53 protein-coding genes and 6 pseudogenes (1 of these 59 cut by a window edge) are annotated in these 56328 nt (G+C 59.1%); 27 read left to right on the forward strand and 32 right to left on the reverse strand.

Features of this window, described 5'->3' with window-relative positions:
- The 3 genes from FHX06_RS27760 to FHX06_RS27770 all read left to right on the forward strand — a co-directional run.
- Window positions 1-951, forward strand: partial view of a hypothetical protein gene (locus tag FHX06_RS27760; RefSeq protein ID WP_183881562.1) — the 3' end only. 2079 nt of this gene lie to the left of the window's left edge; the window shows 951 of its 3030 coding nt (coding positions 2080-3030); the start codon falls outside the window, past its left edge; it ends in the stop codon at window positions 949-951.
- Between the two features lie 17 nt (window positions 952-968).
- Window positions 969-2042 (forward strand): hypothetical protein, encoded by a 1074-nt coding sequence (locus FHX06_RS27765; protein ID WP_183881564.1) that lies wholly within the window; start codon window positions 969-971, stop codon window positions 2040-2042.
- Window positions 2043-2214: 172 nt separating this feature from the next.
- Window positions 2215-3252 carry an IS110 family transposase gene (locus tag FHX06_RS27770; RefSeq protein ID WP_183881566.1) on the forward strand — a complete coding sequence of 346 codons (1038 nt, stop codon included), beginning with the start codon at window positions 2215-2217 and terminating at the stop codon, window positions 3250-3252.
- A gap of 600 nt (window positions 3253-3852) precedes the next feature.
- Here the strand turns inward: FHX06_RS27770 and FHX06_RS27780 are convergent.
- Window positions 3853-4131, reverse strand: a pseudogene (locus FHX06_RS27780) (transposase domain-containing protein); the annotation flags it as partial.
- Window positions 4132-4268: 137 nt separating this feature from the next.
- Here FHX06_RS27780 and FHX06_RS27785 point away from each other — a divergent pair.
- Window positions 4269-4493 (forward strand): hypothetical protein, encoded by a 225-nt coding sequence (locus FHX06_RS27785; RefSeq protein ID WP_183881568.1) that lies wholly within the window; start codon window positions 4269-4271, stop codon window positions 4491-4493.
- A gap of 212 nt (window positions 4494-4705) precedes the next feature.
- On the opposite strand, the gene FHX06_RS27790 is transcribed toward FHX06_RS27785, so the two are convergent.
- The 6 genes from FHX06_RS27790 to FHX06_RS36210 all read right to left on the reverse strand — a co-directional run bounded on the left by FHX06_RS27790 (window position 4706) and on the right by FHX06_RS36210 (window position 8967).
- The gene (locus FHX06_RS27790; RefSeq protein WP_183881570.1) at window positions 4706-5251 is read right to left on the reverse strand and encodes a hypothetical protein; all 546 of its coding nucleotides are present in this window, start codon (window positions 5249-5251) and stop codon (window positions 4706-4708) included.
- A 135-nt stretch (window positions 5252-5386) separates the two neighbouring features.
- Window positions 5387-6922, reverse strand: a complete 1536-nt coding sequence (tnpC, locus tag FHX06_RS27795) for an IS66 family transposase (protein ID WP_183881572.1) — start codon at window positions 6920-6922, stop codon at window positions 5387-5389.
- A 68-nt stretch (window positions 6923-6990) separates the two neighbouring features.
- Window positions 6991-7344, reverse strand: coding sequence for an IS66 family insertion sequence element accessory protein TnpB (gene tnpB, locus FHX06_RS27800; RefSeq protein WP_183881574.1), 354 nt, complete (start codon window positions 7342-7344; stop codon window positions 6991-6993).
- Window positions 7341-7727 (reverse strand): transposase, encoded by a 387-nt coding sequence (locus FHX06_RS27805; protein ID WP_183881576.1) that lies wholly within the window; start codon window positions 7725-7727, stop codon window positions 7341-7343. Before FHX06_RS27805 ends, tnpB begins: the two co-directional genes overlap by 4 nt.
- A gap of 446 nt (window positions 7728-8173) precedes the next feature.
- The gene (locus FHX06_RS35700) at window positions 8174-8647 is read right to left on the reverse strand and encodes a transposase (RefSeq protein ID WP_312866599.1); all 474 of its coding nucleotides are present in this window, start codon (window positions 8645-8647) and stop codon (window positions 8174-8176) included.
- Window positions 8536-8967: a transposase gene (locus FHX06_RS36210; RefSeq protein WP_312866597.1), complete on the reverse strand. Its 432-nt coding sequence runs from the start codon at window positions 8965-8967 to the stop codon at window positions 8536-8538. The genes FHX06_RS35700 and FHX06_RS36210 overlap by 112 nt, the downstream gene beginning before the upstream one ends.
- An 82-nt stretch (window positions 8968-9049) precedes the next feature.
- On the opposite strand from FHX06_RS36210, the pseudogene FHX06_RS35710 reads away from it, so the two are divergent.
- Window positions 9050-9302 (forward strand): annotated as a pseudogene (locus FHX06_RS35710) (IS110 family transposase); the annotation flags it as partial.
- Between the two features lie 152 nt (window positions 9303-9454).
- Here the strand turns inward: FHX06_RS35710 and FHX06_RS27815 are convergent.
- The 8 genes and pseudogenes from FHX06_RS27815 to FHX06_RS27845 form a co-directional block, all read right to left on the reverse strand.
- A pseudogene (locus FHX06_RS27815) lies at window positions 9455-10218 on the reverse strand (DUF4239 domain-containing protein).
- Window positions 10219-10256: 38 nt separating this feature from the next.
- The gene (locus FHX06_RS27820) at window positions 10257-10595 is read right to left on the reverse strand and encodes a DUF2147 domain-containing protein (RefSeq protein WP_183881578.1); all 339 of its coding nucleotides are present in this window, start codon (window positions 10593-10595) and stop codon (window positions 10257-10259) included.
- A 36-nt stretch (window positions 10596-10631) separates the two neighbouring features.
- On the reverse strand, window positions 10632-10982 hold the full coding sequence (locus FHX06_RS27825) for a hypothetical protein (protein ID WP_183881580.1): 351 nt from the start codon (window positions 10980-10982) through the stop codon (window positions 10632-10634).
- Between the two features lie 163 nt (window positions 10983-11145).
- Window positions 11146-11544, reverse strand: coding sequence for a hypothetical protein (locus FHX06_RS35715; RefSeq protein WP_246715655.1), 399 nt, complete (start codon window positions 11542-11544; stop codon window positions 11146-11148).
- A 53-nt stretch (window positions 11545-11597) separates the two neighbouring features.
- Window positions 11598-12395: a transporter gene (locus tag FHX06_RS27830; RefSeq protein WP_183881582.1), complete on the reverse strand. Its 798-nt coding sequence runs from the start codon at window positions 12393-12395 to the stop codon at window positions 11598-11600.
- Window positions 12396-12438: 43 nt separating this feature from the next.
- Window positions 12439-13227 carry a hypothetical protein gene (locus FHX06_RS27835; RefSeq protein WP_183881583.1) on the reverse strand — a complete coding sequence of 263 codons (789 nt, stop codon included), beginning with the start codon at window positions 13225-13227 and terminating at the stop codon, window positions 12439-12441.
- Window positions 13228-13314: 87 nt separating this feature from the next.
- A complete protein-coding gene (locus FHX06_RS27840; protein ID WP_183881585.1) occupies window positions 13315-14598 on the reverse strand; it encodes an alpha/beta hydrolase in 1284 nt (427 codons plus the stop codon).
- Between the two features lie 162 nt (window positions 14599-14760).
- Window positions 14761-16572, reverse strand: coding sequence for an adenylate cyclase (locus FHX06_RS27845; RefSeq protein ID WP_183881762.1), 1812 nt, complete (start codon window positions 16570-16572; stop codon window positions 14761-14763).
- A 285-nt stretch (window positions 16573-16857) separates the two neighbouring features.
- Between FHX06_RS27845 and FHX06_RS27850 the strand changes: the two genes are divergently transcribed.
- The 12 genes from FHX06_RS27850 (at window position 16858) to FHX06_RS27905 (ending at window position 28224) form a co-directional block, all read left to right on the forward strand.
- The gene (locus FHX06_RS27850) at window positions 16858-19101 is read left to right on the forward strand and encodes a DUF3604 domain-containing protein (RefSeq protein WP_409564438.1); all 2244 of its coding nucleotides are present in this window, start codon (window positions 16858-16860) and stop codon (window positions 19099-19101) included.
- A gap of 74 nt (window positions 19102-19175) precedes the next feature.
- Window positions 19176-20357 carry a hypothetical protein gene (locus tag FHX06_RS27855; RefSeq protein ID WP_246715656.1) on the forward strand — a complete coding sequence of 394 codons (1182 nt, stop codon included), beginning with the start codon at window positions 19176-19178 and terminating at the stop codon, window positions 20355-20357.
- 8 nt (window positions 20358-20365) lie between these two features.
- Entirely contained in the window at window positions 20366-21310 is a 945-nt protein-coding gene (locus FHX06_RS27860; RefSeq protein ID WP_183881589.1) for a peptidyl-prolyl cis-trans isomerase, read from the forward strand.
- Complete coding sequence (locus tag FHX06_RS27865) at window positions 21307-22341, forward strand: HupE/UreJ family protein (protein WP_183881591.1); 1035 nt, start codon at window positions 21307-21309, stop codon at window positions 22339-22341. Before FHX06_RS27860 ends, FHX06_RS27865 begins: the two co-directional genes overlap by 4 nt.
- The gene (locus FHX06_RS27870; protein ID WP_183881593.1) at window positions 22338-22937 is read left to right on the forward strand and encodes a HupE/UreJ family protein; all 600 of its coding nucleotides are present in this window, start codon (window positions 22338-22340) and stop codon (window positions 22935-22937) included. Before FHX06_RS27865 ends, FHX06_RS27870 begins: the two co-directional genes overlap by 4 nt.
- On the forward strand, window positions 22934-23548 hold the full coding sequence (locus tag FHX06_RS27875) for a HupE/UreJ family protein (RefSeq protein WP_183881594.1): 615 nt from the start codon (window positions 22934-22936) through the stop codon (window positions 23546-23548). Before FHX06_RS27870 ends, FHX06_RS27875 begins: the two co-directional genes overlap by 4 nt.
- 119 nt (window positions 23549-23667) lie before the next feature.
- Complete coding sequence (locus tag FHX06_RS27880; RefSeq protein ID WP_183881596.1) at window positions 23668-23937, forward strand: hypothetical protein; 270 nt, start codon at window positions 23668-23670, stop codon at window positions 23935-23937.
- 58 nt (window positions 23938-23995) lie between these two features.
- Window positions 23996-24424 (forward strand): cysteine rich repeat-containing protein, encoded by a 429-nt coding sequence (locus tag FHX06_RS27885; protein WP_183881598.1) that lies wholly within the window; start codon window positions 23996-23998, stop codon window positions 24422-24424.
- 3 nt (window positions 24425-24427) lie between these two features.
- A complete protein-coding gene (locus FHX06_RS27890) occupies window positions 24428-25015 on the forward strand; it encodes an OmpA family protein (protein ID WP_183881600.1) in 588 nt (195 codons plus the stop codon).
- A gap of 31 nt (window positions 25016-25046) precedes the next feature.
- A complete protein-coding gene (locus FHX06_RS27895) occupies window positions 25047-25730 on the forward strand; it encodes a hypothetical protein (RefSeq protein ID WP_183881602.1) in 684 nt (227 codons plus the stop codon).
- Between the two features lie 96 nt (window positions 25731-25826).
- A complete protein-coding gene (locus tag FHX06_RS27900) occupies window positions 25827-26315 on the forward strand; it encodes an ion channel (protein WP_183881604.1) in 489 nt (162 codons plus the stop codon).
- A 277-nt stretch (window positions 26316-26592) separates the two neighbouring features.
- Window positions 26593-28224, forward strand: a complete 1632-nt coding sequence (locus FHX06_RS27905; protein WP_183881606.1) for a DUF1254 domain-containing protein — start codon at window positions 26593-26595, stop codon at window positions 28222-28224.
- 805 nt (window positions 28225-29029) lie between these two features.
- Here the strand turns inward: FHX06_RS27905 and FHX06_RS27910 are convergent.
- Window positions 29030-29416: a hypothetical protein gene (locus tag FHX06_RS27910; RefSeq protein ID WP_183881608.1), complete on the reverse strand. Its 387-nt coding sequence runs from the start codon at window positions 29414-29416 to the stop codon at window positions 29030-29032.
- Between the two features lie 172 nt (window positions 29417-29588).
- Between FHX06_RS27910 and FHX06_RS27915 the strand changes: the two are divergent.
- Window positions 29589-30617: pseudogene (locus FHX06_RS27915) on the forward strand (IS110 family transposase).
- A 269-nt stretch (window positions 30618-30886) separates the two neighbouring features.
- Window positions 30887-31042, forward strand: a pseudogene (locus tag FHX06_RS27920) (SDR family oxidoreductase); the annotation flags it as partial.
- 216 nt (window positions 31043-31258) lie between these two features.
- Here FHX06_RS27920 and FHX06_RS27930 read toward each other — a convergent pair.
- The 3 genes from FHX06_RS27930 to FHX06_RS27940 form a co-directional block, all read right to left on the reverse strand.
- Window positions 31259-33445, reverse strand: a complete 2187-nt coding sequence (locus FHX06_RS27930) for an ATP-binding protein (protein WP_183881611.1) — start codon at window positions 33443-33445, stop codon at window positions 31259-31261.
- A 217-nt stretch (window positions 33446-33662) separates the two neighbouring features.
- Entirely contained in the window at window positions 33663-35348 is a 1686-nt protein-coding gene (locus tag FHX06_RS27935) for an ATP-binding protein (RefSeq protein ID WP_246715670.1), read from the reverse strand.
- Entirely contained in the window at window positions 35332-36852 is a 1521-nt protein-coding gene (locus tag FHX06_RS27940) for an ATPase domain-containing protein (protein ID WP_183881612.1), read from the reverse strand. Before FHX06_RS27940 ends, FHX06_RS27935 begins: the two co-directional genes overlap by 17 nt.
- A 497-nt stretch (window positions 36853-37349) precedes the next feature.
- Here FHX06_RS27940 and FHX06_RS27945 point away from each other — a divergent pair, with 497 nt between their 5' ends.
- Complete coding sequence (locus FHX06_RS27945) at window positions 37350-37916, forward strand: TetR/AcrR family transcriptional regulator (protein WP_183881614.1); 567 nt, start codon at window positions 37350-37352, stop codon at window positions 37914-37916.
- 51 nt (window positions 37917-37967) lie between these two features.
- Window positions 37968-38909 (forward strand): SDR family NAD(P)-dependent oxidoreductase, encoded by a 942-nt coding sequence (locus FHX06_RS27950; RefSeq protein ID WP_246715658.1) that lies wholly within the window; start codon window positions 37968-37970, stop codon window positions 38907-38909.
- Between the two features lie 114 nt (window positions 38910-39023).
- On the opposite strand, the gene FHX06_RS27955 is transcribed toward FHX06_RS27950, so the two are convergent.
- Window positions 39024-39698 (reverse strand): TetR/AcrR family transcriptional regulator, encoded by a 675-nt coding sequence (locus tag FHX06_RS27955; RefSeq protein WP_183881616.1) that lies wholly within the window; start codon window positions 39696-39698, stop codon window positions 39024-39026.
- 96 nt (window positions 39699-39794) lie between these two features.
- On the opposite strand from FHX06_RS27955, the gene FHX06_RS27960 reads away from it, so the two are divergent.
- Entirely contained in the window at window positions 39795-41162 is a 1368-nt protein-coding gene (locus FHX06_RS27960; RefSeq protein ID WP_183881618.1) for a cytochrome P450, read from the forward strand.
- A gap of 49 nt (window positions 41163-41211) precedes the next feature.
- Window positions 41212-41508, forward strand: a complete 297-nt coding sequence (locus FHX06_RS27965) for an I78 family peptidase inhibitor (RefSeq protein ID WP_183881620.1) — start codon at window positions 41212-41214, stop codon at window positions 41506-41508.
- A gap of 213 nt (window positions 41509-41721) precedes the next feature.
- On the opposite strand, the gene FHX06_RS27970 is transcribed toward FHX06_RS27965, so the two are convergent.
- The 3 genes from FHX06_RS27970 to FHX06_RS27980 are packed head-to-tail and all read right to left on the reverse strand — an operon-like array spanning window position 41722 to window position 43523.
- Window positions 41722-42111 (reverse strand): limonene-1,2-epoxide hydrolase family protein, encoded by a 390-nt coding sequence (locus FHX06_RS27970; protein ID WP_183881622.1) that lies wholly within the window; start codon window positions 42109-42111, stop codon window positions 41722-41724.
- 22 nt (window positions 42112-42133) lie between these two features.
- Window positions 42134-42736, reverse strand: a complete 603-nt coding sequence (locus FHX06_RS27975) for an NADPH-dependent F420 reductase (protein ID WP_183881624.1) — start codon at window positions 42734-42736, stop codon at window positions 42134-42136.
- A 28-nt stretch (window positions 42737-42764) separates the two neighbouring features.
- Window positions 42765-43523, reverse strand: a complete 759-nt coding sequence (locus tag FHX06_RS27980) for an SDR family oxidoreductase (protein ID WP_183881626.1) — start codon at window positions 43521-43523, stop codon at window positions 42765-42767.
- A 109-nt stretch (window positions 43524-43632) separates the two neighbouring features.
- On the opposite strand from FHX06_RS27980, the gene FHX06_RS27985 reads away from it, so the two are divergent.
- Window positions 43633-44562 carry a LysR family transcriptional regulator gene (locus FHX06_RS27985; RefSeq protein ID WP_183881628.1) on the forward strand — a complete coding sequence of 310 codons (930 nt, stop codon included), beginning with the start codon at window positions 43633-43635 and terminating at the stop codon, window positions 44560-44562.
- 269 nt (window positions 44563-44831) lie between these two features.
- Here the strand turns inward: FHX06_RS27985 and FHX06_RS27990 are convergent, their stop codons facing one another.
- The 4 genes from FHX06_RS27990 to FHX06_RS28005 form a co-directional block, all read right to left on the reverse strand.
- Window positions 44832-46340 (reverse strand): GMC family oxidoreductase, encoded by a 1509-nt coding sequence (locus tag FHX06_RS27990; protein ID WP_183881630.1) that lies wholly within the window; start codon window positions 46338-46340, stop codon window positions 44832-44834.
- A 37-nt stretch (window positions 46341-46377) separates the two neighbouring features.
- Complete coding sequence (locus FHX06_RS27995) at window positions 46378-47325, reverse strand: alpha/beta hydrolase (RefSeq protein ID WP_183881632.1); 948 nt, start codon at window positions 47323-47325, stop codon at window positions 46378-46380.
- Window positions 47326-47456: 131 nt separating this feature from the next.
- The gene (locus tag FHX06_RS28000; protein WP_183881634.1) at window positions 47457-48233 is read right to left on the reverse strand and encodes a pirin family protein; all 777 of its coding nucleotides are present in this window, start codon (window positions 48231-48233) and stop codon (window positions 47457-47459) included.
- A gap of 104 nt (window positions 48234-48337) precedes the next feature.
- Window positions 48338-49357, reverse strand: a complete 1020-nt coding sequence (locus FHX06_RS28005; RefSeq protein WP_246715659.1) for a LysR substrate-binding domain-containing protein — start codon at window positions 49355-49357, stop codon at window positions 48338-48340.
- 33 nt (window positions 49358-49390) lie between these two features.
- On the opposite strand from FHX06_RS28005, the gene FHX06_RS28010 reads away from it, so the two are divergent.
- Window positions 49391-50008: an isochorismatase family protein gene (locus FHX06_RS28010; protein ID WP_183881636.1), complete on the forward strand. Its 618-nt coding sequence runs from the start codon at window positions 49391-49393 to the stop codon at window positions 50006-50008.
- A 486-nt stretch (window positions 50009-50494) separates the two neighbouring features.
- Here the strand turns inward: FHX06_RS28010 and FHX06_RS35720 are convergent, their stop codons facing one another.
- The 3 genes from FHX06_RS35720 to FHX06_RS28025 all read right to left on the reverse strand — a co-directional run bounded on the left by FHX06_RS35720 (window position 50495) and on the right by FHX06_RS28025 (window position 52010).
- Window positions 50495-50692 carry a GNAT family N-acetyltransferase gene (locus tag FHX06_RS35720; RefSeq protein WP_246715660.1) on the reverse strand — a complete coding sequence of 66 codons (198 nt, stop codon included), beginning with the start codon at window positions 50690-50692 and terminating at the stop codon, window positions 50495-50497.
- Between the two features lie 180 nt (window positions 50693-50872).
- Window positions 50873-51274, reverse strand: coding sequence for a nuclear transport factor 2 family protein (locus FHX06_RS28020; protein ID WP_183881638.1), 402 nt, complete (start codon window positions 51272-51274; stop codon window positions 50873-50875).
- A gap of 19 nt (window positions 51275-51293) precedes the next feature.
- On the reverse strand, window positions 51294-52010 hold the full coding sequence (locus FHX06_RS28025; RefSeq protein WP_246715680.1) for an alpha/beta fold hydrolase: 717 nt from the start codon (window positions 52008-52010) through the stop codon (window positions 51294-51296).
- Here FHX06_RS28025 and FHX06_RS28030 point away from each other — a divergent pair.
- Window positions 51952-52881, forward strand: a pseudogene (locus FHX06_RS28030) (chromate transporter); the annotation flags it as partial. The gene FHX06_RS28025 and the pseudogene FHX06_RS28030 overlap by 59 nt on opposite strands.
- Complete coding sequence (locus FHX06_RS28035) at window positions 52878-53927, forward strand: Cj0069 family protein (protein WP_183881642.1); 1050 nt, start codon at window positions 52878-52880, stop codon at window positions 53925-53927. The pseudogene FHX06_RS28030 and the gene FHX06_RS28035, both read left to right, overlap by 4 nt.
- A gap of 126 nt (window positions 53928-54053) precedes the next feature.
- Here the strand turns inward: FHX06_RS28035 and FHX06_RS28040 are convergent, their stop codons facing one another.
- Entirely contained in the window at window positions 54054-54965 is a 912-nt protein-coding gene (locus FHX06_RS28040) for a GSU2403 family nucleotidyltransferase fold protein (protein ID WP_183881644.1), read from the reverse strand.
- Window positions 54962-56044 carry a type IV toxin-antitoxin system AbiEi family antitoxin gene (locus tag FHX06_RS28045; protein ID WP_183881646.1) on the reverse strand — a complete coding sequence of 361 codons (1083 nt, stop codon included), beginning with the start codon at window positions 56042-56044 and terminating at the stop codon, window positions 54962-54964. The genes FHX06_RS28040 and FHX06_RS28045 overlap by 4 nt, the downstream gene beginning before the upstream one ends.
- Window positions 56045-56328 lie beyond the last annotated feature (284 nt).

Consider the following 56328-nt stretch of genomic DNA (forward strand, 5'->3'; position numbering starts at 1 on the left):
ATCATCAGGCTCGATGCTGCAGATATTGCGAAGAATACTATTGCAATCCCGGACGAGGATCCGCCCCTACTCACGGAGCGTCCAGTAACGGGCTTCCCTCCTGTGTTGTCTGACATACCGAAAACCGATCAAATGTACGGTTTTCTAGGTGAGTCCAAGATCGCATCGTTTACGGCGGGATTACCAATCGAGCCTGATGCGGTGCTTAGCTTTGCGGGCCGTGGGCGAGCGCAAAGGGACGAAGGAGGGCTCTCACAGTTGGATCTTGTGATCGGCGATGTGGCAAGCAAGCTCGGCCGAAATGAGGTCCGCGAGCGCCGCATACCCGTAGCTATTGTACATTCCGAACCTGGCTTGCCCGACAGGAGGCGATCAACGTTCGCATTCGCAGCAAACCAAGGGGCCGGGATATTTAAGTTCGATGGGCCTTCGTTCTATATCTTCGATCTAGCAAAGATATGGAGCAATCCCAATGACCTACGGGTGCAACGATACAATGTCCGTCAGGTGGATTCGAATTTGCAGGTTCTGCCTGCGAGCCTCGGCATGTTACCGCCCCTGCTTGCTGCTGCTGAGACCAAAAGTGCGTGGCGTGCCGCTTGGCTTGCTTCAAACGGTGTGTGGGTGGTTGAGACTAGGGATGGAACCAACGACGCTTATCCAATTGTCGGTGGGCCATTGCTGAGCGGTGGCGGTGGCACCAAGCTCCAATTTACTTCGGACGGTGAATTTTTGATTTTGCAGCAGCAACGCCAATTCACTGGTCCGGTGCAGGTGCGCATTTGGGATTTGCGGCAATCCTGGCGAGATTGGATCTTGAATTCGGACGTTGAAACATTGCGAGCGGAGGCATGCCGGGTAGTCAAATCGGATGAGAGCGGCGGTAAATTCACTGAAGCGGAAGCACAACTTTTCGAGATCGCCGATGATCGGCGGCAACCGTGCGCCTGAACTTGGAGGGCTAGGTAATGAGGAACGCTTTCGGTCCAGTTATAGATTTTTGGGATGTTATTAGATCCGGTGCGATGCAGCTCCCTTCCGTGGAAAAAATTTCGCAAGACCGGTGTGAACCTCGAGATGAAACTGGCTATCCGATCCGCCGTGACCAAGAGTATTTCACAATTCGCGTTAGCGAAATGCATCTTGCTGAGAACCGCCAGTGGTGGACCGTCTATGACCCGCTGGTCGTGATTGTTACTGAATTCAATCATGGATCGGAGAGGGTCGTAATCCCATCGGTGATCGGCCCTAACCTAATTAAAAAACAGGAGGCATCCGATCAGCCGAAGCATGGAGTTGTGCTTCTCGACACGCGCGTCGTCGGTCCTCATCCCTATAAAGGGGGAGACGTCGACATCTCTGTCGGCTTCTATCGAGTTCAACGCGCAAACTATGTCAAGACGCTTCTCAAAGTGGTTGATAGTCTCGCCAACGCCCTAGGATCTCCCGGGGAAATGCAGATGATCGCAAAAACGGGAGGCGCGATTCTGGAGGGGCTTGAAGGGCTTCTGAGCCTAAGTGAAACCACCTATTTGGCGGGGCATCGGCTTTCTTTGGCGGTTTCGCCGATAGAAGGCTTCCGCGCAGGGTATTCGGCATTAATTACTCCGCCCAGACCCGAGAACCCTGCATTGTTAAAAGTAAAAAATCGACGCCTTTTTATGGAGCATAACTCGGAAGATTTGCCGTATCGAGAGTCTGATTTCGTCTTGCTGAGTGTCACAGGCTCAGACGCACGTGGTGATGAGAGCCTACTCCCGTTCTACTCTCTAAAGGTGGACGCGATGAATGCACTTTCCGACGGGGAAGATGGCCTGAAGCGGGCAAAGGCAAATCTTGTTGCCGCGTACCAGCAAATGAGAAAGTCCCCTGATATCACTCAGCAGGAAGCTGGAGACCTTTTTGAGGCTTGGCTGGCTGAGTTTGAAGTTGAAAAGAAACGGGCGGAAAGGCTCGGATCAATGCCAATTGGCGATAAAGAAACGATAGTTTCCTCTGACACCGCTGCTCTCAATAATGCCGTTGAGAGATTAGCGCTTTGAGTCGGACCTCGCGTTTGACTTGGAGACTGTCTAAAGGACGAGTTCGTCGTGGAGGGGAACTTTTCGCCGCGCTCGGTCGCTTCTTGGCTCTTGATGTTGGAGTGGACGGCCCCTGAACGGCATCGAAATGTGCCAGAATGAGCTGTTGAGATCTCAATCGAAGGGGCCGCCCATGGACAAGATTATTCGTATTGGCATGGATACGTCAAAGCATGTCTTCCAGTTGCATGGCGTGAATGCCGGAGAAGAGCCAGTCTTGCGGAAGAAAATGCGACGGAAGGAGATGATCGACTTCTTTACGACTTGCCCGCCTACTTCGGTCGCGATCGAGGCCTGCGGTGGTTCCCATCATTGGGCGCGGTTACTCGCCTCATTTGGACATGAGGTGAAGATGATCGCACCACAACTCGCCAAGCCTTACGTTAAGCGGAACAAGAATGACGCTGCCCACGCCGAAGGGCTGTGCGAGGCGATGGCCCGCCCAACGATGCGGTTTGTTCCGGTCAAGACAGTTGATGAGCAAGCAGCACTCATGCTGATCAGCGTCCGTACCCGTCTGATAGCCAACCGGACCCAACTCGCCAACGCTATACGGGGTTACGCCAATGAATTCGGCATTTCCGCAGCTAAGGGGCTAGCACATATTCCGATGCTGCTCGAAAGGATAAAAGTTGAGAAAACTGTGCCAGAGCTCGCGCAGGAATTGTTCATGAGCCAGGCCGAGGAATATGCTGAACTGGAGAAGAAGATTGCGGATGTGGAGGCCAAGGTAAAGGCATGGCAGCGCAACGACGAACGCAGCATACGCCTCAACACCATTCCCGGTATTGGCCCAATTGGTTCGGCTCTCTTGATCATGAAGACACCCGCTCCGGAGCTCTTTCAATCTGGCCGCCAGTTCGCAGCCTGGATAGGGTTGACGCCAAAAGATCACTCGACCGGCGGAAAGCTGCGTCTCGGTGGTATCACGCGAGCCGGCGATGAAGCTCTGCGGGCTATCCTGGTGAATGGAGCAACCGCTGTCATTCATCACGCGCGGCGATCTGGCAAGGCCTCTCGATGGTTGGCGGAACTGCTCAGGCGCAAGCCGCCTAAACTGGCAGCTGTCGCACTCGCCAACAAAATGGCGCGCATAGCTTGGAAACTCATGGTCTCCGGAGAAACGTACAGCGCACAATCGGTACCGGCTTTGAACGGGTGCGCCACATGAAGACTGGGAAGCAAGAACCAACTGTATCCTGATCTTCATCACGTGTAGACAATACTACAACTTGCAAGATAATAGCAGATGGTGTGATCGATCGATCCGGGACACTGGACACCCCGGTGATCCCTTCGGCCCGTCAAGGCCGCCTTGATGTTTGGGACCTGTGTTGCGGAAACCATCTTGGCCAGCGTTCATGCGCGAACGCAACAACAGGCCGGACATATGGACGCAAGCGATCAGATCAAATTATCTCGAAATATCTTGCGGGTCGGGGGCCGTCCACATAAGGGATGCGAACCTTCGGTCCGGTGTTTCAAACACCCCAAAAGTCAGCTAAGCCTCTGAGAATAGCGTGTTCGAGCACTATGGCTTGGCCGAAGTGGTCGACGAGGTGATCCCCTACGGAAGCATCATGGCCGGCGACTGGCAGAAGAATGCGCCCTGGCGGAAGAAGCGGCAGTAAACACTCCGGAAAGGCGGCGGCGGTTCGCCTTCCGTTACATCTGAAGAGCGTGGCGGGTAGAACGTAAGCGCGGTTTTCGACGCGCATTGACGGCAGTTGACGGATACTCGCGCTTAGCTGGGTAGCGATAGCCAGCTTTATCAGGCCGCAGTTGTCTTGGAGTAATTGAACGGCAGCAGGTCGCGAATGTCGGCGGCTTCTTGGCGCTGAGGCAACTCAGTGAGGAGGTGGCGCAGCCAGGATAGCGGGTCGACGCCACAGGCGCGGCAAGTCAGCATCAGACTGTAAATCACAGCGCTGGCCTTTGCGCCGTCGGCGGTATCGCTGAACAGCCACGATTTTCTTCCGGTCGCAAAAACTCTGATCTCGCGTTCCAGGATGTTGTTATCGATCGGCATCCTGCCTTCGGTGTAAGCGGTGTTTAGCTTGCACGTTGACCTCGGAGGCCGCTCCGAAAGCTACCGTTGCAACATTAGGGACAACAACGAGCCAATTGCGGTCATCTGCGGAATAGCTAAGGTTCGTGGCTGTGAGGCAAGCGCACGAGGTCACGTCGATGTCTAAGGTATTTGAGGTCCTAAAGCGCTTAGATGAAGCGAAAGTGCACTATTTCATCGGCAGGTATCGCTCTGATACGATTGACATTACGGCCACCGTTGTGGGCGAGCGTGTTGAGATTACCGTCTTCGAGGATGACCACGTCGAGGTGTCTCGCTTTGTCGGTAACGAGGAGGTGCTAAACGAAAGCGTTCTTGACGAGATTTTGCGAAGGGACGCTTGACCGCTTCGGCCGACTGCAGATTTTAGCCGCCTGTCCACCGCGAATAATTCCAAGGCATCAGCACATCGATCCGGCTCTGCTTGTCATTTGCGATGGAGGCGAGTGTGGCGGTCAGGTCGGCCATGCAACGAAAGCGACGTGCCGCTCGCACCTTGACTAAAATCCTATGATTGCATCCATGATGGGATGCGGCAACTATGCTCCACAACCGATCAAAAAATACCTCGCCGCAAATCAAAGCTGATGCCTCCGGTGGCTTCCCCAAAGCAGTTCACTAAAACGACATCGTGTTTCGTGAACGTGTGATCATCGCTCTGCCATTCCTTGAAGGCCATTTTCACCGCGTATAGTTTCGGAGGAGCCAAATGCGGCGCTCCCAACCTCTGCGTTTCTAGAGAATAGTCGCCAGGAATTCGCGCTAGTACGCTGCAACAATCCGGATTGATGTTCATGAAATTGGCGATGGACGTATACCGCCATGGATTGTTTTCCGCCCGCTGATTGCCGCTTTCGTGAGCTATGCCCGCTTCAACGTAGCGCCCTATCGCCCCTGCGATGATGGCTTGCGACGTTATGCTTCCGCAGTGGACTTTCTGTTCGGCAGAGAGGGCCTGATAAGGTGATCCGCGTGCATTATTGTCGGACAGCGTTGCGAGCCATTCGTACCCGAGATGCATAATGATCCCGCTCGACCAGAAGAGACCGGCGAGAAACGCGATCGAAAGCACAAACCTTGCGCGCAAGAACCAGCGCCTCATAGCATTTCCTTGGCCTTAATGTCCCGATTTGCGGAATATGCATGTCAGAGCTGGGTTCTTCCAGCGTGCGCAACGCAGTTGGGTTAATCAATGCTCAAGTCTGCTTCGGGCCGACGGGCGTCTACAACGCACGCGTTACTCCACCGCATAATTCCAAGGTAGGAGGTTATCTATTCGGCTCTGTTTGTGGCCATTCACTAGGGCGGTGAGCGTGCTGGTCAGGTAGGCAAGCGGATCGACGGCGTTGAGCTTGCAAGTTTCGATGAGCGAGGCGATGGTGGCCCAGTTCTCGGCCCCGGCGTCGTGACCGGCGAAGAGAGCGTTCTTCCGATTTAATGCTATCGGTCGGATGGTTCTCTCGACGGTGTTGTTGTCGATCTCGATGCGGCCGTCGGTCAGGAAAACACAAAGGCCGTCCCAGTATTTGGCGATATAGGCCAGAGCTTCGCCAAGCGGCGACTTGCCAGCGACGCGGGCGCGATGCTGCGTCAGCCACATCCGCATGTCGGCGATCAATGGCGCTGATCGTTCCTGCCGCCCGGCCAGGTGAGCCTCTGGGGAAAGACCCCGCAGCTCGTCTTCCATGCGATAGAGTTCGCCGATCCGCTTCACGCCTTCCACGGCAATCGGTGCCGAGCCGTTGCGGGTGATCTCGACCAGTTTACGCCGGGCATGCGCCCAACAATAGGCTAGCCGGATGTCGGGACCGACACGGTCCGGTGCGATCAGCCGATTATATCCGGCATAGCCGTCCACCTGAAGGATGCCCGCGAACCCTTGTAATATCCGCTCGGCATGTAACCCGCCGCGACCGGGTGCATAGGTGAAGGCCACCCCCGGCGGCGCACCTCCGCCCGACGGTCGGTCATCACGGGCCAGAGCCCAGAAGTATCCGGTCTTGATTTTACGGGAGCCGGGATCGAGCACCGGCGCACGGGTCTCGTCCATGAATAGTTTTGTCGATCGCTTCAGATCGGCGATCAGAGCGTTGAAGACCGGGCGCAGTTCGAAAGCAGCGCGACCCACCCAATCTGCCAGAGTGGATCGATCAAGATCAATGCCTTGGCGGCTCATGATCTGGGCCTGACGGTAAAGCGGCAGATGATCGGCATATTTGGACACAAGCACATGAGCAATGGTTGCCTCCGTGGGCAACCCGGCCGGGATCAGTCGTGCAGGCGCTGGAGCCTGAGTAACGCCGTCGGTGCAAGAACGGCAGGCATATTTGGGGCGACGGGTGACGACGACACGGAACTGCGCCGGAATGACATCCAGCCGCTCGGAGACGTCCTCACCGATGCAATGCAAGCCTCCGCCGCAAGCGCAGATCAGGTTTTCCGGCTTGATGATCTCCTCGACGCGAGGAAGGTGGGCGGGCAGAGAACCGCGATTGATGGCGCGGGGTTTGGGGTGCGGCTTCCCAGAAGGGCTATCGGCTTCATCTTCGGCATGGATGGCCGCTATGGCTGTTTCCAGGTCTTCGAGTGCGAGGTCGAATTGCTCGGGATCGGCCTTCTCGGACTTGCGACCGAAGGCCGCTTGCTTGAAAGCGGCGACCAGCTTCTCCAGCCGTTCGATCCGGTCATCCTTGCGAACTTCCCGCGCTTGCGCCGCGATCAGCATCGCCTTTAGCGCAGCAATATCGTCGGGAAGATCGGCGGCGTCCAACATGGTGAACGTCTATCAAAACCAACGTCGCTTCGCCGTTGGAATTTACCGCCCGAGTCATCGTGCCGCATCTATTCGATGGCATCCGGCGCTCTTGCCTCCACGGAACGGACACGACGCCAGTCGAGGCCTGCAAACAGCGCCTCGAACTGAGCATGGCCCAACGTCATCAGGCCATCTTTGATGCCCGGCCAGGTGAACGTGTGCTCCTCCAGCCGCTTGTAGGCCATCACCAGCCCGCTGCCATCCCAGTAGATCAGCTTCAGGCGATCCGCCTTGCGCGAGCGGAATACGAAGACCGTCCCTGTAAAAGGGTCCTTGTGCAGCTCGTTTCTGACCAACGCGGCCAGTCCATCGTGGCCCTTGCGGAAATCGACGGGCTTTGTCGCCACCATGATCCGAACGCGGTTCGACGGAAAGATCATGCCGGACCCACGCAGGCACGCGCGACAGCGGCGATCCGAGCGGCAGACGCACCTTCTTCCAGACGAATCGTAACAGCGCCAACGATGATCTCGGGGCGACTAACTTCCTTGATCGACGGTTCCCGAACGGGTGAGTCAACAATCACCGCTGCGAACTCGACCGCATCCTCGGGTGCAGGTAGAACTAACTTGCCCTGTCGGGCCATAGTTCGCCAAGTCGACAAACGGTTCGCCCGCAATCCAAAGCGTTCGGCGACTTCATTCACCTTCGCGCCGGGCCGAAGACTTTCCGATACGATCTGCGCCTTGACCTTATCAGGCCAATGTCGGTGGCTCTCACGTCCAGACTTCCTGGTTGTGAGAAACTCCAATGTAGTCTCCATGAGAAACTCCCGTTGCTCGTCCATGGACAGGCGATCACAGATCAGGGCGGCGAGGACAACGTGGGAATGGAACACCGGTTACAGATCTCTTGCATTCGAACGCTCCCTGTTTGTCCATCCTAACCGATGCCATTCTAGCACCGGGGGAGCGGGAGCCTTCCATCCCATCGATTTCGGACTGCTCTTCTGTGGTTGCCGCCCGTTGTGCAAGTCGTTTCTTACCTTTTGAACGTGTGATCGAATGCGGTCTTCTGTCAGGCCTTCATTTGCGGCGTTTTCAGCGACCGCTGGCCGGGATGGTGATCAGCGGATCAGGTCCAAATCTTGTTCACGAGCTCTGAGCTCGAAGAGCAGTACTGGTTTTCCTGAGCCCGATCGTTCGATCTTGCGCCCGTTCAGGTCATCGACTTCTCACACCTGTTGGCCGGCATTGACAATAGCTGCATTCATGCAGCCGCCGGCAACCCCGGATTCCGATAATCTTCTTGCCGCGTCAGCATCGCCCAGATCATACGCGCCATCTTATTCGCCAGCGCGATCGCCACCAGCATTCGGGGCTTTCTTCCAAGCATACGCACCATCCAGGGATCAGTGGATGTTGCCTTGCGGCTCGCCCAATTCACGCGAGCCATGGCACCGATGATCAGCAGCCGACGAATGTCGACCTGGCCGGCCCTCGAGACCTTACCCAGCCTTTCCTTGCCGCCGGACGAAAACTGTCGCGGCACGAGGCCAAGCCAGGCGGCAAAGTTGCGCCCCGATTTGAAGTTTTCCATCGTTGGCGCGAAAGCTTCGACCGCCACAGCGGTCATCGGCCCGATACCCGGCATAGTCTGAAGACGCCGCGCCACATCGGTCTGCTTGGCGAGAGAGGCCAGCTTCTGGGTCTTGTTGTCAATTCTGACGGTCTTTTCACCGATTTGTGCCAAGAGATCATGGCCTCTTCGCGTACGAGATCGGGGAGATCCCTAGCCGCGTCGTTCAATATTGCTTCCAACCGTTTGACCTGTCCGAGGCCCACAGGAACGACATGCCCATATTCATAGAGCATTGCGCGTAGCGCGTTCACCAGTTCCGTGCGTTGATGGACAATGCGTTCTCGCGCTCGAAATAGAACAGCCCGCGCTTGCTGATCCGGTGTTTTAGGTTCGACAAAACGCATTTCCGGCTGTCGTGCCGCGATGACAATCGCTTCCGCATCAGCAGCGTCGTTTTTCTGACGCTTCACGAAAGGGCGCACATCTTGTAACTGATCATCGGCGAGTTCTTTCCCTGCCCAATTATCCGCCGACCGTTAAGCCACCGACAACGTGACATCGCCGTTCGGCCTTATCGTCCCCAAAGGCACAGGTCGCGTGTTTGATGCCCATGTTCGGGATCTTCTGGAGAGGCAGACCTCTCTGGCACAGATCGTTTTGCCCTTACTTGATGCGTGGCACGACATCCGCAAGCGTGCGGCCATACTTGACCGTCACCTTATTAAGCGGCGCGGCAATCGAGGACCCGGAAAACTTCGGAACTTCGCGCTCAGTTGGCGCTTGGCTCGGGCTGACCACGCGCCGCTGTCAGTCGGGCCGATGAGGTCGCACGCCGTCACCACTTTCTGCCAGAGGTCCGGGATTGGAGGCGCGCCATGGGCAAGGCGGGCATGATCGAGCTTCCGCCGTAGTGGGATTGCAGTTTTGAAGATTGTCGCAGGTCGCGATCCTCAAGCACCCTGATCGCCTTCACTGCGTGCCAATATGCCCGAGGGCGGACCTCAACGGCTCGTCCGAGACATGAACGACGCCGACGTACGGATGCGCCATGTCCACGACCAGAAATACCGCCCCCGCAACAGAGATCGCACATATAAGGATGATGCAGAAGACCGTGGGATTCGGCGGCGCCTGAAGCCCGAACGTCGCGAACAGCCTGCCAGCCAGAACACTAGGATCATCAGGAATGCGGTCGGGAGTCCTTCCGTGCCAGATTCCACGGCCATCCAGTGCGCTTCCGCGATTTCGCCGCTGACCACCAGGGCGCGGGACTGAAGTATGCGACGAGCGTCGTCCGCCGGTGTCAATGCCCGGATTGCGACCTGTACCGGCTCGACAGTCTGCGATACGTCATATGGATTGCCAGCCGCCTCGTCCTCATTCTTGCCGCTCCAACCGCTTTTCAGCCTGGTCTCTATGAGCTCATGCAAACGGCCGCGCGCCTCCGAGGTCTCGTCGCCGTACTGGGCCAGGATGCGGTCGAGCAGAACGACACGGCCGATCGAGCTTCGAAGTTCCGCGTCCGCACCGTCAAAATCGGTCTTCGCAGACGCGATGAGGAGGCCGAGGGCCAGCGCCGACAACGTTCCAACGACAGCCGTCGCCAATCGGATCACATCTTTGGAGGCGGCGTCCAGATGGTGCTCCGGCAAGCGGGCACGCAAAGCCATGCCGATCAGCGTGGCGGCGACAAGGCTCGCGAAGACAGCCCCGCCGATCAAGATGGAGCCCATCTTCACAATCTCCCCTGTCGTGGTGGTTCCTGATGGTCTCAGAGGCGTGGCCAGGTTTGCGATTCACAGACGACCTTCAGTACGCAGCCCTTCAGCTTCAGTGCATTGGCCGATACGGTCAGAGAGCCGTCGTATGTCTTGTTGGCGTCGGGATCGGTGATCTTGCCTTCGTAGCTGCCGTCCTTGCCCCTGAAGGTGCCGATCTGCTTTCCGGCATGCCTGCCGGATTTAAGCGTGATGCAGTAGCCGCTACCGCAGGACGTGATCGCGGCGGTGTCTCCAAGCTCCGTTTTCCAGTTTCCGACGATTGGATCTTCTGCATGGGCGATCGCGGGCCCGGCAGCGAGTGCGACGATGGCAATAAACATGCGCTTCATAGTGTTTTCCTTTGTTGGATTGAAATTCCATCAGTTTCAATGTCGGGCACGGTCGTCGTTGTCTGGCGTTCGCTCCTGACCTCGGAGGGCTAGGCCAAGGCGTTCCAATTCGGTTGTGAAGCAGAAAACGGAGAACAGCACCGCGAGAAGGAGGAGCCCGCGCCAGACGAACCCACTCCCGTTCCGGCCGAAATCGATCTCCGGAAGATGACGGAAGAGCACCAATGAAAACAGGGCGCTTGCGATGATGAAGGCGAGGCGGCTGACGAAGAGGACTAGCTGACCCAACACGACGTGGGTGTCTCGCTCTGGCAAGGGGACCTTGAATACCCGATACCAATGCGAGCCTTGCACGAGCGTGACGCTCGACGCAATGACCGTGACCATCGGCGTATCCGCATACACCTGCACGTGACCCGGATCGTCAAGAAACCGAGCATACAAGGGATAACATTGGCTCAGCAGAGCTGTGGACCCAATCGCCTGCGTGGTCAGGAGCCATGAATATCGTGCCCGCGAAGTCTTCATCCGATCTGTGTCCTCTCCCACTTTACGAGGGGCACACGTCCCAAAAGCCAGTCGTTCTGGCGGGAGTTGTGTAATACCAGCAATATCCCGGTTTGGGAGGCGTGCCGGCTATTGATACCGCTGTTGCGCCGGCGATGAAGCCTATCGCGGCGCCTGCAGCGATCGCGCCGCCTGGCCGCCAGTAGCGATGGGGAGCGACGACAACGACGCCACGGCGCGGCACCGGACGATAGGCTGGAGCTGTTCGTGCCCCGGCAGCGCAGCCGCGTGGTCCACACGCCGCTGCCGCACAACCTCTAGGTCCACACGCGGCGGCCGCCCGTCTCGCGTCCGCAGGCGAGGCGCCGAACATTGGCGCGGCGACCAGCATCAGAATCGATATCGTTGCGAGTAGATTGGCGGTGGACTTGAGAAAGTTCATCTGTGATCTCACTTTGGATTGGGGTGCTCCACCGCCTTTGGCGATAGCAGGACTTACTTCGGAAACAGGAAGGTCAGAGCCACCCGAAAGCCCAGACCGCTGGGGCCGTTGTCCGGCGCATCCGCCCAGTAGCGCATGCCCGCCGTTAGACTGATCGGCTGCTTGTCGATGGTGATCAACTTGGCGACCGTGAAGTTGATTGGAACGGACCAGTCGTTCGTCTCCCAGTCGTAGGTGGATTCGGTATTCAGCGAGAGCGTCCAGGCATCCTTGGTCGTGTAGGAGATGAACGGCTGGAGGAATGTCGAACTCACGTCCGGCCGATCGCTCTGACCCGCGAACGACCAAATGTGGTTCCCGAGCATCCCGACTGTCCATGGCCCCTCCTGCTTAAGAACGACCGCCGTCGGGCCTGCGCCCCACTTGCCGGTACCGAGCAACTCGTCCGTCGCCGTCGGAATGAGGAACGCCGGTCCCGCACCCCAAATAATTCCGCTCTCGGTTGGTTTAGAAGGCGAAAGGAAGAAGCTCTGGGTGATGTCGCCCAGACCGAACTGTGTTCCCGATGGCCCGGCAATGTCATTCTGCCACGTGACAGGAAGAATGGTGCGCGAGATAACGTTCCAGTCCTCGTTGATTGCGAAAGGAATGACAGGCTGGATGTTCAGCGTCGCCTTGTCGCCATCGTCGGGGCCGTACCCATGATCGTAGTTGAACTGGAAGGGGACGCTGATCAGCGAGGCGATCGGATTGGAGAGCTTCTTCGCCAGGTCTTCATTCGACTGGGCGTTCGCCAACCCGGGACCCAGCCCGAGAGCCAGCAGGGTGGCAGCGTAAGCCGCTCTATTCATCGATGCCGTCTCCATTGATCCACGATCTTATGCAAGCGTCGGCTTAGAAGTGAAACGCTACGCCGATAATCGGTCCCTGCTCGACGACGTCGAAGACAAACCCGTCGTTATTGTAGTTCACACCGACCGCCCGGTAGCCAGCGACTGCCGAGATCGTGTCGGTGAATTTGTGGCCAAGGGCCAGGGAGACATCCCAATCGAGATCGGCGGCGCCGCCGCCGATCAGGCCCCAGCCAGTCACGTAGATTTCGGGCGTGAAAAAGTAATTGCCCCGGACACCAGCGAGGGCATCGACCCAGGTCGCACCGTCGTTTGCCTCACGGCCACCGAGCAGGCCGCCGTTGAATCCAATGGTTGTGTCGACCGACCACACACGTACGCCGCCAACGACGTCGAGATGCCCTGACTGGTTCTCGAGCACCGAATACCCAGCCCCGAGCAATCCGGCGAAGGTCTTTGCCGTCACATCGACACTGTCGGCCAGGATGCCCCTTCTCGTGTGAGCGTCTGCTCCGAGCTTGGTGTACATGACGTCGGCAAAGATGCTCAAACGCTCGTACCGGGCTTCGCCAGCCGCCATGAAGGCAAAGTCGAGGTTCTCCAATATGTCGTCGAAGCTGGAGTCGATGTGGACTTCGGGCAAACCGAATTGCGCCATGTCGCCGGAAAGCCCTGCTGCCCAGAAGTAGGGGGCGGCGGTGTAGGTCCATCCGTTTTCGCTCTCGACCACCTTCGCTTCCGGAATCCCCGGCGCGATGTCGGCCGCCTGCACTGATGACGCAACGCCAAAGCCAGCACACAACACGGTCGCCTGCAACAATAATGCCCGCATGAAGTCCCTCGATTTAACTATCCGCCGGAAATATGCCGTAAAAGCCGCCTCTGCCTATGTATGTTACAGTAGTTTCTGGCCGCGCACTCAGTGCTTGCAGTTCGGCGCCGGTCGGGTTGGATCGCAATTCCCTGGGGCGGGCGGCTGTGTGCGGCCTGCACCTGCCAGGCTTCCGACATGGGTCGCGTAGTTGTCGCGCGTGTCCTGATCGACGACAGCAACGGGTGCAGCTAGAACAAGTCCGGCGACGTTTCCGGCGGCCGCGGCGGCCCCTGTCGTTGCGACAAGAATCTGGTCGCCAAGTCCGACGTGACTATCGGTCAACGTTTGGCCTTCCGAGATACGCTGCCCGATAAGCTGGACGATCTGCGGCGACTCCGCGAATTTCCCATGGTTCATGCTGTCACCGGATTTGATCTTGGTGAGGTCTATGACCATGATCTTGTTGTCCTCCAGCTCCTTCTTGTAGGGAGCTTGCTCCGGGTCGATAGCGCCAAGTCTTGAGACGTCGCCCCAGACGCGGCGGGAAACTGCCAGCGCCTTGTCGTCTCGGGACACGAACAGTGTGAACTGAGGGTGCTGCTTGCCCATGTCGACGATCTGCTGGCTGAAGACATCAACGTCGACATCAGGTGCGGCAAGCATCACGTTCTTGAACTTTTTGGGCAGGCGTCCGTTGCGAATGGCCATCTGGCGCAAGGATTCAAGTGCCAGCCAGTTGCCCATCGAGTGAGCAAGGATCGATACTTCCTTCACCTCCGGGTCTTTCGCGAGATATTGGAACAGCGTCTCCAATGCGTTGCGTGTGTAATTTGTGCTTTCCCGGTCATAGCCGTAGGCAAGCAGGCTGCCGCGCGAGGGCCACGTCACCAGGACGGGTGCACTATGGACGCCGGAGTCATGAACGATCTGGGCGAAGCGGTAGACCGCATCTTCGAACCGATTGTTGAAGCCGTGAATGAAGACCAGCACGCTTCCGTCCGGAGTCTTCCGGACGCTTGCGCTCAGCCATTTCTTGGCTTCGTCAACGTTTAAGTCGTCGGCCTTGATGGTGGCGAAGTCAGTGGCGGGATTCGACGGCAATCTCTTCGGCCACGCGACCTCTCCCTCCTTGCGAACCTTGCTCGGTGGAATGGATATCGTCATGTCGGCGAACGCGGGAGTCCGCGCACGTTCTCCATTGAACATTTCACCTGGCAGGGTCGAACGGGTGCGAGTCGTGGCGATCAGCATCTCCACTTTTGGCGACTGCGGAGACGTGTCGGCTACAGGGGTCAAAACATCCTTCGGATGGCCGCCACATCCTGGAAGCAGGACAACCACTACACATACAACAAACCAACGAAACCAGCTCCTTGGAGCCGACGCCATCCTACCACCAATGCTGCCCACGGATCGCCCTCAATTGAAAACCGACACATCCGAAGCCAACAAACCACTTCGGCAAGAAAACCTATCTCTCAAAGGCGCAGAGCGCCCGTAACTTCTGGTATGTTCTGTGCCGTGACGGCCATATTTGAGGTGGATAAGCGACTAGGGTAGAGGAACCGGTCGCCCGTTCGTCGGAAGCACCATCGACGCCTCGACCTCATCCACCGCAGGCAGCCCAGCCTTCCTGATGTCTGCGATCAATTTCGCCCGGTCCGCGGGCTGGAAGTTGCGCGATTTCAGTTCGGCCACGATGTTCGGAATGAAGTCAGGGCGCATTTCGTTAAACCGCATTGCCTCCAGGTGGGCGTCGGCCATCATGTCCGCATCCGCGTAGATGACTGCAGCAACCGCGTGATACAGCGGGAACTTCTGCAGGTCCGCCTGACCGATCTCCATGAGCGCAGTTCTTCTGTCATGAAGCATATACGCCGAGAGGGCACGCATTCCGTGATAATAGCCCGCACCACCGGGATTGAGCTCAAGGGCACGATCAAGTAACGCTGCTCCGCGCTCCCATTGTCCGCTCTGGGCTACACGCGTGCCGAAGTCGCCCAGAAGTTCGGTGTCGTTCGGGTTGGTCTCCAACGCCTCTTCGCCGACCTTCAACGCCTCGTCGACCTTCTGGCTGAAGAACAGCGCGGTCATCAGGGCCTGCAGCGCACGGGTATTGCCCGCATCCAGTTGAACCGCGCGCCGAGCAGTGCTTAGGCTGCGCTCGACTGGCGTCGGCGTGCCGGGCCTTGCGTTGAATCGAAATCGTTCCTCGTCGAGGTAGACGAGTGAAAGCATCGCCCATCCGGTTGCAAAGGACGGATATCGTTCGACGGCACGCTCGAGACAGTTCCGCACGGTCGCATGCTGGTCTACCGCTAACTGCGCACGATAGGCATAAAAGCCCAACGCGCAGGTGTACGCTCCAACATCGTCAGGGGGAGGATTGACGGTATCCGCCTGCGCCATGATTCCATACGGCTGGGCTACTGCGGTCGCAACCTTGTTCGCCACGTCGGACTGAATACTGAACAGATCGCGGATGTGAGTGTCGTCATCATAGGTATTGGACCAAAGAATCCTGTCGGTCTCGGTATCCACGAGGCGTGCTGTCACGCGCACCCGATTGCCTGAAACGCGCACGCCGCCTGCGAGCAAGAACCGCGCACCAAGCTCCCGGCGCACCTGTGAGGCAGGCACGCCGGGCGATAGGGATTTGGAAGCCTCCCGTCCGAACACATGCACCTCCTTGAAGCGAGGGAGGGCTGTCAGCAATTCCTCGGTCAGGCCCACCGAGTAGAGTTCCGCCTGCGGCCCGTCGCCAAGATTGGCGAATGGGGCGACGACGAGCGTCGGGCCTCCCTCGGATAGGAGTGTGTGCGACCGGCCTGAGAGCAGGTGCGATGTGAACAGGGTTATAGCGACAACGCCAACGCCGAGCATTACGCCTGCTCCGATACCGAACGGCATCAGGTGCGGCAGCCGGAAGCGCGACCTTCGAGGTGGTGTAGTGACATCGGGTACCGGGACGTCATTGGCTTTGTCATTCCAGCCGAAGGACGGCGCGTATCCACCTTTGGGAATGTCGATCCTTATGGGATCATTCTGCCCCGCTACCAGGTAGTAGCGCTCCAGCAAACGCCGTAGACGCCCAGCTTCTATCCGAACGACCGGATCGTCCTGTTTGAAGCCTTCGCTGCGCTTGAAGACTTCGACCGCGATCGTGTAGCCCTTGATGCGTTCTGCACGGCCAGCGAGCGCTTCTTCTGTCACATAGGTCAGGAACGCCGCACTGCGACCAACTCGTGGGAATTCGGGACTGGCGATGATGAGGTCGAGTTGACCACGAATTTCATCCGGAGCCGGAGCAGGACGTAACAGGGGCGGCGCATCCTCGCCCCCCGGTGGCAATTTGTTCTGCACGGTCTTCACCTCACCCGCTCTTGAGGTTCATCTATTGCAAATAACATTACCGTTTACGAATGCAACCTACTGCAGAAACTGGTCATCGTCCATAAAGATAGTGGAAGAGCTGCCCGAGGTTCCTTGAGCCCCGAAGCAAAGGCTCCTGTCGGAATGGCGAAACTCGTTATGCCGAAACTACACGCCGCGCGACCGTATGTTACCGTTACATACCTTGCGCTTCCGCGCCGTTGTTCACAGGTTGACGCGAAACTTTCATCCCGAAGTCGCAATCGAGGGCAAGACATGCGCAGGTCAAACCGGGTCATACTATTGCTTTCCTCAACCATCCTCGCAATGGTTGCGACCGGAGCTTCCGCCCAGGAACGGCAGGCCTACTTCGGTGAAACGCACGTCCACACCGGGTGGTCGTTCGACGCCTACATCTTCGGCAACACCAAGAGCACGCCAGCCGACGCGTACAGATACGCCAAGGGCGAGACAATCAAGCATCCGCTCGGATACGACATAAAGATCGACACACCGCTTGACTGGATGGGCGTCACCGACCATTCCGAGTATGTCGGAACCGTCGCGCTGGCCAACACGCCGGGCTCGGCGATCAGCAAGCTTCCGATCGCGCAAAAGCTGATTGTACGTGATCCGGCGGACATTACACGCATCTATCTTTGGTTGGGAGGCACGATCGTCGACAAGAAGCCGATCGAGGAGCTGATATCCCCGCAGGTCGCCGGTTCCGTCTGGAAGCAGAACAACGACATGGCCAATCAGGCGAACGAGCCTGGCAAGTTCACCGCCTTCTGCTCGTATGAGTGGACTTCGACGCCGAACAACCGGAATATGCACCGCAACGTCTTCTTCCGCGATTGCGCCAAGGTCCCGGAAGCACCCTACAGTTCGATCAACTCAAGCGACCCGTCTGATCTTTGGAACTGGATGGATGGCCAGCGCAAGGCAGGCAACGACCTTCTGGCAATCTCCCACAATGCCAATCTCTCCGACGGTCACATGTTTCCGACCGACGTCGACGAGAAGGGTCGTCCTATCGACGCTGCCTGGGCGGCGTCGCGCGACCGTAACGAGCGTCTGAGCGAGATCAAGCAAATCAAGGGCGCGTCCGAGACCCATCCGACGCTGTCTCCCAACGACGAGTTCGCCAACTTCGAAATCCTGACCTACCTGCTCGGCGATCCGGCGGGCCGCTTCCCGACCGTCTCCGGCAGCTACATCAGGCAGGCGCTCAAGGATGGCCTCGCGATGGCGGAGGCGAAGGGATTCAACCCCTACAAGACTGGATTCGTCGGCGGATCGGACTCGCACAATACGGGCGTGCCTTATCGCCAGGACAACTTCTACGGCGGCCATGCGCGCAACGATGGCGAGATCAAGCAACGCATGTCGGGCTACGTTTTTGCAGGCCTTGATGTCAGACTCGAGAACCCCGCAGGTCTCACCGGGGTATGGGCCGAAGAAAACACTCGCGCCTCGCTTTTCGACGCCATGCAGCGCAAAGAGACCTTTGCCACCAGTGGACCCCATATCAAGGTTCGGTTCTTCGGGGGCGCCAATACAACCGATGTTGCCAAGCCAGACTGGGTGAAGAGCGCATATGCGGGCGGGGTGCCGATGGGCGGCGACCTGCCGCCGCTTGGTGAAGCGAAAGCGCCGTCCTTTGCCGTGTGGGCGGTGAAGGACCCGACCTCCGGCAATCTCGACCGCATCCAGATCGTCAAGGGCTGGTCGAAGCATGGCCAGAGCTTCGAGAAGGTCTACGACGTCGCCTGGGCTGGGAACCGCACGCCCGACGAATTCACCGGTATCGTCCCGCCGATCGGCAGCACCGTGAACATCTCCGATGCCAGCTACACCAACACCATCGGCTCGGTGGAATTGAAGGGTTCCTGGACAGATCCTGAATTTGATCCGAGTCTCGATGCCTTTTACTATCTGCGTACCCTCGAAATCCCGACACCTCGTTGGACCACAATCCAGGCAAAGGAACTGGGCATTGCGCCCCCCGACAATGTCGCAGCGACCGTTCAGGAACGCGCGTGGAGTTCGCCGATCTGGTATACGCCAACCCAGGAACTGCGAGCTGCCGCCGACAAGGGTGTGACCGTTGCCGACCTGAAGCAGCAAGGCGCTACGGCGCTTGATACCAAGGCACTCACCGACCTCATTGTCGGCAAGTCGAGCTGGGTTCGCAACAACGTGACTGGTGAAGTCTTCAACGTCGCCTGGACCACATCCGGTCAGCGCCTCGTCGGAAACGTCAATGGCTCGATCCCGAAGCCCAGCGAGATCGGCGATGTGTTGCATGGTGGCCTGACGGGACAGGGCACTGCCTATGCCATCAAAGACGGAGCCATCGTCACCACCCTCAACAATGCTCCCTACGAGGCAACCGTCTACAAACTAGGCGAAAAATACTACGCCGCCCGCAGCAACGAGTTCGGCTTCGCGAACTACGAAGTCGTGCCGACGCCGCATATGCTCGATCCCTTGACCCCGCAGAAAGCACCGTTCTGAGCTGGAAGCTTCGTTGACCGCGCGCTGACGGTGGTCGGCCACGGTTGGAGGGCTGGCTGGTAATGGAGAGTTCCATGGTAGCGAAAGCATCCGCCCGGCTGTTTGTGAGCCTCGGCTGCGTAATCCTGGCGTTCGCGGGGAATGCTGAGGCCTGCGCCATCTGCTTTTCGGGGCTGGTGGTTACTCCCGGCCAGAAGCTCGACGCCGCAGATCAGGCCGTGATCGCCGCTCCAGTGGATGGGCAAGGTCGGTTCCGCGTCATGGAAATCGTCAAGGGGGATGGCACGGTCGGCGATGTCGTCGCGCAGTCCGGACTGTCCATCGCAGTCGCTCAGGCTGTGATGTCGGTCGACGGTCTGACCGTCGGGGACGCAGAGGCGGCAAAACTCGACAAGAAGCCCTTGCTTCTCCTCCACGACAAGGTTTCCGAAAAGTGGACAAGCTTGGGTGCAATATCCGTCGACTTCGCCGGATGGCTGCGACAACTCGCGCAGACGAAGCAAGGCGCAGCGACGCCGAAGAGAATTTGGCCGCAACTGACCCTCACATCCTCGTATCTGACGGACGCCGAATGGCGCGAACGGATTGTCGTCGTCGCGCCGCAACTCGAAAGTCCTGAACCTTTGGTGGCCGAGATTGCCTATGGCGAGCTGTCGCGCGCGCCGTATGCCGTGACGCGGCTGCTCAAGCCACAGCTCGATGCCGCCAAACTCGTGACCTGGACCAACGATCCGACATTGGCTTCTCGACGTCCAGCCTACACGTTGCTGATAGGGATCGCAGGCGGTCCCGGTACAGCCGTCGCGCTTGAACAGCAAATCGACACGGCGTTGAAGACACGGGACGCAACAAACCTATCGGCTTTGCTGGCGGCCGATCTGGAATTGCGTGGTGCAAGCCGCGTCGACTGGCTAGAGACAACCTTCTTCGCCGATCGCCAGCGGACCCTGCCGGAAATTCAGGCGGCTCTTCTCGCACTGAGCGTCCACGGCGGAGCCGACGCTATCATCTCGCGCCAGCGGGTGATCGAGGCCTATCGCTACTTCATCAAGGCGCGCAATCCGATGGCCGGGTTCGTCGCCACGGAACTGGCGGACTGGGAGGCGTGGGATGCGACCCCGGACTATGTCGCCATCGTCAGATCTAAGGCGGTCCGCGATCCCGCCGAGCAGTTTGCTATTCTCAGCTATCTCAAACGCAGTCCGCTGACCACTGCTCAGGCAGCTTTGGGTTCTTCTGCTGATCAACGACAATAGGTGTGTTTATGAAGGTTCTGTCCGACGCCCCGAAAGAGAAATGGCAGCGGTTTCTCAGCGAACCGCTCCTGCACTTCGTCATCGTCGGTGTGGTGCTCTTCGGTGGCTACCGCTTGTTCACCCCGGTACTCGTTGAAGTCGTCGATCAGCAGAAAATCGATTTGACAAAGGACGACGTCCGTCAGCTTGCGGTGACTTGGCTGGCCCAGGGCCGGCCCGCACCGACGCCGGATGAGATGCGAAGCCTCATGGACCAGAAGGTCACCGAGGAGATTTTGTTCCGCGAGGCCGTCTCCCTTGGCCTTGATCGCGACGATGAGATCATCAAGCGAAGGCTGGCCCAGAAAATGGACTTCCTTGCCGCCGACTTGGCGACGCTGGACGAGCCGAGCAACGCTCAACTCGAGGAGTGGTATGCGAAACGCTCAAACCGCTTCGCGCTTTCGCCACACCTGAGCTTTCGTCATCTTTACTTCTCATTTGACAAGCACGGCGAGGCCGCTCGCGAGGCTGCCGAAGCCGCCATCCCTTCCGTCGCCGGCAAACCTGCGGACTCGCCGGAGGTTGCGTCGGTCGCCGACCCGTTCATGTTCCGGAACTACTACGGCGACGCCACGCCCGATCAGATGGCCAAGGAGTTCGGACCGAACTTTGCCAAGGCTCTCTTCACCCTGAAACCGGGATCTTGGCAAGGACCGGTACAATCCGGCTACGGTTGGCATCTTATATGGGTCGATTCCATCGAGCCTGGACGGGTTCCTGCTTTCGAGGAAGTTGCGCCTGCCGTTAAATCGGCGTGGCTCGACGAACGCTACGCTGAGGTGAAGAGCAACGCCCTGAAGGAGATGCGTTCGCGCTACGTCGTAAGCCTGCCCACCGTTACCGCGGACGACCTGCGGAGCCTGGAGGTGCCGGCAGGGGCAGGCGCCCAGATCGAGTTGTCAGCCCAATGAGCGCTCGATTGTACTTGCCCATGTCGCTTTGGCGTTTGCTCTTTGGTGTCGTCGTGGCAGCCGTTGCGTTCGTCTCAGGTGCCGTCGCACACGAGATACGGCCCGCCTATCTTCAGATCGATGAAATGGCGGCAAACCGTTACAAGGTCGTTTGGCGGACGCCCATGCTGTCAGGCATGCGGCTCCCGATCGTCCTGCGGTTTCAGGACAGCGTGCGCAACGTGACGGAGCCGGCCGAACGCGAGCTTCTGGATTCGGTTGTCGAAACGCGGGTGATCGAGACAGATGGCGACGGCCTTTCAGGTAAGCGTGTTGAATTCGTCGGGCTACAGGCGACAATTACCGATGTGCTGGTCCGCGTTCATCTGCTGGATGGCACTGTCGAGACGACCATGATCCATCCGTCGGAACCCCGGATCGAGTTCGCCGCCGCCCGCCGCCCGCTGGCTGCCGCCAAGGTTTATTTCGTGAGCGGTTTCCAGCATATTCTTCTCGGTATCGATCATCTGCTATTCGTCTTCGGTTTGCTGTTCATCGTCCGCTCCAGGTGGATGCTGGTGAAGACGATCACCGCCTTCACGCTCGCCCATTCCATCACGCTTGCCGTCGCGACGCTGGGCAAGGTCGAGATTCCCGCGCTGCCGCTCAATGCGATGATTGCACTGTCGATCCTGTTTCTGGGGCCAGAGATCGTTCGGGTATCGCGTGGACAAACGAGCTTCACGATCCGCCATCCATGGATCGTCTCGTTCGCCTTCGGGCTCCTTCATGGGTTTGGATTTGCGAGCGGACTGACCGCGCTCGGCCTGCCGCAAGGTGACATTCCGGTTGCGCTGTTGATGTTCAATCTTGGGGTCGAGGCTGGCCAGTTGGCTTTCGTGGGACTGATCCTACTGCTGATCGCAGCCCTGAAATCGATCGAAATCAGATTGCCGCGCGGCATGGAGTTGATGCCCGCCTACGCAGTGGGAATATTGGGCGCCTACTGGACCGTTGATCGCATCGTTGCAATGTTTGGGGGAATTGCATGAAACACTCGGTACTTCGCAGCATTGGCCTTGTCCTTGCGGCACTGCTTTTGTCAACCGGCGTCGCCGAGGCCCATGTCGGGACGGGCGGCGCCTCAGGTTTCGCCGCCGGTTTTTTCCATCCGATTACGGGCCTTGATCACGTCGTGGCCATGATCGCCGTTGGCCTGTGGGGCGCACAATTGGGAAAGCCGGCCATCTGGGTGCTGCCGATCACGTTTCCCCTCGTCATGGCATTCGGCGGCTTTCTGGGCCTGCTCGGTGTGCCTATGCCCGGTGTTGAAATTGGCATCGCGCTGTCGGGCGTCCTGCTAGGGATGGCCGTGCTGACCGAAACTCGACCGCCTTTCTTCGCGGCGGCGATCCTGGTCGGAATCTTCGCGATCTTCCACGGTTACGCGCACGGTGCCGAACTCCCGCTTGGCGAGAACGCCCTGTTCTTCAGCCTGGGCTTCGTGATCGCCACTGGCCTATTGCACGCCGTCGGCATCGTTATCGGCCTGCTGTACCAGTGGCCGTGGGGCAAGGTCACCGTCAGGGCCGCCGGGGGAGCGGTTGGAGCCGTCGGGGCGTTCTTCCTGTGGAATGCACTGGCATGACGAAGGCGGCGGCTTCCACGAAAAGTCGTATCCGCGCCGTAGGGGCGTCGATCGGGATCGCAATAATTCCGGTCGAGGCCAGCGCACATCTCGTCAATACAGGGCTTGGGCCGATCTACGACGGGGTCGCGCATTTCGCGATGTCGCCGGAAGCCATTCTGCCCATCGTCGCGCTTGGTGTTCTCGCCGGGCTAAGAGGATTGGCCCATGCCCGGGTCGCCGTCCTGCTCCTGCCCGTCGCATGGATAACCTTCGGACTGGTGGGAATGTCGCTTGGCTTGCTCGCCATCAATCCGGCTTATGAAAGCCTGCCGCTGCTGATCCTGGGAGGTCTGGCGGCGGCCGACGTTCGGATGCCCGTATGGGCGACGGGGTCGTTGGCAATCGTCCTTGCAGCCTTCGAGGGTTACGTCTTCGGCTCCGCGTACTCCGCAGCCCGTGACGGTGCCCCAGCGATCATTGGCTCCGCCGGTCTTGTCTTCGTTTTGATCGCCCTGGTCTCCGCTGCCGTCCTGAAAGCAAAGTGGGACTGGACCCGCATTGCGATGCGGGTGGTTGGCAGTTGGACGGCGGCGAGCGGCATGCTGCTTCTGGGATGGGGGCTGCGTTGAGAGGTGTCCCCCCATCGAGACCGTTTGTTACAGTAACATACGGTGCGAAGGGAGAAATTTGGATCATCATGTTCTGAGATCGCCTGCTGTCAGGCGATGCACGCGAATGGATAAACCGGATGGGGAACGGTGTTGAATTCGTAAAGAGCTCCTTCAAGGAACGCGCCAAAGTCATCGAGGAACTCGCCGCTCGCAACGAGGGGTTTCGCGACCTCTGCGACGACTTTCTGACTGCGCATGAGGAGAAACTGCAATGGGAACGATCATCCGCTCCAGAACGGGGCGAACGCATCGACGAGTATCAGGAGCTCATAGACAGCATGCGGATCGAGATCGAGCAGGCCCTCGATAGAGAGGCCGTCGTCCCGTTCAAACCCCCACGAAAATAACCCCACTGCGCATACCGATAAATAACCACTTCAAATCAATCGCTCGGAGAGAGGAACAATGATGAGAGACAGAGTTGGCATCTTCGCAGGGGCGGCGCTTGCCGCTTTCCTGTCCATAAAAGCCGTGGGTCTGGCAGACACGCTCAGCTACGCTGACGCGGTAACGACCCTTGCCAAGGAATGCGGCTCCGACATCAAGAAGTTCTGCAATGGCGAGAACCTCGGAAACGGCCGCATCCAGACCTGCCTCGAAAAGAACGCGTCGAAGGTCTCACCGACCTGCACATCGACCCTTGGCAGCGTCATGACGTCGATCGCTCAGCGCCAGGAGGCGCAGGCGTCGGTGTTCAAGGTCTGCCAGCATGACGTCTCGCAGTACTGCAACGGCGTGAAGGGCGACGGCAACATTCTCTCATGCCTCGTTCAGACGAAGCGCGTCGACAACAGGGAATGTAACCAGGCAATCACCGACGCCGGATGGCGGTGAACCATGACCGGAACCGGGGAAAAGAAAATGAACGTTCGTAGCATCTCCTTGGCACTCGGCCTGCTTCTGGCCCCGTGCATCGCTTCCGCCCAGCAACTCGACAACAGTCAGATCATGAGCACGCTCGCACAGATGAGGTCGGCGGCACCTGCCGTCGATGTCGCGCTCCTCGTGGAGGAAGCCAACGCCAATGTGGGAAAGGGCGTTGCCGCACTACCCAACTGGGGCAAGCTGTCGGAACTCTCGCAGTTGATCGTCGAGATCGATTTCGAAAACAACTCGACTGCCATCGAGCCGAAATCCTACCGCACCGTCGGGCTGATTGCGGATGCACTGCATCATCCGGATCTGTTCCGCTACAAGTTCCTCATCGTCGGGCACTCGAGCGCGACCGGAACCGCCAAGCACAATCTCGAACTCAGCCAGAAGCGGGCCGACGCTATCAACGAAGCGCTGTCGACCACCTTCGCAGTTTCGCCTGATCGCCTCTTTTCGGTCGGTGCCGGAGAAGAGTGGCCGATCGATCCCGGTCACCCCGAGTCGGCCGACAACAGGCGCGTTCAACTGATCAACCTTGGGCTTCTAAAATAGCTTCACCAGTGAAAATCCGGGAGTGAGACTGATGTTTAGATTATCCCATATATGCTTGGCCGCAGTAGCCGTCAGCCTGCTATCCACCTCTCCAACGTTCGCGCAGGACGCCATCTCGGCCCCCGCGCAGAAGACGATCGGCGCAACAAAAGCAAAGATGGTGCCGTCGCTTGCCGTCCTCAATTCCGGAGGAGCAAAGCTCGAGAACGGAAAACTCACCATGACCGGCATCTCCGGAACTTCGATCGTATTCGCCGACCGTCCGGTGCGATCCGCGGGGCATGTCCTGACCTCCGAGTTCATCAAGCAATGGGGCGAGGGGGCCGACAGCTTTGCCAAGGACCCTCCCAACGCGACGATATCGGTCTTGAGCGGCAAGGGTGATACTGTCGCCGATGCCGTGGTCGTTCTGAAGACACCGAAGCTTGAGGGCGGAAACCTGACCTTTCAGGTCGCCGTCCTCGAAGGCGATCTCGCTGGAGCCGATGGTCCCGCATCACTGTTCATCGACTGGTTTGCGGCCCGCGGTCCGGACGGCGGCGTCGCCGTCGGAGGACGCGCTCCAGTCTGGCGTGGCGGCTGGTACGCGCATCCGGGCGCATACTACGGTGCGGGTGTCGTCGCCGGCGCCGCAATCGGTGCGGCAGTCGCGGAAGATCGGCGCTACTACCCGCCCCCGGCGTGCGGCTACTATCCCTATCCTCCCTGCTACTAGCACCAGGGCGAAGGAACATGGATGCGCTGGTTTCTGTACGACAGGAGGCTTTCAAGGAGCCTTCCATCGGCGGTGACAAGATTGAGGACCTAGCGATTGGACCACCTATCGAACCCGAACCCGGTATTCGAAATCTTTGTCGGCACTCTGATTTTGATCGTCATCATCTTCGTGCACGGCGTGGGCATCCGGACAATCAGCCTTCAGTTCAGCAAATCCTGGGCACGCGTGACGAGCACCACGTCGCACTGGCGATTAAACTTGATGCTGGCGGTGACGATCGCCGCGCTGGCGATCCTGCATTTCGCAGAAACTCTGCTCTGGGCGGTTCCTCTCTATATCAGGGAGATCATCCCCTCGATGCGCGACAGCTACTATTACGTGCTGGAGAGCTATACCACGCTTGGGGAAGGCAACATCGCGCTGCCAGATCGCTGGCGTCTGCTTGGACCGATCATCGCAATGTCGGGCTTGTTCACCTTCGGTTGGACGGGAAGCGTCCTCGTCAGCATCATGACCGACTTCGGCAAGTTCGACAGACTGCAGGCGCGGCGGGAGCGAGTGGAGGAGGACAAGGCGGCATGAGTCCGCTCTCGCCTTCGCTGCTAAAGCGTGCGACCAAGTTTCCGTCGAAACCCTTGCTTCGGAATGAAGAGCCGCCTCTGCGCAGCGAGCGACATCCTACCAGCAATCCGAGACCAACCAACCGTCGGTCTGATCAATTTTCTGGTGCCAAAACCTTTAGAAGTCGAGAGACAGCCGATCAGCCTGCTCGCAGGTCTGGCGGCAGCGGGGCCGATTTCGTCAGCGTGCGAGTTGACGTTCCTGCTGTTCCCGAAGTGATGCAACGAAAGGAAGAACCATGAGACCAATCGAGGACTACCTCTCCGCATTGATGACGCCGCTCGCGGCAGGCATTTTCCTTGCCATGCAACCGGCTGTCGTCTTGGCGGAGGCACCACCGATCCCCGAGTCCATTTCAACGCCGAATGTTGTCGATACCAATATCGGCAAGTTCGAGTTCAAGGACGGTGTGCCGAGCAAGTCCACCGCAGAGAGGCTCTACGACAATCTCGACTTCACCTATGCCTACCGCGCCTTCATGGATAACATGCGCGGCGTCAGCATTCATGCGCTGCGCAAGAGCATGATGGACATCGGTATGAAGGAGAACGAGGTTCTCGTCTTCTCCGAATTGATGGACGCCAAGTCGCTCTTCCTGACGGCCAATGCCGACACGATCTACGTCATGGGGTATCTCGACCTCTCCGAGGGACCCGTCGTGCTGGAGGCTCCGCCCAAGTTCCTGGGCGTTGTACAGGATGCCTGGTTCCGCTGGGTCGTCGACCTCGGTGGGCCGGGACCCGACCGCGGAGAAGGCGGTAAGTACCTTATCGTACCTCCGGGCTACGACGGGCCGCTGCCGGAGGGTGGATACTATGTCGCCCGGGCCAGGACCAACACGATACTATGGTTCGGCCGATCGTTCCTCGAGAACCATGACGATCCGAAGCCGGTGGTGGAGACAATCCGCAAGTTCACCAAGGTCTACCCGTATCAGCCCGGCGGAGTCGGTACCCCCATTGCCGAGTTTCTTGCCGGCAAGGCTAAGTTGGGCAAGATCGAACCGCCAGCGCCCACCGTGTTCCACGAAGGCAGCGGCAAGGTGATGAACACAATCCCGCCCAACGACTGGAGCTACTTCGAGATGCTGAATGAGGTGGTTCAGAGGGAGCCGGCCACCTCGCTTGACGCGGAACTGATGGGGCCGCTGGCGGCAATTGGCATCGCCAAGGGGAAGCCCTTTGCGCCGAACGAACGCATGAAGAAGATCATGACCGAGGCGCTGGCGGTCGCCAACGCGAGCTCGCGCAGCCTTTTCATGTCCCCGCGTGATCCGAGCTGGTTCTATTATCCAAATTCGTCCTGGTCCAATTTTCTCTTCCTCACCGGCTACGAGTTCGAAACACCGATCCCGGAGATTACGGCCGACGGCGTCAAACCATTTCCCGCGACCGGCTCTCGGACGATGGACGCGCGGACGAACTTCTTTTATGGCATTACCGGTATCACTCCGGCCATGGCGATGCGGCTGCCAGGCGTCGGCTCGCAATATCTGCTGGCGATGACGGATGCTGACAAAAGCCCTTTCGACGGTGCCAAGACCTACAAGGTGACGTTACCGAAGGGCGTCCCCGAGGCGAATTTCTGGTCGTTTACGGTGTACGACAATATGACTCGCTCAATGCTCGACACGCCACAGCGCTATCCGCGCGCGGGTAGCCAGAGTTATCCTTCACCTGCTGCCGAGGCCGGTGCCGACGGCTCGACCACGGTCTGGTTTGCGCCTAACCAGCCGCAAGGCGTTCCGCGCGGCAACTGGATTCAGACCGACCCGAAGAAGGGCTGGTTCACGATCCTGCGCCTGTACAGCCCGCTCGAGCCTTTCTTCGACAAATCATGGCGACCCAGCGAGATCGGACTGGTGAAGTGAGGAATTCGGAAGGGTTGCTCGGTTCAGCAAGCCGGTCCGAATGCTCTGCTCTCCAGAACGGCTGTCGTAGACGACGAAGAACTGTGGCCTGCTAGGCGCCGCGTCAGAGCAGGTCGGTACTGCATGACGGATGCAGCTATCTGCGGAACTGATTGCGAGCTCTTTGGCCGAAGTGAGTAGGGAAACTGGGTTGAGAGCGGTTCTGGGAAGCGACGCGCTTTGAACGGGCGAACCAAGCGGTGTTGCCTTGATTGCCGATCGTAGCTCCGGCCGGAGGCTGCTAGAAGCGCAGCCTCCTACGCTGCGTTCGATCGCGGATGTCCGGGCGGAAAGTGGAGCGGTGCTGGAGTTCCAGCACTCTCCGATCTCGAGAGAAGAGAAGGCGTCGAGGGAGGCATTTTATCGCCCGATGGCGTGGGCGGCCGATGGCATCAGGTTGATAAAGGGATCTATCCTCCTTCTGCGATGCACTTGCCTACGCCCGCTCTGTCGAAACGGAGCTCAGAGCATGGATCATTCCGCTGGGTATTTCTGGAATCGTCGATCGATTGGCGGGCAGCCGATATCCGATCTTCCTCACTTTGGAGACGTGGAATTTCCGCCACGGTCGCGTCGCGAATCCGGTCTTCTATGGTGGTCGAGGATATCTACTTCAGCTTCTTGCCTCTGCCGTCTCAGTTATTCGCATCTGGAGAATTGCCAGCGCTACCAAGCCTGGGCAGCGCTGGCAACCTTGCAAATCACACCGGCAGGAACTGCAATGACAACAACTTCGTTTTCCGGCTAGTTTCCTCTTCCAACTGGGTCAACGAAGACCCAGTGCCCTCTCCAGTGCGCCGATATCGCCTTGTCTGGCCCCGGCCAGCATTTGCTGGGAGAACATCGGTGCCGGCCTCGGCTCGAACCCGTGGTCTTCCGGTCCGCGCGGCTGGTAAAGGTGGCCGCTGAAACTGTCCAGCCGGATCTCGTAGTCGATCACCTGGCCATCGCGCTGAACGACAGACAGGATTAGATCGACCATGCCCTCGGCGGCATCGGGGTTGCCCGCGAACGACCGGGGACCGAGCTGCTTGAGCCAGGATGGCGCAGGAGAGCCATCAGGTCCGTGGAGACGATAGTTCAGGATATCGCCCGCTCCTCCGTTCTCCGTCTCTTCGAGAACCTGCAGGTAGATCACACCCAGATGCTTCACCGAATCGATCCGGATCCTCTCGTCGCTTCCACCCGGCCTCTCGATCACGATGGAAGACGATCCACCGAGGAAAGGGCCAGAACAAGATGGGGTGGTTGCCGTCCTCCCCTCACGGCATCGCAATATGCCAAGATGATGTGGTTGTAGTCCACAGGACAGAGAAGGCGGCAAAATGAAAGACACGATGATCGGGGTAGATCTGGCAAAGAATGTTTTCGTGCTGCACGCAGCAACGATGGCGGGCGAAGTACGGTATCGAAAGAAACTGTCACGATGACAGTTTCTCCGCTTCCTATCGGAACAGCCGCCAGCGATTGTGATTATGGAAGCCTGCGGTAGCGCCCATTACTGGGCCCGTGAATTGGTCAAAGTGGGGCACGAGGTCAGGCTGATCGCTCCGCAATATGTCCGCCCTTTCGTGAAGAGCCAGAAGAACGACGCGGCCGATGCTGAAGCAATCGTCATCGCGGCCCGTCAGCCCGAGATGCGTTTCGTCCCGTCCAAAACTGCGGATCAGCAAGCTCGGGCGGTTCTGTTCCGGGCGCGCGAGCGGATGGTCCGGCAGCGAACGGAATTGGTGAACGCTTTGCGTGCTGTTCTCTATGAATATGGCCAGGCCATTCCACAGGGCATTGCTCACATCCAGCGCATTGAAGCGATCGTTGAGAGGGCTGAGATCGATCTGCCTGAACTCGTGCGGGAGGAGTGCCGTGATCTTCTGGCTCAGATAGACGAGATGACAGCTCGGATTAAGGAGAAGGCCAAGAAGCTCGTGGACCTGTCTCGGCAGAGCGGAATCGCGCATCGACTTCAAACGATGCCTGGCGTGGGTCCGCTGGTCGCACTGGCGGTAGAAGCCTTCGCGCCAGCGATGGAGAATTTCCGGTGCGGCCGAGATTTCGCAGCCTGGCTTGGTCTCGTTCCTCGACAATTTTCGTCAGGCGGAAAGGAACGGCTCGGCCGGGTATCGAAGGCCGGACAGGCCGACATTCGCAGACTTCTGATCATCGGCGCGATGACCTGCGTAAGTTGGGCGGGTCGCAAACCGCCAGTACATGGATCGTGGCTTTCACGGATGCTTGCAAAGAAGCCGAAGATGTTGGTGGCTATCGCACTGGCGAACAAAATGGCGCGGAATATTTGGGCCATGCTGACGAAGCAGGAAGATTATAGAGACCCGGCTCTGGCAATTATGGCGTGACACGGAACTGCCACGGATAACCAGGACCGGCTAGGAGGTGTGAGAAGTCGATGACCCGAATGGGCGCATGATCGAAACGATCTGGATCGGGAAAACCAGTACTGCTTTTGGAGCCACGAGCTCGGGAACAAGATTTGGGCCGGATCCGCAGATCACCATACCGGCCAGCGGCTTCTGAAAGTGCCGCAAAGAAAGGCCTGACAGAAGACCGCACTCGATCACACCTGCCGGCGCCGTTTTTGGCCAGGCCGATCATCATCAAGCCGACCGCGCTGGGCGAGGACGGCCAGAAGGCCTTCGCCTCGATGACCCCGCTCCAGCGCATGGCCGATCCCGCGGAAATCGGAGCGGTGGCTGCCTTTCTAGCCTCGCCGGACAGCAGCTTCATGACCGCCAGCGAAGTCGCCGTCGACGGCGGCCTTGCCAACTTTGAAGCGCCCATATTCTTAGCCGCCACCGTCTTGCTCGCCGGTTTTACCCGTTCAAGCGGCAAGTTCGGCCGCTCGGTGTAACATTGTTGTCTCTTACCAACGAGAAGGAGGCCGACGGCGAAGAACGCCGCAGCTTGGCCAGGGTCTGTGATCAAAGGAACCTGAAGTGGATGCAAGTTCGCGGAAAGGCCGTGGCCGCAAGATAAGCCGTCAACTACGGTCGAGCACATCCCTCACCCGCACGGCAAGGTCCTCGAAGGAGAACGGCTTGGGTAGCAAATGCACGCCCTTGTCGAGGCGACCATGATGAACGATGGCGTTGCGGGAATAGCCCGTGGTGAACAATGCTTTTAGCGCCGGGTCTGTCTCTCGCGCTTTGGCAACCACGTCGGCACCGCTCATGCCGCCCGGCAACACGACATCCGAAAAGATCAGATCGACTTTGCCGTGGCTGGACAGAGCCTGCAGAGCCGCTGGGCCGTCCTTGGCTTCGAGTACATGGTAGCCGAGTTCGCGCAGCGATTCGACCGAATAGGCACGGACGTCCGGATCGTCCTCGACGACAAGAATGACCTCGCCGGGCGCAGCCTCGGGTATAGCAGGTGCCTCTGCCACGTCTTCATCGGCCCCATCTGCGTAGAGCCGCGGCAGATAGATCTTGACCGTCGTTCCCTCCCCAACTTCCGAGTAGATCTTCACGTGGCCCTTGGATTGCTTGACGAACCCATACACCTGGCTGAGGCCAAGCCCGGTGCCCTTGCCCTGATCTTTAGTCGTGAAGAACGGCTCGAACACATGCGATAGCGTTTCCGTGTCCATCCCCATCCCAGTGTCGGAAACGCTAATGGCTGTATACTGTCCGGGGATCACTTCTGCGTGCGCTGAAGCATAGGCTTCGTCCAGATGAGCGTTGAATGTCTCGATGGTCAGCTTACCGCCTTCAGGCATCGCGTCGCGCGCATTGATTGCGAGATTAAGAAGCGCGCTTTCCAGTTCGTTGGGATCGGCTTCCGCCTTCCAGAGGCCGGCGGCGAGTACAACTTCAATGTTGTAGATCTCGCCGAGCGTCCGGTGCAGGAGCTCAGACATGCCGCGGATCAGGCTGTTGGCATCGATCGGCTTGGGGTCGAGCGGCTGCCGCCGGGCAAAGGCGAGAAGCCGTTGCGTCAGGGCCGCTGCCCGCCTCGCGCCGTTCATCGCCTGCGAGGCTGCCCTTCGCAACCGCCCCGCTTCCGGCGGCAGGTTCCGCGTGAGCGTGTCGAGATTGCCGACAATGATCTGCAGTAGATTGTTGAAATCGTGGGCGACTCCCCCCGTCAACTGCCCGACCGCCTCCATTTTCTGCGCTTGCCGCAGCGCCTCTGCGTTCTGGGTCAGCTCCTCCGTCTTCTGCTTGACGAGATGCTCCAGATTGGCGTTCAGTTCCTTGAGTGCTTCTTCAGCGCGGCGTCTTTCCTGCAGCTCACGTTGTGCGGCATCGTACAGCCGGGCGTTGTCGATGGCGACCGCAGCTTCGCCGGCGAGGCCAGCGAGACCGCTTTCTGACGCCTCGTCGAACACGCCGATGTCAGCATGCCCGAAGAACAGTCCACCAATTACCTCGCCCATTCGCGAGATGACTGGCACGGCCAGATAGCTCCGTACGGGAAGATGACCTTCCGGCATCCCTTTGCGCGGCTCATTCCTGCCGTACCGGCTGTCCTGGGTGATATCGGCGGAACGCACAATCCCCTCTCCGAGAAAGGTCGGTGCAAAGACAGCCGTATTGCGTGGCATGGGAAACTTCGAGAATGCCTCGCGAGGTACACCGGATAGCGTGTAGAGCATGTAGCTCTCGCCCGATGGATTGATGACGTTGTGGAAGAATGCGCCGAACTGCGCTCCGGTAAGCTCGACACCGGCATCCGTTACCAGTTGGACAACCTTCTCCAGGTCATTCTCGCGCGCGAGGTCTGCTCCGGCTCGATTGAGGATCTCGAGTGCGCGGGTACGCTCTCGCAGCGCGATCTCCGTCTCGCGCTGCTCGGTGCGATCGCGCAGCACTTTCACGAAACCGACAAGCTTTCTCTCATCATCCATTATCGGCGTTGTCTCACCGACGGCCCAGATGCGGCCACCGCCCCTCTGCAGCCGCCATCCTTCGCCGCTTCCCTTTCCCCTGGTCCTGGCGTCGGTCAGTTCCGCCTCGAGCAGCGCGGCGGCTCCTCCTTCCGGCGGAAAGATCGCCACCAGAGTTTTGCCCAGCATTTCGTCCTGCGACCAGCCGAGGAGAGCTTCAGCGCCCTTGCTCCAGCCGGTGATTATGCCATCGACGTCGAGCATGATGATCCCGGTATCGACTGCGCTGTCGAGGACCTGCTGGAGGCGTTCGGCGGGGAAATGGGAAGCAGTGTTCATTCTATGACCTGCTCGCTGAGGCGCAGATGGCGTAGCGCTATACAACTACGGTTGGTTTGCATTGCAGGGATATGCCGAGAAATCAAACAATCGGCAAGCGACGAAAGTTGGCGCGTGATAGCTGTCCTCGCCGTCCACATAGGCCTGCGAATGGCTAGCGAAAGAATGCACGGTCCATCTTGGATGCTCGCCGCTCCCGCTGTTGTCTGTCGCACCCTCAATTTCCATCTCCTCCGGCCATGGTTCGCCGGATTGCCTCTTCGAGCTCCGCCAGTTGATACGGCTTGCGCAGGATGTTGATCCCCTGTGCCTCCGCGTCCTGTTTTGCCGACTCCGAATAACCGCTGGTGAGCAGGATGGGTAGATCGCTCCGTCGGAACCGGACCTCCTTCGCGAGCTCTACGCCGTTCATCCCGCCTGGCATCATGATGTCCGAGAACACAAGGTCGACGCTGCGGCCGTTTGCCAAGGCGCCAAGGGCAGCTGAAGCAGTCGCCGCACGCACCACCTCGAATCCGAGCTCGTCGAGCATTTCGGCAACGAGCGCCGCGACTTCGTCGTCATCTTCGACCAGCAGGATGTTGCCGGCAGGTTCTGCTCGCCGCCTCGCGACATGCAGATCGACAAGGTGATGCTCATCCGATGCAGGACGGTCCAGAGAACGCGGCAGCAGTAGCGAGATCGTGGTGCCTTTGCCCACTTCACTTTCTATCTCGACCGTTCCGCCGGATTGCTGGGCAAAGCCGTGAACCTGTGCGAGACCAAGTCCCGACCCCTTGCCGATGTCTTTCGTCGTGAAGAAGGGCTCGAATACCCTCGCCTTCACCTCAGGCGTCATTCCGCAGCCATCGTCAGCGACGACGAGGCGAACAAAGTCGCCGTGACCGTCAGCTCCAGACTGTGCCGCCTCATTCTTAGCGGTAATCTTAATCGTGCCCCCCTTCGGCATCGCGTCCCTCGCATTGACTGCAAGGTTCAAAACCACGAGTTCGAGTTCGCTGGCATCGACTTCGACCGGCCACAGGTCTGGTGAGAGATCAATAAGGACGTGGACGTCGCCCCTCAAGCTACGGTCGAGCAACTCGCGCATGCCGCCGATCTGGCGCGCCAGGTCGATGGTTTGCGGTTTGAGCTCCTGACGCCGTGAGAAGGCCAGCAGTTGCCGGGTCAGGCCGGATCCCCGCTCGGCAGCTTGCCGCATACCGTCCCTTAGTCGCTTGCGCCTTGCCGGGTCGGCCTGGCGGTCAAGCATCTCCAGGCCGCCGGAAATGACCATGAGAAGGTTGTTGAAGTCATGCGCGACGCCACCCGTCAACTGACCAATGGCTTCGATCTTCTGAGCCTGACGAAGTTTCTCCTCGACCTCCGCCCGGACGCGTATCTGTTCCCGCAGCGCCGTGTTAGCCGCTTCGAGTGCCTCGGTTCGGGCCACCACGAGTTGCTCGAGCTGCTGTGCCGAACGCTCGCGCTCCTCGAGCAGCGCGCGCAGCTGCAACTGCCGCGTCCTTGCGCGAAGTGCTGATTGCAAGCTGCTGACGAGCGTGAGCGCCTGGACCGGCCGCTCCAGAAGCGCCACATTGCGCAGCTTGGCGATCACGTTCTGCCGCCACCCTTCGATGCCCATCTGCTCCTGTCGGCTGGTGAGCAAAATAAAAGGAAGGTCCGACCACGGTGGCTGATCGGCGACCCATTTGTATAACGAGCTGGCATTTCTGGAAAACAGCGCTTCCTCGGCAAGAAACGCGGCTGATGCGCCGGCTTCAAGTTCTATGACAAACGCGGAAAGATCATGGCATGCTTTGGCAGCGATCCCGTTGCGCATGAGCAGCTCGACGGACGCGGCCGCATCCCTGCCCACCGGAGCAAAGACGAGAACGGGGTCGAATTCACTTGGGGCCATCATGTCCGTCAACTGAATTTACTGCTGGAGCTGCGGTAAAATGGGGCGATCCCGCCAGCACGCCAATGAAGCCGGCCGTTGGTGGCCCTAGCCGAACTCCTTTATCCGACAGGCTGAATTCGCGAACGCTATGCTCGTGCTTGCCGCTTCGCTTTTTGACGACCGAGATCGCGCGGCGTACCGTGCCGTGCACCTCGAAGTAACGTAGCATCACAACGGCATCGCTGAGGTAGCTCAGGTCGAGCGGCGCTTCGAGAGGACCGACGAGCCCATGCTGAGCGAGAACGAGAATAGTTATCACGCCGCGCTGGCCGAGGTAGGTCAGCAGTTCGTGCATCTGCAGGATCAGGAAACGCTCATCCGGCATCGCATTCATATACCCGTTCAAGCTGTCGATGACGATGACGCGGGCACCGTCGATCTCGACGCTTCTCTGGACGTTGGCGGTGAACTCTCCTGGCGACATTTCCGCCGGATCGATCTGCTGCAAGCGGATCATCCCGCTTTGCAAATGTTTCTGTAAATCGAAGCCGAGAGTCCTGGCTCGCGCCTGCAGGGTCCCTCGTCCTTCGTCGAAAGCGTAAATGACGGCGTGCTCGCCCCGGTCGGCAGCTGCCAACGCATAGGTCAGCGCGAGCGACGACTTGCCTACGCCGGCCGCACCGAGAAACAAAGCGTTTGTCCCCCGTTCGAGCCCTCCACCCAGCATCTGATCGAGTTCTGCGATGCCGCTCGAGGTAAACTCCTCCTCAAACGCAAGATGGTGATCTGCTGCGATCAGCCGGGGGAAGACGTGGAGCCCGCCTTTCTCGATGATGAAATCATGGTAGCCACCGCGAAACTTGATTCCGCGCATTTTTACCACCCGCAGGCGCCGCCGCTCAGCGCCATAGTCGATCGCGGTTTGCTCCAGCATGACAACACCATGCGCAATGGAATGAAGCTGCAGGTCGTTTTGCTGAGATGACAAATCATCAAGAAGAATGACCGTACACTGCCGGCTGGTAAAATAGTGCTTCAGCGCAAGCACTTGTCGCCGATATCGTAGGGGACTGTGGGCCAGCAGACGTAACTCGGAGAGGCTGTCGATCACGACCCGCTTTGGGTTGAGCTCGGAGACCCGGTCGAGGATGAGCTTCGTCGTCTCGTTCAGTTCCATCTCCGCCGGATGAAACACCGTCAGCTCGCGATCCGGATCGAGCGTGGTCTCCGGGGGAACAAGCTCGAAGAGGCTGACGCCGTCGAGCGACCAGCCGTGGCGTTTGGCGACGAGCTGCAGTTCGCGCTCGGTCTCCGAAAGCGTGATGTAAAGCACTCGCTCACCTTGCCGGACGCCTTCGAGGAGGAATTGCAAGGCTATCGTGGTCTTGCCTGTGCCGGGGCGGCCCTCGTAGAGGTACAAGCGGTTTTCGTCCACGCCACCCTCAAGGATGACATCAAGGCCCGCGACCCCGGTGGAAATGCGCGGCGTGTCGATCGTCTCTACTTCATCTGATGTTTCAGACATGTTCTACCTGTGCAGCGCGAGTGAGAGGTGAGAAGCATATAGATCGCCGTCGTTGGGCCTCAAGTGGCGGAATATCGAGCTTTGGCTAACCGGTGGACCCAAGGCAGAGAATCGGAACGTCTCGTCGCAGCTCCCCTCGCTCTCGCGTTCCCAGCGGCTCGCCGCTCAACGAGTGACCATGGGGCGGTCTGATTCAACGCGGCGGGAGCGGCGGGACTTCCACTGCGACATCGAGCGATGCGCTCGCGCGTTCAGACTGCAAAATGGTGTCCAGGCATTTCAGGTCGTCAGTATCGCACTGGTCAAGGACCAAAAAACCCTTTTGCTAAGCCTCCTCGCCTTGAACTGATCCGAACCTGCGGCCCGCCGGGAGAGTTGACATCAAAGCGCGCTGCAGCTTTTCGAGGACATCTCGCTGCTCGGCCGACTCCGCAAGCCGCGTCCTGTTGACCGACTAGACACTCTCTTATATATGGCCGGAGGCAAGGACGGGAAGCATGGCCAAACCAAAAAGCGACGAGAGACGGAGCGCCATCACGTCAGCGGCGATCCGTGTCATCGCCTCCCAGGGACTGGGGGCGGCCACAGCGACGATCGCCAAGGAGGCAGAAGTCTCCAACGGCTCCTTGTTCACCTATTTCGAGACGAAGGCCGACCTGTTTAATCAGATCTACATCGAGCTAAAAACAGAGATGGCTTCGGCCGCCCTGGATGGGCTCCCTGCGGAGCGCGACATCCGTGACCAGTTGCTCCACACATGGACAAACTGGCTGCGCTGGGCGACGTCTCACCCGGAAAAGCGCCGGACACTGGCGCATCTCGACGTATGCGATGAAATCACTTTGGAGAGCCATCAGATCGCAAGTCGGACGGGCGCTAGTATAGCCGTGCTTCTTGAGCGCAGCCGGGCGAACGGGCCAATGCGCGATGCGCCGCTCGGATTCGTCGCCGCCCTGATGGGCGCTATCGCAGAAGCGACAATCGACTTTATCGTCCGTGATCCGAGCAATGCCCCCAAACATAGCAAGGCTGGGTTCGAGGCGCTCTGGCGGATCGTCGCCTAAATTTTTTGATCAACAGACGACTGACTAGACAGACATTTATGGAGACCAACTTTGCTGAACTCGAATTTGAAAAACGCATTGGGCCGCAGGGCCTACATCGTTACCGGCCCGACCTCCGGCATCGGTCGCCTCACGGCGCTCAAACTAGCGGATCATGGCACGGTCATTCTGGTCGGCCGGGACTGCAAGAAGCTCGACGAGGTGCAAAAAGCCATCGAGCGGAAGAGGCAGCACGCGGTCTCCATTGTCTGCGACCTGTCGGATATCTTCAGCGTGCGACGCGCGGCTGCTGAGATCATCGCGCTCGATCTTCCAATTGCCGGGCTGCTCAATAACGCTGGCATCATGCCGGTTCGCGCGACGAAGAACGCGCTCGGCTGGGACATGACATTCGCGACGAACCACCTCGGTCCATTTGCGCTCACCGAAGCACTCGTGCCGCACCTTCCCGATGGCGCTAAAGTTGTTTTCGTCGCTTCCGGCGTAGAAGATCCCGAACGGAAGCCGGCCGTGTCCGCCGGTTTTCGCGGGGGTCGGTATATTTCGGCGGAAGCGAGCGCGCGCGGCGAGTGGAAAGCTGGGGGTTCCCCCAATCCGGGCTTCGACGCCTGTGCGACATCCAAGCAGTGCACACTTGCCACGGTCATGGTATTCACCCGCGAGACGCCACGGTTGCACTTCAACGCGGTCGAGCCCGGCTTCAATCCGACCACCGGACTGGGGCGCGACGCCAGTGCCGCGGTGCGCTTTCTCGTGGCATGTTTCGCTCCGCTGGTCGTACCGCTGCTCATACCGTTCATGCCCTTCTTGAGCACTCCGAACCGGGCTGCGCGGATGATCGCCAAAGTCCTGCTCGATACGTCCGACGGAACCGGCCTTTATTACGACCAGAGCGGCAATCCTATGCTCGGCTCCGCGCTCGTGCGCGATCCAAAGTTCCAGGATCGCGTCGTAGCCGAAACGCGCGCCTTCCTGGCGGCAGTTCCAGCTTAACAGGCGCCAGCGCCCACCGCGTTTGCCGGCAGTCGCTCGGAGGAAAGGTAGCAAAAGAAAGCTAGTCTCTGGGGTCTTGAGGCTTTGAAAGTCTGGTCAGATGTCGAACCCCTTTTAATTCGTGATCGGCCGACCAAGCATAGCGTTCAACTCGCTCTTTGCTGCATCCGACAGGTACGGCCTAAATAGGCTCGCGACCTGTCCTAGTCCCCAGCCGAGATGCTCCTCTCCCAGTTCCTCGATACCCTCCTGCAGGCTGAGATACACGGCCCAATAGGTCGATACGATCCAGACATTGGCAAGCAGCTGCGGTGCGTCGTCATCCGGTACGTCGATCAGCCGCGCATCGCGCATCTGACGAAGCGTCCCGTCCACGACGATCCGCATCCCAGTGCTGAGGGCGCGCGCCGGCTCGCGCAAGCTGGGTACCATAGCGATGATGCCGGGCAGATCCCGAAAAATGTAGCGATGCTCCCAGACAATCGAGAACCAGCGCCGCATGAAACCTGAGAAGATGCCGGGGTCCGTCGCAGTGTTCGAACCGGCGTCTTTCATGAAGGCAGTTGCGTCCGTCTCCAGCCTTTTGAACAGCGCTTGGAGAAGTGCTTCCTTCGTTTTGAAGTGGTAATAGAGGTTGCCCTCGTTGATGCCGACCGTCCGAGCTATTTCGGCGGTCGTAACACGGTCGGGTCCCTTTTCATTGAACAAGACCAGGACGGCATTGAGGATCCTGTCGCGGGTACTGACACGGCCGGCCTTTTTAGCATGGTTTGTCGCCGCGTTCTTCATTTTGCCCCTTGAATGACTAAGGTGCACACCTCAAATTCCCTAAGGTGAACACCTTACACATAGAACGCGCGCATTTGGTAAGCAAGGATGTACGAGATGGATAGCACGGTTCAAAACAGCGGTACGCTGAAGACCACGTTTCCCCTGACGCCTCAGTCGACACTCGGGGCGCTGTTGGCAATCGTTCGCAATCCGCTTGACGCGCTTCCTCCATCGATCTTTACGGAACCACTGGTCTTCTCGAAGACTGCCGGCGAACTGAAGGCTTATCTGGCCGACCCCGTGCTGATCCACGAAGCGCTGGTTAAAAATGCCGACGTATTGGGCAAGGGCGATCAGGTCAGAAGAGCACTGGGACCGGCCCTTGGCCAGGGACTGCTGACGGCTGATGGAGCGCACTGGAAATGGCAACGGCAGTCCGTCGCCGGCGCGTTTCGACACGACAAGCTGCTCGAACTGCAGCCGACGATGATCGAAGCGGCCTCGCGTACGCGCGACCGGTGGATCGAGACGGGTCAAGGGGCGATTGATATCAGCCACGAGATGATGCGCACCACATTCGACATCATCGTGGAGACGATGATGTCCGGCGGCCGTGGCATCGACGTCGAGCGGGTCGAATCAGGCATTTCCGACTTCCTCAAGCCGACCGGCTGGACGTTTGCCCTTGGGCTTTTGCACGCGCCCGAATGGATCCCTTATCCCGGTCGCGGCAAGGCGGAAGCGGCCGTCGATTTTCTGCGATCCAGCCTCCTGAGCGTGATCGAGGCGAGGCGCCAGCATCCGGATGACCGCCACGATCTCGTGAACATGTTGCTGTCGGCTTGCGACCCGGAGACCGGCCGCAGGATGACCGATGTGGAGATCGTCGACAACCTCATGACCTTCATCACGGCCGGTCATGAGACGACGGCGCTCGGACTGGCGTGGACATTCGACCTGCTGGCCCGACATCCGGAGATCGAGAAAAAGGTCCTCCAGGAAATCGATGCGGTGACGCAGGGTCAGCCGTTAAATGCGGAGCATGTTTCGCAACTGGTATATACGCGGCAGGTTTTCTCGGAAGCTATGCGCCTCTATCCGCCGGCGCCGATTATCACCCGCACGGCCTTGCAGGATTTCCAGCTTGGCGAATATCTTATCCCGTCGGGAACCGTGCTGATTGTACCCATCTATGCGGTGCATCACCACGGTTCTCTCTGGTCGGATCCTGAGGTATTCGACCCGGATCGCTTTAGCCCGGAGGTGGCCAAGGCACGGCATCGATACGCCTATATGCCATTCGGCGCCGGTCCGCGCGTCTGCATCGGCAATGCCTTCGCGGTCATGGAGGCTGTAGCCATTCTCGCGGTGCTTCTGCAAAAAGTCAGGCTTGCCGCCATAGGGTCCGCACCGCCGAAGCCCATCATGAAAGTGACGTTGCGGCCCGACCGGGCGCAGCGCATGAACCTTGTGTTGCGCTAGCCTGCCGGCGCTCGGTAGATATGAGAGCCGATTCAATGGAACTTCGTGAATGTTCACGCTCAAAACGCTGAATTCCGTGGTCTATGCAGGGCTGGCATCCGTTCTCGCCGGATGCGTCAGCTCGCACCCGACCGTCGCCGTGAAGGGACAATGTAACGACAGCGCCGCCCGAAGCCTCGTCGGTGGCAGAAAGCCTACCGGCGCGGAAGCGATGCAACTGACGAATGCCAAAACCCTTCGCGAGATCGAACCTGGCCAGATGGTGACCCACGACTACCGGGGCGATCGCGTGACGATCGAGACCGATCCCGGTTCGGCACGCGTTGTCAGTGCCAGGTGTGGTTGAGACTCGAGCATTCTTTTCCTCTGCCCGTCGGCCGCCGAAACAGACAAAAAAGGGCCGGAGACAGTGTCTCACGGCCCAGTTTTTTCTTCGACAGCGGAGGGAGGAGAACCACGCCGAGAAGGAGAGAGTGACAGATCATGGTTAATGAACGGTAACCGTCCAACCGGCCAATCGGTCCGGCGGCATTCCACCGGAGGCGGCTTTGCGGTCTGGCTATCGCTTGAGGAGTGAAACCTGCCTCTCGAAGTCGCCCAGATCGAAATAGTCGCGCCAGACCGTGATCACCCCGTCCTCTACGGTTAGCGTACCCATGACCGGCAACGTGATCGTCCCGCCGCTTTCATGGGTGAACACATCAATGCGCTCGTTGAGGACGACGTTTCCCGACGCCGCGATGTTCGTCACTGTCCACTCTACCCTGAACGCCGTTCCCACGCCGAAGTCCTCGTGAAACTTCCGGACGTTGTCTCTTCCAACGATGTTGGGCAGGGGCACGTTGTCGTAGAGAACGTCATCCGACAGCATCGCAAGGGCGTCTTCTATGCGATTGGCGGTCCAGTGGCCGAAGAAGATGGTGGCAATGTCGATCGGAGTTTTGGACATGGGCTGCTCTCCTGAAAGGGGTTTAGGCGAACTTGACAAAATTGTTTGCCGGCAATGGTCCGCCGGGGAACTGCGTGAGCCGACCACCACTCGAGATGGGTCCAAGATCGACGCCGGCAAAGCCGAGCTTTGCGATCAGATCCGCCACCACCGCCTTCGCGCCATCGTCGTCGCCTGAGTAGAAGAGGACACGGCTCCCGCCTTCGGCATGCGGGTCTTTAGTCAGAAGGGCAGCAAGAAGATGGTTGAATGCCTTCACCACCCTCGCCCCCGGCACAAGGCCGGCAACGATCTCGGTCGAAAGCCGTCCATTCAGCTCCGCGGGCTTGAAGAGCGGTGCCTCGATCGGGTTGTTCGCGTCGATAACGATACGACCATTCCAGTTCGGCAGCCCGGCAAGGGCTGAAGAGAGCTTAGACCAGGGAACGGCGATTAGGACGATGTCGGCTTCTGCCGCAGCCTCGATGGTACCCGCTGTGATGTGAGGGGCAAGCTCCTGTGCCAAGTCCCCGAGCGTCTCCGGCCCCCGGCTGTTGGCGATGGTTGCCGCAATCCCGTTTCGTGCGAGGATCCTTGCAAATGCAGCGCCGATGTTCCCAGCGCCAATGATGCCAATGGTCGTCATGTCTTTCTCCTGTTGGATTGATTGCGGGTTAAGCGGACTGGCCGCCATCGACGTTGAGGGTGGCGCCGGTGATGTATCCGGCGTCCGGTCCCACGAGGAATGCGACAGCCGCGGCAATATCTTCCGGTTGTCCGTATCGACCGAGCGCCGCCAGCTTGATCAGGCTTTCCGCGAACGGGCCGTCCTGCGGATTCATGTCGGTGTTGATTGCGCCCGGCTGGATGATGTTGACTGTGATGTTGCGCGGCCCGAGGTCGCGGGACCATCCGCGGGTATAGGCAGCGACCGCGGCCTTGGTGGCAACGTAGTCCGCAGCGCCCGCGAATGGAATGTGGACGGCGCCTGTGGTGCCGATCGAGACAATCCGGCCACCATCAGTCATCAGGGGTACCGCAGCCCGGACAGCCGCAACAACACCTTTCAGATTGACGTCGATCTGACGATCGAAAGCGGCAACATCCGCCTGCGCGTCATCGACCATGCCAGTGACAAAAACACCGGCAGAGTTGACCAGTATGTCGAGCCTGCCAAAAGCTTCATGAGCCGCACGCACCAGTGCCGCGACCTCGGCCTGAATGGCTTGGTCTGCCTTGACAGCGAGCGCGCGACGGCCGGTGTTTTCGATCTCCTTGACGAGCTCATCGGCAATTTTGGCTGAAGCGGCATAGCTGAATACGACGTCGGCGCCGTCACGGGCAAGGCGCCGGACAATGGCGGCGCCGATGCCGCGTGACCCGCCAGTCACAAGAGCGACTTTACCGGCGAGTGGTTGATGTATCTGGGTCATGGCCTTCAAATCCTGTTTCTTCGATGACGTGAAAATGGCCCCACAATTTTGTTTTGATTAGCCGCCAATAGGCGCTATCCGTTTCAAGTGATTGTTGAAGGTGAAAAAGATGGAAAGCCTGGCGAACCTGGAATCCTTCGTGCGCAGCGCCGAACTTGGCAGTTTCTCGGCTGCAGCGCGGCGTCTTGGCCTGACCCCGGCAGGAGTGAGCCGCAATGTCGCGGCGCTCGAATCCAACCTGGCGCTCCGACTGTTTCACCGCAGCACCCGTAGCCTGACGCTCACAGAAGCTGGCGAACGGTTCCTCATTTCGATCCGCGATCATCTTGAGAACCTCCAGGGTGCAATCGCTGAAGCTGCGCAGACAGACGGACAACCTGCCGGAACACTGAAGATCAGCATGGGTCCGACCTTCGGTATCGGCTATATTCTGCCGATGCTACCCGAGTTCAGGCAGCGATATCCTCTCATTCGGCCTGAATGGATGTTCGAGAACAGACAGGTCGACCTGATCGTCGAAGGATACGATGCTGCGATCGGTGGAGGCTTCGAACTTGCGCAGGGCGTGGTCGCCAGAACGCTTGCACCCGCCCATTTAATTGCGGTCGCCTCCCCCGCCTACCTCGAAGGCCGCTCGCGGGTCGCTGCTCCGAGTGACCTTGCTGACATGGACGGGATTGTCATGCGATCGCTGCGGACCGGCCGTGTGACGCAAAGGCAGATGCGCAACGCTGCGGGGGATGAGCAGGCAGTCTCCCTCAAGGAAACGATTGTCGTCAACGATCCAGCCGCCATGCGAGCGGCCGCGATCCTGGGGCTGGGGGTTACGCTGCTTGCGAAACCTGACGCCATGCCTCATCTGGAAAGTGGGGAACTCGTGCGGCTGTTGCCCACCTGGTGGGTAGATGCCGGGCCGATATCGATCTACTACGCCAACAAGACCCTGCTTCCGGCAAAGACGCGCGTGTTCATCGATTTCGTTGTGGAGTGGTTTCAGCGTGAGCGCTACCCGGAGCGGTTTGCCGGTAGTTTGGGATGAACGGGTTCTGTTGATCTGAACCGAACCATGACGCTGAAAATAACACGGGACGCGTCAAGCAATGGCGGAAACACCATCGGTTGAAAGCGGCCGTTATTCGTGGCTAATCTTAATGATTCCTCAACAACGGAAAAAGGAAAATGCTGAGCCGTCTCATCGGAATTCTCCAATGTCTACCGGTTTGTTGGAATACGAGCGGAGCTTCAACGATGGGATGAGCCGGCGCCCGTCCCCGCCGCGCCGGCATGGGTAAAGCGTTGGCTTTTCGTTCAAATCCTTCGGCTGATCATTTCCGCCATCATGACCGTCGTCACATTGGTCGGTGCGGAAACGATGTCAGGCATGATGGATGCGTCGATGACATGCAGGCCTTCCGTGCCCCGGACTGCGCCATTCCCGTCGACGACGGCGGTCGGATCTTCAGCACTTCCCATCGGCACGGAGGACGTTGGGTGGGAATAGCCGTCGACCTGTTCGATGATCGCCTTTTCGAGTGCAGCGTCGTCATCGACATCCGTGCCCGGGAACATCTCCATCTCGATCATGTCGCTGAACGGTGTCGTCCTGCCAATGCGGCGCGACAGCTTTACAGCTTCCATCATCCGTCGCAGGTCACTTCGATCCTGGAAGAAGTTGAAGCGGATGAGCGGCATGGCGCGCGGATCACGGCTGGCGAGGCGGATTGATCCGTTCGACTTAGGCAAGGTTACCGAGCAGGCAAGCACAATCGCGCCGCCCGTCGGGCTTTGCCCCGGATCGAATATATGCGTTCCCGAAACATGCAAATCGAGTTCATCCGGGCCAGCCTCACTGGAATTGGTCCAGACAATGGCGCCAGCTGCAGGCGTCATCGATCTCGCCTCGGGCTTCAAAGCGTAGACGTTGTAGTAGAAGGGATGCTCCTTCAGCCGCTCTCCGATCGGGGCGTCGACGACCACTGGAATGTCGAGCTCGGCCAGATGCGCGGCGGGTCCGATACCCGAGCGCATCAGGATGGCAGGACTTCCATAGGTCCCGGAGGACAGGATGATTTTTCCGCCTTCAATCGTCTCCCCGCCGATGAGATTGATGCCGATGGCGCGCCGCCCGCTGAAGACGATGGAATCGACTTCCGCGTGTCCCATCACGGTCAGGTTTGGCCTGCGCCGGACGTCGTCAATTAGGTAAGCCATGCCCGTGTTGATCCGGCGGCCCTCCACGACGTTCATGGGATAGGGCGAGACGCCATTTTGCTCAGCGCCATTGAAATCGCTGATACGGGCAAGGCCCGCAGCCTCGGCAGCCAGGACGAATGCCCGCATCGATGGCGTATTTTCCTCCATCGTTCTCTGCCGGATCGGAAAAGGGCCCGAGCGACCGTGCCAGGTATCTTCGCCTGTTGGCGTATTTTCCAGCGCCTTGAAGACCGGCAGGACGTCTTCAAAGGTCCAGCCCGTCACGCCGCGCGCGGTCCAACGTGCGAAGTCGGGGGCACGAGCGCGCATTGCGACAGCGGCGTTGACCGCCGAGCCACCACCGAGCACTTTGCCGCGCAATGCCCTGACATCATGCCCGGGACCAAGATGATCCTGGGTGCGGTAGCCCCAATCATGCGCCGCATCGCCGCCGACGCGGTCGGCGTTTGCGATGACATCGGGAAAGTCAGAAGACGCATAAGCTGGGCCGGCTTCAACCAGCAGGATTTGCCTGCTCGCATCTTCACTTAGTCGGTTCGCCAGGACTGCACCGGCAGAACCTCCCCCTACGATGATGACGTCGTATGTGGTCTGGGTTGGCATCTCAAATCTCCTGGATCAGTTGGTGTCCGACTTCGTCTCAACGGCGATTGAAGGCGGCAAGGAGGAACTGTGCTGCCCGGTCGAGCGCGGATCTGGCGCTTTCGATATGCGCAACATCGAGCTGGAAGACGTGATGCATCCCCTCCCAGACCTCGAGCTGCACGGGCGCGCCAGCCTGACCTGCCCGGTCGGCGAATTGCCTGGAGTCGTCGAGGAGACGTTCATCGGTGCCGACCTGGATCAGAAGAGGCGGCAGCTTATGCAGGTCACCCAGAAGAGGCGATGCCAGCGGATCGGAGGCGGAGAACGGGCCGAGATATTTCTGGGCACAGTCCTTGAGGTAATCGTAACCGATCAGCGGATCGACCACGGCCGCATCGGTCATCGAAGCCCCCGAAAAGGTCATGTCGACCCAAGGGGAAAAGACGACGCCGGCGACTGGCTTCACATCCAAGGTTCCATTGCTGAGCTGCGTCAACGTCGCGAGCGAAAGGCCACCGCCGGCTGAGTCCCCGACAATGGCAATCTGCTCGAAACCCTTGTCGACGAGCCACTGCCAGGCGGCGAGTACCGTGTTCGGCGCGGTCGGCAAGGAGGCTTCGGGCGCAAGGGGATATTCAAGGATGAATGCCGGAACCTGTGTACGTGCCACGATCTGGCTGACGAAGCCGCGATAGGCTTGTGCTGACCCGAGAACATATCCGCCACCGTGTATGTAAAGAATTGCCCGGGAACTGTTCGCCTGCTGGGGGCGAACCCACCAGCCCTTGACACCATCCTCATCGACAGCTTCGAGGGTCACATGATCGACAAGCGGGCTCGCCGAGATGAACGCGTCATAGGTGGTGCGCAGGTCGGTCGTGGCCGATGCCCAGAACTCCGCGAAACGTTGGCGAAGGGCATCTTCGCGAGTTCGCTCTTCGGCCGAGATCTTGATGACTTCGATCTTAGTCTGAGTGTGGTTTGTCTTCAGAACATCCAGCATCGTCTGTCTCCGTGTACCGCTCGTCCGGCGGCGCTCAAGGCTTGAGGATTTCGGGGGTTTGAGCCCCGGGGTGCAGTTTGAGATCGGAGGTGCCCTCAGGCGCCACCGTTTGTCTTCGTCGAAGGCGAGATTCAGGTGATCGGTCTTGCTGCAAGAAGCACGAAGTGCGCCGCTTCATTGGCCTCGATCAGGATTTCCGTCTCGGATCCTGCGGCAACCGTTGTCGCGGTTCCTGCATTGAGGTCACGGCTCTCGCCGCCCACCTGCAGCGACAGCGTGCCCGACACGGCGTAGATCCATGCCCCCGTGCCCTCCGGCAGCAGATGCGCAAACTTTCCTTCGGGATGCAGAAAGCCGTCCAGCAGCGTCATTTCTTCAGGCGTTCCATGAGGACCGGCGACGTCACCGCTGCGACCGAGAACGACACGGACACGGTACCCTGGCGTTTTGATTGTCGGCATATTTTGCGCTTCCACATGGAGCGCTCGTGCCGGTTCGTTCTTCATGCGCTCCGGCAGGTCGACGAAGATTTGCAGTGCGTGGGTTCTCCCACCTTTCTCAGGCTTTTCTTCATGGACCGCACCAGCTGCCGCAGCCAGCCAGTAAAGATCCCCCGGCTGCAGGGCGACGTTGTTCCCAAGCGTATCCCGGTTGAGGAACGCCCCTTGTGAATCTTCGAAGATTGCAGTGACAGCCGATATCCCCCTATGAAGATGCGGATCGAAGGTTGGCGCCGTCATCACGAAATGATCCACCATCAGAAGCGGATCCATCCGACCATCGAACATCTTTTCGGAGAAGTGGATCGCGACGAATCCGTTGCCTATCTCCTGTGGCACACCAGTGACGGTCGCCCCAATTCTCGCCGCACGACCCTCCGGGACCTCTATTTTTGCAGCAGGTTGCATCTTGCTCGCTCCATTGACAGGTATCTGCCAACAAAATCTGCGGCGAACCGCATTGGACGAGAAGTCGCTAATATCCCAACCTTGCGTTCAAGACACTGGACGATCTAAAGCAAGACCGATTTTGGAAATTCCGTCGCCAGGTGATCGAGAAAAGCGCGGACCGATGGAAGCAGGCCCTGGCGGTACGGGATAAGTGCCGTCAGCGTGGAATCGCCCGCAAGCCAATCCGGCAGGATGCGACGAAGGGCGCCAGATTGAACTGCCGCTCTGGCGATATAGCCCGGTAGCGCGACCACACCGATCCCTTTGATGGCCGCTTGCTGAAGCCCGACCATGTCGTCTCCAATCAGCCGGGGCGTCAGCGGCACCACGACTTCGTCCCTTGCCTGACGGACGTGACGTAGCCGCCAGACCGGCGAAAGGCCAGTCCTCATCATGAACAGCGACGGATGTGTCTGGAGATCCTGAGGGCTTTTTGGAGCGCCGTTTCTTTCAATGTAATCCAATCCTGCAAACAGATACCAGGGTGCAGGCGCAAGCGTCCGCTGCACAAGGTTCGAATCCGGCAAAGGATCCGAATGAGCCCGGACCGCAAGGTCGAAATTCTCACCGACGATATCGACCGTCCGGTCGGCGGCATGGGCGAAGACGTTTACCTTGGGATACTGCACCAGAAAATCGGCAATGATATCCGCCATGGCAAATTGCATCGTTGCGACACCCGCCGTGCAGCGCACGGTACCAGTCGGCTCGGTCAGACGGTGCCGGATTGTCGTCTCTGCCATCTCGGCTTCGCGCAGCATGGCGACCGCATGCCGATAAAAGTCGCTTCCAGCATCCGTCATGCCGAAGCGGCGGGAGGTTCGGTTGAGCAAGCGGACACCCAGCTCTTTTTCCAGTTCCTGCATCCGATGGCTCAGCGTCGACTTCGGCACACGAAGTGTTCGGCCTGCTGCCGTGAAGCCGCCGCGATCGACGATCTGCACGTAGTAGAAGAAGTCATTTAAATCGAGCATCAAACATCGTCCATTTGGTTGGACATTACGTTGCGATTTTGATGGCTTTTGGGCCGCACGTCCAGCGTCTACCTTCTGGTTGTCACAGAAAAACACGAGCACCGGCATCCTGCCGATTGCTTCACATCAAAGGACAATCTTATGACCAGCCGCACCTACGAACCCCTCACCGCCGAAAATGCTGCTGTTATCCTTGTCGATCATCAGGTCGGCCTGATGACTGGCGTGCGCGATTACTCCACGGGCGAACTCAAGCACAACGTCGTGGCACTTGCGAAGGCTGCCAGAGCCCTCAATATCCCGATCGTTGCTGTGACCACGGCCCGTGACAGCATGTGGGGTCCGACAATTCCGGAACTCGTCGAAGCGCTTTCCGGTATCGAAATCATCGACCGTTCCTCCGTCAACGCCTATGACGACGAGCGCGTCGCCAAGGCAATCGAAGCCACCGGCCGCAAGAAGCTGATTTTCGCTGGCATCTCTCTCGAAGTCTGTGCCGCGTTTCCGGCCATGACGGCAGTCGCCCGCGGTCTCGATGCTTATGTGGCGGTCGATGCGTCCGGCACGTTCAGCGAAACCAAGCGGCAGGCAGGGCTCCTGCGCATGCAGCAAGCAGGTGTCATCCTGTCTGATTATGCCACCTTGATGGTCGAAATCCTCAAGGACAACGGCCGCCCGGAGGCCGCAGCCGTCTACACTGCCCTCGATATGCCCTGGGCTAACCTCGTCGGCCAGGTCGCCAAAGCTTACGGCAAATAAATCAAGCCAGCCATGGCGAGTTCTTGTTTCTGAACATCACACGTCGCGACTGTTTGGAGCGGCCTCCCTGGCCGCTATCGGATCATTGAGCTGATCCGTGAAGGCGATGCTCTGCATGAAAAGGCGTCGTCTCTCTGGAATGCGGCGCAACAGGAGTTCGCGAAGCTCAACGGCGCAAAGGTCGCCACCCTCAGGAGGGAACTCAAGTCTATGGTTGTGGAGGACACCGTCGAGCGCCCAAGCCTGTGATATCATCCGGCGACGTCGCGCGGTTCATTGAACCGTATCGGGGAACTTCCCTTCCGTCGCCGAGCGACCGCTGCATGATCACCGAGTCGATCCATCTGCCGTGCTCCATCCGACCGAGCTTAGTGTTCTGATAAGCCGGTCCTGCCCCCGCGTGCAGCCGGCGGGACGCGAGATTTTCGCCGTCGCCAACGATCGCTACCATTTGGCGTAAATCGCCTCTCGCTTCGCATACCCTGATCAGTTTCGCCAGGAGTGCCTTCCCAGCCCCCTCCCTGTTACATCGGGGTCGATGTAGACGGAGTCCTCGACGGCGTATTGATAGGCGGGACGGCTTCTATAGGGACCGACGTCGGCATAGCCGAGTGTCCGCTCTTTAAAGCGGACTACAACATAGGGGAAGCCGGCCTCGTTGAGGCTCTCCCACCGCCGTCTCATCTCATCGACATCTGGCGCTTCGAGTCAAAGCTGGCATGGCCGTGAACGACCGCATGGCTATAGATTTTTGTGACGTCGGGGATGTCGCACTCCTCGCAGGGCGCGACGACCAGACCTTGTCGGAGAGTATGAAGGGATACCGGCGTCAATTTGAGGGCCTCGATGTCAAACCGCAGCAGGTCAGTTGTAGGGTTCGAAGCAGTCATAATTTCTCTGCTTCACGATCAGGCCGTTCTTGAACTCGAAGAACATCGCCGAGTGGCAAACCATCTCCTCGCCCGGCCGAAGCCGTCCTAAAGCAACGGCCAACGTGCCGGACCATCGCACTTCCAGAACGACGCGCTCGCCGAATTGAAATTTTGACAGGACCTCGTAACGCTGGGACTGGAGGATCGTCCGCGCCGCCTTCAATCCTGCTAGAAGCTGCTCTAAGTTCCGAGTCCCACCGTCCGGTTTCAGGGCATTGGGCAGTTCCGTCTGGACTACCGTTGGCGATAGCATGGTCGCAACCCGTTCTCCATCCATGGCTTCAACGGCTCTCAGATAGTTGAGTACGCGGTCAAGATTGCCCGTGCTGGTCATGGCGGCTGTATCTCCTCTTCTATGACAATGTTGCGAAGAATGCGCGGACGTCGTCCGCCACGGCGTGGGGAACCTCCCATTCGGGAAAGTGTCCGCCATGTTCGAGGATCGTGAACCTGCGGACAATGTACTGCCGCTCGCACCACGACCTTGGCGCTGGAACCGTGACGGCGTCCTTCAGAGGCATGAGAATTGCGGTCGGAACCTCCGCCCTGCCCTTCAGGCTGCTACTCGGCCCCTGTCGGTAGAGACGGGTGGCCGAAACGCCGGAGCCGGACAGCCAGTGGAGCGTCAGATTGTCGAGCAGCCTATCGCGCCCGAACACGACGTCCGGCTGCTGCTCACCGCAGTCGCCCCACCGCTGGAACTTCTCGACGAACCAGCTTGCGAGCGCTACCGGAGAGTCGGCAAGCGCGGGCACCAGCGTTTCCGGCCGCGTAGACTGAAGCACGGCATAGGCGGTTTCCCTCTTCACCCACGCCGCAACTTCGTTCTGATACTCGAGTTCCTCCAAAGAAAGGTCATCGGGCACGGGATCGGCGAACGGAGTAATTCCCGATCGGTGCAGACCAATGAGCCGGCCTGGAGACCGAAGCGCAATCTGCTGCAGAACAAGCGCGCCCTGGTCGGATCCGCGCGCGGCGAACCGCTCGTATCCCAGGACATCCGTCATCAGCCTTGTCATAGCCTTCTTGGCGCTGGCGTTGTTCCAGGCGCCGTTCCCACTGGTCGTCATCGTCGCCGGCCTGATCGGCTTCGTCGGCGGCAAGGCCGGCTGGAAGGCGTTTGCTCCCGGAGGCGGCCACGGCAAGGCGGGCGGCACGCACCTTGCCGACGCCGACAGCCTGCTCGGCGAAGGAATTCCCGACCATACCCGTCCGAACGCGCGCTGGCTCCTGAAGGTCGCCATCGTTGGCGCGGTCGCATGGTTCGGGCCCATCCTTCTGCTGTTTGCCTTCTTCGGCCAGCACAACGTCTTCTCGGACATCTCAGTCTTCTTCTCGAAGATGGCGATGGTAACCTTCGGCGGCGCCTAGGCCGTCCTGTCCTATGTGGCCCAGGAAGCGGTCAACCACTATGGCTGGCTGAGACCGGGCGAGATGCTGGATGGGCTCGGTCTGGCCGAAACGACGCCCGGCCCGCTCATTATGGTCACGCAGTTCGTCGGCTTCCTGGGCGCTTATCGGTCGCCGGGTGGGATGTCGCCTTTGCTCGCCGGCACGCTCGGCGGCCTTCTGACGACCTGGGTCACCTTTGTCCCCTGCTTCCTGTGGATCCTGCTCGGCGGACCGTTCATGGAGACGCTTCGTCGCAACAAGGCGCTGTCGTCAGCGCTATCGGCGATCACCGCCGCGGTTGTCGGCATCGTTCTCAACCTCGCCGTCTGGTTTGCTCTCCATGTGCTGTTCTCCGAGGTTCGCAAGGTGAACGGCCTCGGGATGTCGGTGGACGTTCCCGTTCTGAGCTCGGTCAACCTTCCCGCGCTGGCGCTGACGCTCGCAGCCGTCATCGCCGTCTTCCGGTTCAAAATCGGCATGCTGAAGGTCCTGGCAGCATGCGCCCTCGCCGGACTTGCCTACGGCCTGGCGTTCGGAGTTCATCCATGAGCAAAAACGTGAAGAAGGTCGCGATCGTCTGGCGCGGCGACCGCGAGACCAGAGGCGCCGCCACGAAGACCAACAGCCGCTACCACCGGATCTTCGAAGAGTTAGAGGCTGCCGGGTTCGCGCCGGAGCCGGCTGTGTTCGACGAGGCGTTCGCACACGAGGTTTTTCAGCAGCTCCTCGCTGTCGACGCCGTCCTCGTCTGGGTCAATCCCCTCGACGATGGAAAGACCAGGAACGTTCTCGATCCCCTGCTTCGGAAGGTGGCCGAGGCGGGCGTCTTCGTCAGCGCGCATCCGGACGTCATCCTCAAGATGGGCGTGAAGGAGGTGCTTTACGAAACGAGGCACCTTGGATGGGGCGTGGACACGTTGATCTACCGGTCGGCCGAGGAGTTTCGCGACGCGTTTCCGGCGAGACTGGCGACAGGCGGCCCGCGGGTTCTGAAGCGCAATCGTGGTAATGGCGGTCAGGGCGTCTGGAAGGTCGAGATCGATGATCGGCAGTCCGACGGCACTTTTGTCAGGGTCTTGGAGGCGAAGGCTTGGAGCATTCCCGAGACGGTCGAACTGGAAGCGTTCTTGTCGCGCTGCGAGGCATACTTCGAGGACGGCGGGAGCATCGTCGACCAGCCGTTCCAGGAGCGGCTGCCGGAAGGCATGATCCGCTGCTACATGTGCGGCGACAAGGTTGTCGGCTACGGCCACCAGTTGATCAAGGCACTGGTCACGCCGCCTCCCGGTTACGGGCCGGAGGCGCTGCAGCCCGGCCCGAGGATCATGCACCCTGCGTCGTCAGCGCCGTTCCAGCCGTTAAGGGCGAAAATGGAAAACGAATGGACGCCGCAGATGATGTCGGTGCTCGGTATAGACCGGCAGTCGCTTCCCATCATCTGGGACGCGGACTTCCTCTTCGGACCGCGTGACAGCTTTGATGGCGATACCTACGTGCTGTGCGAGATCAACGTCAGTTGCGTGTTCGCGATACCCGACGACGCGCCTGCCGGGATTGCTCAAGAGCTTGCCTTGCGGCTACGGTCATGTTCTTGATCGCCTTGAAAGGAATCGAACCCGCAACCCCAGTTCTCTGCCGAAAATATGCATAGAAAACAATGGCATCAGAATGTGATATCGATCAAGTCACTGCATGATCTATCCGCTTCCGCGCTCCGAGCATCACTTAAACGCAATACCTAGCGCGCCTAAAAACTCTCGCATGATGTCATTGACGTCACGCTGGCGCAAAACTCGCGCTTCTCTGATTTCCGAGTCCTCTGAGGCACCTTCAATTTCGAACTGCGCGACGGCAACGTTGCCCTCGCGACGGTAGCCATCGTCTGGCTGCGGGTCACAAAATCGGTTGAGCAATAGCGTGAGTGCACGTTCGATGACCTCCCGATCGTTGCCTTTCAGAGCCTCCTGGAATTTGGCAATTGCACCGGCGAGGCCGCCTTCCCCATGTTCGAGGCAGTAGACGAGATCGTGCGCATCTTTGCGCTCACGCCGGTGATCAAAGGCAAACGCCTTGAGGCATGTGAATGCCACGATATCAGCGTAAGGGATGGATTCCGTCGACCGGCCCTTTTCACCCAACAGGTCAGCGGTGACCTCCATTCGGTCGTGGTGCCGAAACACGAGCGACGCGTGAGGAATATTCACCGCAGAGACATTTCCTTCCGTCGGTAGTTCCTGCAATGCGCCGCCCCGGAGCTTCGGATCGTCTGCCAAGAACTCCAGAATGACGAGAATGCCATGCTCGGTCTTGGTCTGCCAACGCCAGTTGACTTTATTGCCCTTGTCATTTTGCGCACGCTCGAAACCCATTTTTTTGAGGTTCTGCTCGAGCGTCCGGTACGCCTCGGTGTCGGCGAGAATCGAAAGATCGACCACGACATCGATATCGCCGGTTCCTGCATGGGGCGGGACGTCGGGCGGCCGCTTGGTGACGATGTAGCGCGGTGCCAGACCACCGACCAGAAAGACGGAATCGCGCCAGGGGCCGAGGCTGCTGAAGAGCGTAACCAGGACACGCTCGCAGTCCCGGGTAACATCGGCACTGTATTCGGTCAGTATCTGAGGTTTTGTCATTCGGGTACCGCGAGTTTTGTCAGCCGAAGATGCTCGGCTAATTCCTTTGAGCGACCGCTGTCAAGCTGCAGAAGGTCAAGGTAAGTTTGAAGTGGGTCTGTGACCCAGACATGATCGAGCCGTTGGCGAAACAGAAAGTCGTGACGTGGATTTGAATCGATAATTCCCAGGTTCCAGCCCTCCTTAACAGCCTTTGCTCCGAGATTTAGGAGAAGGTTTTCGCTCCCGTGATCGATGCGGCAATGGATCTGGGATATTTTCGAAAGGTGCGGCGCATGGATCTGCCCAGCCATGAGCCCCGATATCTCATAACGAATGCCCGTCTCGTCGCAGATCCTGTCAATCTCATGGATTGCCTCATCGATGCTGGCCATCCGCATATAGTACGAGCGGAGCGACTTTGGCTTGAGCGAAGCTACATAGGAAGACCACTCGTCAAGCAGCGCGCGGGGATTGGCGAGCATCCTTTCCTTCGATGGACCAGCCCCCTTGGAGTCCACCCATTCGCGGCGCTCTAGTTCGATAAGAACCTGGGATGCAGTTGTCGGAGACACGGATGCTCGCTCGGCCAGTTCATGCACACCAAACCATTGGTCCTTGAACGTCCAAACCCCGTGGAGGGCTTGCGCTCGACTTCCGACGAACAGGCTGTTGAGCGATCGAGCCTGCCGCTTTAAGGCAGGCTTTTCGATGAGAACAAAAAGATTGTCGGCCGAAAGATAGAGACTGCCGCTACGATCGAAATAACCAATCTTCTCCTCGCGCAGAAGCGCTCTGGCACCAGGGGAAATGGAGTCGGCCATTAATAGCGGGAGAACTCTGGCATTGCCCGGCGGCATCGCTGCAATGTATCTTTTTAGCTGCCAGATTGCTTCCCTGACGTCTCTTGGAAAAGCAGATCTTTTGGCTTCGACAACAAGCTTGAACGGTGCGTCGGAAAATCGCGCGTCTAAAAGGAAATCTGCGTAAGATTTTCCGATCTTCGCCCCAAACCTTGGCTCGGACGTGATTTCCGCGCCTGCCTCCGTAAGGCTAGTCGCCAACTCGCTCAACATATCAAAAGCTATGGGCTCTTCCATCGATATTCCCTGCACAGCAAATATAGCCCTTATGCCGCATATTTGCCGAATTGTCGATATATACTGTACAGCAAACAAATAGATAACGTTGGGAGCTCTCCCGCCCCGACCGCTAGATAGGAAGTCGAAGGCCGAGAACTTCAGCGTGCTTTGACCGCAGGCGCCGCGTGACAGGCCGACTAAGAAATTTGGGCCAGGCGATTCGCGTTCGAGATTTGGGCGCTTAGCGAATTTCCAGCTTTTGATTTCCGCGTATCCCTGATGCTGGGCTATGACGTAGTTGT

The organism is Rhizobium sp. BK512 (assembly GCF_014194915.1).
Taxonomy (GTDB): domain Bacteria; phylum Pseudomonadota; class Alphaproteobacteria; order Rhizobiales; family Rhizobiaceae; genus Rhizobium.

Excerpts from the sequence above, each read along its gene's own strand:
- FHX06_RS27765 (WP_183881564.1), top strand. The coding sequence starts at position 969 with ATGAGGAACGCTTTCGGTCCAGTTATAGATTTTTGGGATGTTATTAGA.
- FHX06_RS27770 (WP_183881566.1), top strand. The coding sequence starts at position 2,215 with ATGGACAAGATTATTCGTATTGGCATGGATACGTCAAAGCATGTCTTC.
- FHX06_RS27785 (WP_183881568.1), top strand. The coding sequence starts at position 4,269 with ATGTCTAAGGTATTTGAGGTCCTAAAGCGCTTAGATGAAGCGAAAGTG.
- FHX06_RS27790 (WP_183881570.1), bottom strand. The coding sequence starts at position 5,251 with ATGAGGCGCTGGTTCTTGCGCGCAAGGTTTGTGCTTTCGATCGCGTTT.
- tnpC (WP_183881572.1), bottom strand. The coding sequence starts at position 6,922 with ATGTTGGACGCCGCCGATCTTCCCGACGATATTGCTGCGCTAAAGGCG.
- tnpB (WP_183881574.1), bottom strand. The coding sequence starts at position 7,344 with ATGATCTTTCCGTCGAACCGCGTTCGGATCATGGTGGCGACAAAGCCC.
- FHX06_RS27805 (WP_183881576.1), bottom strand. The coding sequence starts at position 7,727 with ATGGAGACTACATTGGAGTTTCTCACAACCAGGAAGTCTGGACGTGAG.
- FHX06_RS27820 (WP_183881578.1), bottom strand. The coding sequence starts at position 10,595 with ATGAAGCGCATGTTTATTGCCATCGTCGCACTCGCTGCCGGGCCCGCG.
- FHX06_RS27825 (WP_183881580.1), bottom strand. The coding sequence starts at position 10,982 with ATGGTCACGGTCATTGCGTCGAGCGTCACGCTCGTGCAAGGCTCGCAT.
- FHX06_RS35715 (WP_246715655.1), bottom strand. The coding sequence starts at position 11,544 with ATGAACTTTCTCAAGTCCACCGCCAATCTACTCGCAACGATATCGATT.
- FHX06_RS27830 (WP_183881582.1), bottom strand. The coding sequence starts at position 12,395 with ATGAATAGAGCGGCTTACGCTGCCACCCTGCTGGCTCTCGGGCTGGGT.
- FHX06_RS27835 (WP_183881583.1), bottom strand. The coding sequence starts at position 13,227 with ATGCGGGCATTATTGTTGCAGGCGACCGTGTTGTGTGCTGGCTTTGGC.
- FHX06_RS27840 (WP_183881585.1), bottom strand. The coding sequence starts at position 14,598 with ATGGCGTCGGCTCCAAGGAGCTGGTTTCGTTGGTTTGTTGTATGTGTA.
- FHX06_RS27850 (WP_409564438.1), top strand. The coding sequence starts at position 16,858 with ATGCGCAGGTCAAACCGGGTCATACTATTGCTTTCCTCAACCATCCTC.
- FHX06_RS27855 (WP_246715656.1), top strand. The coding sequence starts at position 19,176 with ATGGTAGCGAAAGCATCCGCCCGGCTGTTTGTGAGCCTCGGCTGCGTA.
- FHX06_RS27860 (WP_183881589.1), top strand. The coding sequence starts at position 20,366 with ATGAAGGTTCTGTCCGACGCCCCGAAAGAGAAATGGCAGCGGTTTCTC.
- FHX06_RS27865 (WP_183881591.1), top strand. The coding sequence starts at position 21,307 with ATGAGCGCTCGATTGTACTTGCCCATGTCGCTTTGGCGTTTGCTCTTT.
- FHX06_RS27870 (WP_183881593.1), top strand. The coding sequence starts at position 22,338 with ATGAAACACTCGGTACTTCGCAGCATTGGCCTTGTCCTTGCGGCACTG.
- FHX06_RS27875 (WP_183881594.1), top strand. The coding sequence starts at position 22,934 with ATGACGAAGGCGGCGGCTTCCACGAAAAGTCGTATCCGCGCCGTAGGG.
- FHX06_RS27880 (WP_183881596.1), top strand. The coding sequence starts at position 23,668 with ATGGGGAACGGTGTTGAATTCGTAAAGAGCTCCTTCAAGGAACGCGCC.
- FHX06_RS27885 (WP_183881598.1), top strand. The coding sequence starts at position 23,996 with ATGATGAGAGACAGAGTTGGCATCTTCGCAGGGGCGGCGCTTGCCGCT.
- FHX06_RS27890 (WP_183881600.1), top strand. The coding sequence starts at position 24,428 with ATGACCGGAACCGGGGAAAAGAAAATGAACGTTCGTAGCATCTCCTTG.
- FHX06_RS27895 (WP_183881602.1), top strand. The coding sequence starts at position 25,047 with ATGTTTAGATTATCCCATATATGCTTGGCCGCAGTAGCCGTCAGCCTG.
- FHX06_RS27905 (WP_183881606.1), top strand. The coding sequence starts at position 26,593 with ATGAGACCAATCGAGGACTACCTCTCCGCATTGATGACGCCGCTCGCG.
- FHX06_RS27930 (WP_183881611.1), bottom strand. The coding sequence starts at position 33,445 with ATGAACACTGCTTCCCATTTCCCCGCCGAACGCCTCCAGCAGGTCCTC.
- FHX06_RS27935 (WP_246715670.1), bottom strand. The coding sequence starts at position 35,348 with ATGATGGCCCCAAGTGAATTCGACCCCGTTCTCGTCTTTGCTCCGGTG.
- FHX06_RS27940 (WP_183881612.1), bottom strand. The coding sequence starts at position 36,852 with ATGTCTGAAACATCAGATGAAGTAGAGACGATCGACACGCCGCGCATT.
- FHX06_RS27945 (WP_183881614.1), top strand. The coding sequence starts at position 37,350 with ATGGCCAAACCAAAAAGCGACGAGAGACGGAGCGCCATCACGTCAGCG.
- FHX06_RS27955 (WP_183881616.1), bottom strand. The coding sequence starts at position 39,698 with ATGAAGAACGCGGCGACAAACCATGCTAAAAAGGCCGGCCGTGTCAGT.
- FHX06_RS27960 (WP_183881618.1), top strand. The coding sequence starts at position 39,795 with ATGGATAGCACGGTTCAAAACAGCGGTACGCTGAAGACCACGTTTCCC.
- FHX06_RS27965 (WP_183881620.1), top strand. The coding sequence starts at position 41,212 with ATGTTCACGCTCAAAACGCTGAATTCCGTGGTCTATGCAGGGCTGGCA.
- FHX06_RS27970 (WP_183881622.1), bottom strand. The coding sequence starts at position 42,111 with ATGTCCAAAACTCCGATCGACATTGCCACCATCTTCTTCGGCCACTGG.
- FHX06_RS27975 (WP_183881624.1), bottom strand. The coding sequence starts at position 42,736 with ATGACGACCATTGGCATCATTGGCGCTGGGAACATCGGCGCTGCATTT.
- FHX06_RS27980 (WP_183881626.1), bottom strand. The coding sequence starts at position 43,523 with ATGACCCAGATACATCAACCACTCGCCGGTAAAGTCGCTCTTGTGACT.
- FHX06_RS27985 (WP_183881628.1), top strand. The coding sequence starts at position 43,633 with ATGGAAAGCCTGGCGAACCTGGAATCCTTCGTGCGCAGCGCCGAACTT.
- FHX06_RS27990 (WP_183881630.1), bottom strand. The coding sequence starts at position 46,340 with ATGCCAACCCAGACCACATACGACGTCATCATCGTAGGGGGAGGTTCT.
- FHX06_RS27995 (WP_183881632.1), bottom strand. The coding sequence starts at position 47,325 with ATGCTGGATGTTCTGAAGACAAACCACACTCAGACTAAGATCGAAGTC.
- FHX06_RS28000 (WP_183881634.1), bottom strand. The coding sequence starts at position 48,233 with ATGCAACCTGCTGCAAAAATAGAGGTCCCGGAGGGTCGTGCGGCGAGA.
- FHX06_RS28005 (WP_246715659.1), bottom strand. The coding sequence starts at position 49,357 with ATGCCGGTGCTCGTGTTTTTCTGTGACAACCAGAAGGTAGACGCTGGA.
- FHX06_RS28010 (WP_183881636.1), top strand. The coding sequence starts at position 49,391 with ATGACCAGCCGCACCTACGAACCCCTCACCGCCGAAAATGCTGCTGTT.
- FHX06_RS35720 (WP_246715660.1), bottom strand. The coding sequence starts at position 50,692 with ATGAGACGGCGGTGGGAGAGCCTCAACGAGGCCGGCTTCCCCTATGTT.
- FHX06_RS28020 (WP_183881638.1), bottom strand. The coding sequence starts at position 51,274 with ATGACCAGCACGGGCAATCTTGACCGCGTACTCAACTATCTGAGAGCC.
- FHX06_RS28025 (WP_246715680.1), bottom strand. The coding sequence starts at position 52,010 with ATGACGACCAGTGGGAACGGCGCCTGGAACAACGCCAGCGCCAAGAAG.
- FHX06_RS28035 (WP_183881642.1), top strand. The coding sequence starts at position 52,878 with ATGAGCAAAAACGTGAAGAAGGTCGCGATCGTCTGGCGCGGCGACCGC.
- FHX06_RS28040 (WP_183881644.1), bottom strand. The coding sequence starts at position 54,965 with ATGACAAAACCTCAGATACTGACCGAATACAGTGCCGATGTTACCCGG.
- FHX06_RS28045 (WP_183881646.1), bottom strand. The coding sequence starts at position 56,044 with ATGGAAGAGCCCATAGCTTTTGATATGTTGAGCGAGTTGGCGACTAGC.